The organism is Rhodanobacter geophilus, from assembly GCF_040812275.1.
Lineage (GTDB): Bacteria > Pseudomonadota > Gammaproteobacteria > Xanthomonadales > Rhodanobacteraceae > Rhodanobacter_A > Rhodanobacter_A geophilus.
The window spans coordinates 56433-111840 of the sequence record NZ_JBFOHL010000011.1 but is presented as its reverse complement, the minus strand read 5'-3'; the positions used below and the strand labels follow the sequence as shown (position 1 = coordinate 111840).

The following is a 55408-nucleotide window of genomic DNA, read 5'->3' as shown; positions in this document are numbered from 1 at the left end:
ACGTGACCCGCGCGCTGAAGGTGAAGGTGAAGGCCCGCGACGTGGACGGCAAGGAGTTCGTCTACGAGGCCGAGGGCCCGCTGGCGGTGGCCGTGCAGCACGAGATGGACCACCTCGCCGGCAAGGTGTTCGTCGACCGCCTCTCGCCGCTGAAGCGCTCGCTGCTGCTCAAGCGCCTGGAGAAGCAGCGCAAGCAGGCGGCCAGCGCTTGAGCGCAAGGCCGTTGCGGGTCGTCTTCGCCGGCACCCCGGAATTTTCCGTCCCCTGCCTCGAAGCCTGCCGCGCCAGCGGCGCCGAGGTGGTGGCCGTCTACACCCAGCCCGACCGCCCCGCCGGCCGCGGCCGCAAGCTCGCCCCCAGCCCGGTGAAGCAGGCGGCGCTGGCCGCCGGCATCGCGGTCGAACAGCCGGAAACGCTGAAGACCGCCGCGGCACACGCCACGCTGGCCGGCCACGCGCCCGGCCTGATGGTGGTGGTGGCCTACGGCCTGATCCTGCCGCGCAAGGTGCTGGCCATCCCGCGCCTGGGCTGCTGGAACGTGCATGCCAGCCTGCTGCCGCGCTGGCGCGGCGCGGCGCCGATCCAGCGTGCCATCCTCGCCGGCGACACGGAAACCGGCGTCGACCTGATGCAGATGGAGGCCGGCCTCGACACCGGCCCGGTGCTGCTGGAAAAGCGCACCGCGATCACCCGCGACGACACCGGCGGCAGCCTGCACGACCGCCTCGCCGTGCTGGGCGCCGAGGCGCTGGCCGAAGGGCTGCGCCGCGTGCTGGCCGGCGAGACGCTGGCCGCCACGCCGCAAGCCGCCGAGGGCGTCACCTACGCGCACAAGCTGGACAAGGCCGAATCGGCGCTGGACTTCGCCCGCCCCGCCATCGAACTGGAACGCCAGGTGCGCGCCTTCGACCCGTGGCCCGGCAGCGATGCGGAGATTGCCGGCGAACGGGTGCGGGTCTGGGCCGCCACGGCGGTGGCGCAGGCCCATGCCGCCGCGCCCGGCACCCTGCTCGCCGCCCGCCGCGACGGCCTCGATCTCGCCTGCACCGAAGGCGTGCTGCGCGTCAGCGCCGTGCAGCGCGCGGGCGGCCGGCGCATCAGCGCCGCCGATTACCTCAATGCGCGGCCCGAGCTGCGCGGAGCCGGCCCGTGACCCGCGCCTTGCTCCCTCTCCCCGCCGGGGAGAGGGTTGGAGTGAGGGGTGGGTGCTCGCGGAAACGTCACCGACTTGCCGGTCGAAAACTCGAAGGGCCCGGTGCGCGCCAGCCCGGGCGCCGCAGCTCCCTCACCTCGCCCCTCTCCCCAACGGGGAGAGGGAATAAAGCACGATGAGCGCCGACGTGCGCGCGCTGGCCGCGCAGGCGCTGGCCCAGGTGGCGCTCGGCGGCGCCTCGTTGCGCGAGGCAATGGAACGCCACGCGCCGAAGCTGCCCGATGCCCGCGACCGTGCCCTGCTGATGGCGCTGCTCAGCGACGGCGCGCGCTGGTGGCCGCGTTTCGATGCCGCACTGGATCGCCTGCTGGAGCGCCCGCTGCGCCGGAAGGAACCGGCGGTGCACGCGCTGCTGGTGCTGGGCCTGGTGCAGCTGGAGGTGCTGGAGCTGGCCGACTACGCCGCGGTGGCCGCCACGGTGGAAGCCGCGCGCGCATTGAAACGGCCGCAGCTTGCAGGGCTGGTGAACGCGGTACTGCGCCGCTGGCAGCGCGAGCGCGTCACGCACCTCGCCGCACTCGACGCAAAACCGGAAACCCGCCACGCCCACCCGCACTGGCTGGCCGAGGCCATCGCCCACGACTGGCCAGCGCAGGCCGGGGCGGTGATGGCGGCGGACAACCGCGAGCCGCCGCTGACGCTGCGCGCGAACGGTCGCCGCACCCCGCGCAGCGCGTTGATCGAGCGCCTGCGCCTGGACGGCCAGACGGCCGAACCGCACCCCTGGCTGGCCGACGCCATCGTGCTGCCGCACAGCACCGACGTGACGCGCCTGCCCGGCTTCGCCGACGGCCTGTTCGCCGTGCAGGACGGCGCGGCGCAGGCCGCCGCCGACCTGGCCGACGTGCGCGACGGCCAGCGCGTGCTGGACGCCTGCGCCGCGCCCGGCGGCAAGGCCTGCCACCTGCTGGAACGCGCGGACGTCGCGCTGACCGCGCTGGAATTCGAGCCGAAGCGCGTGGAGCGCATCCGCGAAAACCTCGCCCGCCTGCAGCTGCGGGCCGACGCGGTCGTGGGCGATGCCGGCGATCCACCGGCATGGTGGGACGGACGGCAGTTCGACCGCATCCTGATCGATGCGCCCTGCTCGGCCACCGGGGTGCTGCGCAGGCGCCCGGACGTGCGCCTGCACCGCCGCGCGGACGATATTCCCGCGCTGGCGGCGCAGCAGCGGCGCATCCTGGACGCGCTGTGGCCGCTGCTGGCGCCCGGCGGCCGGCTGCTCTATGTCACCTGCTCGCTGCTGCGCGCGGAGAACGAGGACGTGGTGGCGCCCTTCCTCGCCGCACATGCCGACGCGCATGCGCGGCCGTTCACCCTGCCCGCAGGACAGGCCGCGGCCACCGGCTGGCAGATCCTGCCCGGCGATGGCGACCTCGACGGCATGTACTATGCGGTGCTCGAAAAGCGCTGATCCGTTCGCGTCGCGCCGCGCAGGAAACGCTCCATGTCCGCACTCTCCCAGGCCACGCCGCAGGAACGCCGCCGCTTCTGGCTGCTGCTGCTGATCGCGCTGGTGATACTCGGCGCCGGCATCGGCCTGCGCGACCCCTGGCCCTCGGACGAGCCGCGCTTCACGCTGGCGGCGAAGCAGATGGTGGAGAGCGGCGACTGGCTGTTCCCGCACCGCGGCAGCGAGCTGTACGCGGACAAGCCGCCGATGCTGATGTGGGCGGAGGCGGCCAGCTTCGAGCTGGTGCGCTGGTGGCGGCTGGCCTTCATGCTGCCCTCGCTGCTGGCCGGACTGGGCACCCTGCTGCTGGTGTACGACCTCGGCCGGCGGCTGTGGGGCCGCCGCACGGGACTCTATGCCGCGGGCGGCCTGCTGCTGGCGTTCCAGTTCGTCTACCAGAGCCAGCGCGCGCAGATCGATCCGCTGGTGGTGTTCTTCATCACCGCGGCGAACTGGGGCCTGCTGCGCCACTTGCTGGCACCGCCCGACTCCGGCGACGGCGCCGGCGCGAACTGGCCGCTGTACTGGTTCGGCTGCTTCTGTGCGGGGCTGGGCGTGATCACCAAGGGCGTGGGCTTCCTCGCCCTGCTGATGCTGATTCCCTACGCCTGGGCCGCGTGGCGTGGCTGGGACGGCGTGGCGCGCCCCGGCCGCGGCGCGTGGTGGCGCTGGCTGCTCGGGCTGGCGGCGGCGCTGGCGGCGATCGCCTTGTGGCTGCTGCCGATGCTGCTGGCCGCCCACGCACGCGACGGCAATCCCGCCTATGCGGCCTACGTCAACGACATCCTGTTCCACCAGACCGCGAAGCGCTACGCGCACGCCTGGCACCACATCCACGCGTGGTGGTACTACATCCCGATCCTGCTGTTCAGCTGGCTGCCGCTGTCCCTGCTCTATCCCGGCTGCCTGCCGCGCTGGTGGCGGCGGCTGCAGGCGCGCGACGCGCGCGTGCTGCTGCCGCTGGGCTGGGTGCTGCTGGTGCTGCTGTTCTTCAGTGCCTCGCCGGGCAAGCGCGACGTCTACATCCTGCCTGCATTGCCGATGCTGGCACTGGCCTGCGCGCCGTTCGTGGACGAGCTGCTGCCGAAGCGCTGGCTGCGCGTGGCGGGCCTCGCCTTCATCGCGGTGCTGGGCGCGGCGATGCTGGCGCTCGGCGGCTGGGCGCTGCTCGCGCACGCGCCGAAGGTGGCGCAGTTCGCCGCGGACCGCGCGCTTGCCGACGGCGGCGCCGCGCTGTGGTGGATGTGCGTGCTGCTGGGCATCGTGCAACTGGCCCTGGTCGCGGCGCTGCGCGTGCGCCGCGCCACGTGGGCGGTGTGCGGCGGCATGGCCGCGCTGTGGCTGGCCTGGGGTTGCTGGGCGGTGCCGCTGCTGAATCCTTCCAGTTCCTCGTCCGCGCTGATGACCGAAGTGCGCAGCCATCTCGCGCCCGGCGACCAGCTCGGCCTGGTGGCGTGGACCGAGCAGAACCTCCTGATGCTGGAGCGGCCTGCCACCGACTTCGGCTTCAAGGTGCCCTGGCACATCCAGTTCGCCCGCGCGGTGCAATGGCAGGCGCAGGCACCGGCCACGCGCTGGCTGTTCGTGCAGCAACCGGCGATGGGCGACTGCGTGGACCGCGCCAAGGCGATCTCCCTCGGCCACGCCAACCAGCGCGACTGGTGGATGTTCAAGGCCGACGCGCTGGTGCCGGGCTGCCTGCCGGGCGCCAGGGTGGACGAAGCAGCGGACGACGACCCGGGCGCCGAGCCGTGACGACGCGCGTCCAGTTGCTCGGCCGCGACAACGGCGCGGGCCTCAGCCGCGACATGGCCCTGCTCGCCGCGGCGCTGGGCGAAGCGGGCGCATCGGTACGCACGGCCGGGTTGCCGCATCGCGGCCGCGCAGCCGAGTGGCTGACCCGCCTGCGCCTCGCCGGGCGCGCGCCCGTGTTCGATCTCAATCTGATGCTGGAACGAGTGCGTCCGGAATTCGCGCGCGCCGCACGGCACAACGTGCTGGTACCGAACCCCGAATACTTCCGTGCACTGGATCGCGCCGCGCTGGATCGCATCGACGTGGTGTGGGCCAAGACCCGTCACGCCGGACGCCTGTTCGCGACGCTGGGCAAGCCGGTGCGGCACGTCGGCTTCACCAGTCCCGACCGCCGCGACCTCGCGGTGCCGCGCCGGCACGCCTTCTTCCACGGCCCCGGCCGCAGCGCCAACAAGGGCACCGCGGCACTGCTCGGGCTGTGGGCCGCGCACCCCGAGTGGCCCGTGCTCACCGTGGCATGGCGGCGCAAGCGGGTGGAACTGGAGGCGCTGCCCGCCAACGTCGTGCTGGTCCGCGAACACCTGGACGACGACACCTACCGCCGCCTGCAGAACGAGCACCGCTTCCATCTCTGCCCCTCGCAGACCGAGGGCTACGGCCACTACCTGGTCGAGGCGATGAGCTGCGGCGCGGTGGTGCTGACGCTGGACGCCGAGCCGATGCATGAACTGGTGACGACGGAACGCGGCGTACTGGTGCCGGCGCAGGCCACCGGCACGCAGGACCTGGCCACGCTGTACGGCTTCCGCGACGACGACATGGCGCGCGCCGTCGAACACTGCGCGGCGATGCCGGAGGCCGAAGCCGTCGCGCTGGGCGCGGCCGCGCGCGGCTGGTACGAAGCCGAGCGCGCCGCGTTTCCCGCGCGCCTGCGCGCCGCGCTCGACGCCATTTAGCCGTCCAGGCATCCCCCGTCCGCGAATTCCGCGAGGTGGCCGTCGATGCCGCGCTCGCAGCGCACGATGCCTTCGGTGCGGGTGGCGTGGAACAGGCGATTGTTCGGCAGGCTGAGATCGTTCACGTCAAGCTGGGCGCGCGACTTGTGCCACAGGTGCACGGCCAGCGCGGCCCACTTCAGCGCGCGCCGGCGCAGGCCGGCGTTTTCCATGCGCACGGCCAGCTCGCGATCCTCGGCGCCGTAGCCTTCCATGCGCTCGTCGAAGCCGTTGACGCGCAGCAGGTCGTCGCGCCAGAAACTCATGTTGCAGCTCATCACGCGGCCGCCGTTGCGCGAGCGCGATTTCCAGCGCGCCAGCTGCGGCTGGCGGAACGCATAGAGGCGCTTGCTGCCGTCGAACTCGTGGAAGTCCGCGCGCGACCACGGCGCGAACACCGGCTTGCCGCCCGCCAGCAGCCTGGCGCTTTCCTCGCGCGTGGCCTTGATCCGCCCGCCCTGCAGGAAGAAGCCGCGCTCGGCCAGCATCAGGTGATCGGCGACGAAACGCGGGTGCAGCAGCATGTCGCCGTCGAGCAGGATCACGTAGTCGCCACGGCTGGCGGCGATGCCGCGGTTGCGCGCGCGCGCGGCGCGGAAACCGCGGTCTTCCTGCCACACGTGGCGCAGCGGTACCGGGAAGCCGTGCGCCATGCGCTCCACCAGCGCGCGCGTCGTCTCGCCCGAGCCGTCGTCGGCCACGATCACCTCGTCGGGCAGGCGCGCCTGCACGGCGAGGCTGGCCAGCAGGCACTGCAGCGCCTCCGGCCAGTTGTAGGTGATCGCGACGACGCTGACCTTCATGCTGCGATCAGCGCCCGCGCAGGCCGCGACGCAGGATGGACAGCGCGCGCTCGGCGCGCTTCCACCACGGCGAGGGTCCACGCATGGCGATGCCGGCGTAGCGGCGCGCCTCGGCCCAGTCGGGCCGTTCGCGGGTCTTGAACTCGGCGCGGGCGAGGTCGAGCGCTTGCGCGTCGAGATGCATGCGCTGCGCGTAGTAGTTGATCAGGCAGCGCGAGCGGAACTGCGCGGGGAACTCGCGCATGCGCGCCTGTTCGTGCCACCAGCCGTTGCGGCCGTGGATGCGGTAGTCGACGTTGCCGGTGGGCAGGAAATACTTGCGCGCGCCGAGGAGGCTGGCGCCGAACACCAGGCAGTTGTCGGCGCTGATGCGCCAGTGGGCGGTGAACTCCGGCGGCAGGTCGAGCACGCGCTCGGCCAGCCTGCGGCGCAGCGCCAGCGCCGAGGTGGGCGCGCCGTACCAGCGCGCGAAAACCCAGGTGCCGAGCACGGTGTGGCCGAGGTCCATCGCCTGCTTCGCGTAACCCTGCACGCCGGATTCGTTGCCGACCAGGCGCACGTCGGAGAACACGAAGTCCACGTCCTTGCGCGCGGCGAACAGCGCGGCGAGCTGGCGCAGGTGGTCCGGCCCCCAGCGGTCGTCGGCGTCGAGGAAGCACACCACCTCGCCACTGCTGGCAGCGAGGCCGCGCTGGAACGCGGCGAGCTGGCCGCCGTTCGTGCCGCACAGCAGCTTCACGCGCGCGTCGTGGCCGTAGCGTTCGCGCAGGTAGTCGGGCGAACCGTCGGTGGAGCCGTCGTCCACCACGACCACTTCCAGCGGCGCATGGGCCTGCGCCAGCGCGCCGTCCACCGCCTCGGCCACGAAGTCGCGGTAGTTGTAGTTGGTGACGACGACCGAGAACGTGGGCGCGGCGTCCACTTCAGCCCTCCAGCAGCCGGCGGAAGTAGGCGATGGTCTCCTTCAGGCCGTCCTCCAGCGCCACCTTCGGCTGCCAGCCCAGCTTGTCCTGCGCCAGCGCGATGTCGGGCTGGCGCTGGCGCGGGTCGTCGGCGGGCAGCGGGCGGAACACCAGCTTCGAGCGGCCGCCCACCAGCGACAGCACCTTCTCGGCCAGCGCCAGCATGGTGAATTCGCCGGGGTTGCCGATGTTCACCGGGCCGGTGAAGCCCTTCGGCGATTCCATCATGCGCACGAAGGCCTCGACCAGGTCGTCCACGTAGCAGAAGCTGCGCGTCTGGCTGCCGTCGCCGTAGATGGTGATGTCCTCGCCCTTGAGCGCCTGCACGATGAAGTTGCTCACCACGCGGCCGTCGTTCGGATGCATGCGCGGGCCGTAGGTGTTGAAGATGCGCACCACCTTGATGTCCAGGTCGTGCTGGCGGTGGTAGTCGAAGAACAGCGTCTCGGCGCAGCGCTTGCCCTCGTCGTAGCAGCTGCGGAAGCCGATCGGGTTCACCCGGCCCCAGTACTCCTCGCGCTGCGGGTGCACTTCCGGGTCGCCGTACACCTCGCTGGTGGAGGCCTGCAGGATGCGCGCCTTCACCCGCTTGGCTAGGCCCAGCATGTTGATCGCGCCGTGCACGCTGGTCTTGGTGGTCTGCACCGGATCGTGCTGGTAGTGCACCGGCGAGGCGGGGCAGGCCAGGTTGAAGATGCGCTCCACCTCCACGTACAGCGGGAAGGTGACGTCGTGGCGCAGCAGCTCGAAGTACGGGTGGGCCAGCAGGTGCGCCACGTTGCGCTTGCTGCCGGTGAAGAAGTTGTCCACGCACAGCACGTCGTGGCCGTCGGCCAGCAGGCGGTCGCACAGGTGCGAGCCGAGGAAGCCGGCACCGCCGGTCACCAGTACCTTGCGCATCAAGCCATCATCCCGGAACGCGCGACGCGCGCGACGCGCCTAGTGTAAGCGAGGCGCGTCCGCCGCATCGGCGCGGGCACGCAATTCCAGCCACAGCGCCAGCGCCAGCGGCAGCCACACCAGCAGCCAGCTGGGGCGCGGGCTGTCCAGCAGCTGCGGCATGTCGAACTGCAGCACCACACTGGCGTACACCCACAGCGCCAGCACCAGCCGGCCGGTCATCCGGCGGCGATGCCGCCAGCCCAGCCAGGCGGTCATCAGCCACAGCACCACTACCAGCAGCAGGCCGGGCAGGCCCAGTTCGATCGTGGTCTGGGTCAGCACATTGTGGCTGTGCGTGTAATCGACCCCGGCCACCGTCAGGGTGAACGGCACGTTTTGGCCCAGGCCCAGCCACGGATGCCGCGCGATCAGGTGCACGGACTGCCCGAACAGCTCCGGCCGCAGCGACGCGCCGCGCTCCACCAGCACCGGCAGCGGCCAGATGCAGCTGGCCAGCACCACGACCAGCGTCACACCAGCCAGCCAGCGCGCCGCGCGCCCCGGGTGCCACAGCGGGGTGAACACGGCGCACAAGGCCAGCGCCAGCCACACGCTGCGTGAACCGGTCAGCGCGATGAAAGTCAGCAGTACCGGCAAGGCCAGCCAGCGCAGCGCCGAGACGCGCCGGTCGGCCACCGGCAACAAGGCCAGCCAGAGGCAGGCTGCGCCCATCACCGCCGCGGCGTAGTTCGCGGTCGCGATCACGCCCTCGCCCACGATGCGGCCGTCTTCCGGCGGGTGATGCAGGTATTGCACGCAGTAGCCGCCTGCGAACAACGCGATGCCCAGGCCTGCCAGCAGCAGCATGCGATGCCCGCGCCGCTCGTCGTCGCCCAGCCAGATCGGCCAGGCCAGCAAGAAGGCCAGCACGCTCAGCAGGCGGCTGAGCTCGTCACCCGGATGCCGCGAATGCGCCCACAGCAGGGACAACGCGGCCCAGGCCAGCAGCAGCAGGAAGACACGGAACGCCGGCAGCGGCAGCAGCCCTTTCCAGATCGTCGCCCGCCGGCTCAGCGCGAGGCACCAGGCCGGCAGGTACAGCAGCACGATCAGGCTGCCCTGGTACAGCTTGCCCGGGTTGAACGACACCCCCGACGGCATCGCCACGAGGCCGAGCATCATCCACACCAGGCCCACGCCCAGCACGCCCTCCCAGAACCCCCGGCGCCGGAAGAACACTGGCGCGTCGACAACGCCGGGCAGCGGCCGGGGGGCGACTGGCGGCAGGCCCTGCAGCAGCGGGATGTTGTGCTTTTCGTGACCCATGGAACCTTCGGATATGGCGCGTGCGATCGCCACCGCACTCCCTTGCAAGGCGCGCAGCATAACCAATGGCGCGTCCTGCAGGGTCAATTACGCCGGCAAACGCGCCAACGCACGGTGAGGATGACCGCATCATGCCCATCGCCAGCTGAAACCCAGCCCACCGGCCGGCTCCGATGTGCAGAGAGCGTCAATGCCTTCCGGTGAGATACGGCGCCGGCCCGCTAGAATCCCGCCATGCCGAACCTGCCACTCACCCTCGCCGTCATCACCCGCAACGAGGCTGCCTGCATCGCGCGCTGCCTGGACAGCGTGCCGTTCGCGGCGGAGAAGCTGGTGGTGGACTCGGGCAGCGACGACGACACCGTGGCGGTCGCACGGGCGCATGGCGCGCGCGTGGTGCAGCAGGACTGGCTGGGCTTCGGGCCGCAGCGCAACTTCGCCACCACGCAATGCGCGCACGACTGGATCCTGGTGCTGGATGCCGACGAATGGCTGTCGCCGGAACTCGCCGCCGAACTGGAACGCGAACTGCCCGCGCTGATGGCCGGCGACGCGGCCGGCGCCTTGCTGCGCCGGCGCACCATCTACATGGGCCGGCCGCTGCGCTGGTATCGCCCCAGCGTGGGCGAGAAGCTGGCGCGCCTCTACCACCGCGGTCGCGCGCGCTGGACGGATGCGCGCGTGCACGAATCGCTGCGCCTCGATGGCCGCGCGCCGGTGTTCAAGGCGCCGTTCGACCACGCCAACAACCCCACCCTGGTGCACAAGCAGCTCAAGGTGCTGCGCTATTCGGAACTGAAATGCCGCGACTGGCTGGACCAGCGCAAGCCGGCGCGGATGTGGCAGGCGCCATTCGTGTACCTGCTGGCCTTCCTCAAGGACTACGTGTTCCGGCTGGCCTGCCTCGACGGCTGGCGCGGTTTTCTGATCGCGCAGACCGCGGCCAGCTACGCGCTGTACAAGCGCATGCGCTACTACGAGATGGTCAACAACCCCGCGTCGGTCGCGGAAGCGGCCGACGCATTGGAAAAGCACCGCATCGAACACTGATGCCCCACGTGACCGCGAAGCTCGAAACCGCGATCCGGCACGGCACCTTCCCCTCCTCTCCCCTTCGGGACGCGGAGCAGGGCCATGGATGGCCCTGCTTTTCCTCGCTCCCCATGGCCGGGCACATCCCTGTGCCCTCTCCGCGTGGAGGAGCGAGGAAGAGGATTGAGGCGAGGGGTCAAGGCTTGCGGGAGCATCCATCGAAGCACGCTTTGCCCTGATGCAAGACCCTGGCGAGATTGGCCCCTCACCCCAGCCCTCTCCCCGAAGGGGAGAGGGGGACAAGCGCAAGCACGCTAAGCTATCCGCATCACCCAAGCCCACATCCCATGCCCAAGCACTACCTCCTGTACGGCTCCGAGCGCTACGCACTGGCCATCCTGCGGCCGATCCAGGCGGCGATCCGCGCGCGCGGCGACGAGGCGGCGTGGTTCTTCGACGGCCCCGGCGCGGAGGACCTGCATGCCGACGAGCGCCTGCTGACGGTCGAGGAAGTGCGTGCATGGAAACCGCTGGCGGTGATCACCTCGTCCAACGCGGTGCCGCACTTCTTCCCCGGCGTGAAGGTGGAGACCTTCCACGGCTTCGATGCGGGCAAGCCGCGGCACATCTACGTGCGCGGTTTCTTCGACCTTTACTGCACCACCGGCCCGCGCGACACCGCGCAGTTCCAGGCCATCGCCGACAAGCTCGGCCACTTCAGCGTGATCGAGACCGGCTTCCCCAAGATCGACCCGTTCATGCGCGAACTGGGTGGCGCCGTTCCGCCGGTGCGCACGCCGCCGGTGATCCTCTACCACTCCACCTTCTCGCCCTCGTGGAGCGCGGCCGAGACGCTGTACGAGGAAGTGAAGCGGCTGTCGCGCGACGGCCGCTGGCGCTGGATCGTCAGCTTCCACCCCAAGATGAACCCGGAGACGGTGGCGAAGTTCAAGGCGCTGCAGAACGAATACCTGCGCTTCGCCGAGAACGACAACATCCTCGAACTGTTCGGCCAGGTGGACATGATGTGCTCGGACACCAGTTCCGCGCTCAACGAGTTCCTGCTCACCGGCAAGCCGGTGGTCACCTTCGACAACCGCCGCCCCGGGCCGCAGCTGATCGACATCCACGAGGCGAAGGACTTCGAGCCGGCGATCGCGCGCGCGCTGGGCCGGCCACCGGAGCTGATGCAGGCGATCCGCGAGTACGCCGACGCCATCCACCCCTACCGCGACGGCCGCTCCAGCGAGCGCGTGCTGGACGCGATCGACACCTTCGTCGCCCGCGGCGGCAGGAACCGCCGCGCCAAGCCGTGGAACCTGTGGCGCAAGCTGAAGATCCGCCGGCGCATCGGCTACTGGGGTCCCGCGCGCATCCGCGGCTGAACACCCATGCAGGCCCGTGACGCCGGCCGCCGCTAGAATCCCGCCCAGCCCCAAGCCGAGTTGCCCCGTGCCCAATCCCTACAGTCGCTCCGAACACCTGCGCTCGCTCTGGCCGTGGCTGCCGCTCTGGACCGTGGTGGCGCTGCTGGCGATCTTCGCGCACGGCCCGATGCCGCTGTATTCCACCCGCACGCTGGCGGTGGCGTGGGAGATGTGGAGCCAGCACCACTGGCTGGTGCCCTACATCAATGGCCAGCCCTACAGCGAGAAGGCGCCGCTGCTGTTCTGGCTGATCCATGCCGGCTGGTTCGTGTTCGGCGTGAGCGACGTGTGGCCGCGCGTGCTGGAGGTGATCTTCGGCGGTGCCGAACTGGTGCTGATCTCGCTGATCGCGCGCCGCCTGTTTCCCAACCGCGCATGGATGGCCAAGGCGGCCCCATGGACGCTGCTGGCGCTGTCCTATGCCTTCCTGTTCGGCCTGCAGGTCATGTACGACGTGCTGCTGGCGGTATGGGCGCTGGGCGCGCTGCTGTGCCTGGCGCCCGGCGTGCGCCGCGACGAGCCGCGCTGGTGGCTGTTCGGCCTGTGCATCGGCTTCGGCCTGCTCACCAAGGGGCCGGTGATGCTGCTGCACGTGCTGTTCCCGTGGCTGCTCGGCCCGCTATGGAGCGACTGGGCCCGCACGCATCGCGCGCGCTGGTACGGCCGCGGCGTGCTGGCCGTGCTGCTGGGCCTGGCGATGCTGCTGGCCTGGGCGCTGCCGGCCGGTTTCGCCGGCGGCGAGGCCTACATGCACCGGCTGCTCTTCAGCCAGACCGCGGCGCGGGTGATCCACGGCGTGCAGACCGCCGAGCCGCTGCAGAGCCACGCCCGCCCGGTGCTGTGGTACGTGCTGATGCTGCCGCTGCTGCTGTTCCCGTTCATCGGCTGGCCGCGCGCCTGGGTGGCGCTGGCCACGCTGCGCAAGCCGCTGGAACCGGGCCTGCGTTTCGCGCTGTGCTGGGTGGTGCCGACCTTCATCGTGTTCTCGCTGGTGCGCGGCAAGCAGCTGTACTACCTGCTGCCGGAGCTGGCCGGCACGATGCTGCTGCTGTGCGGCGCCATCGCCATCTTGCGCGAACGCCGGCCGCAGCTCGCCAACACCGGATGGCTGGGCACCTGGCCGCTGGGCGTGGGCAGCCTCGCGTTCGCACTGCTGCTGTTCGTGTTGCCGAACCTGGTGGCGGGCAACCATCTGCACGGCGAATGGCCCGACGCCTGCGCGCCGTACAGCCGCTATTTCGCGGTGGTGTTCCTGCTGCTGGGGCTGCTCCTGCTGCTGCGCGGGCGCGGCGAGCTGCGCCGGCTTGCCGTGGCGGGGCTGGTCGGTACGCTGGCGCTCAACGCCTTGTTCACCCTCACCATGTGGCCGCGCTACGAACTGCGCCCCACCTCGCAGCTGCTGGGCGCTGCGGAACAGGCCGGCCACGCGATCGGCTACCTCGGCAACTACGAAGGCCAGTTCCATTTCCAGGGGCGGTTGGTCCGGCCGATCGAGGAGCTGAGCAACAACAAGCAGCTGGCCGCGTTCGCCCAGGCACACCCCGACGGCCTGGTCGTGCAGCATCCGCAGAAGCTCGATCCGCAAGCCTTGCGCTACGCGCTGCTGGCGCAGCCATTCCGTTCCTCGTGGCTGGTGGTGTGGCCGGCCACCACGCTGGCCGACCTGCGCAGCGGTGCCACGCCGCCCGAACCGATGCAGCCGCCGCAGGTGTACAGCACCGACGGCGGGCCATCGCGCAGGCAGCCATGAGCAAGGACGCACTGATCGCCAGCCTGCGCGGTCAGTGCGGCGGCCCGCGCGACGGCGCATTGCTGCGCTACGCGCTGGGCAATGCACTGCTGGAGGCAGGCGACGCCACGGCGGCCATCGAGGAACTGCAACACGCGCTGCGCTTCGACGCGCGTTACTCCGCGGCGTGGAAACTGCTGGGCAAGGCCCGCCTCGCCTCCACCGATCGCGACGGCGCCGCCGCGGCCTGGCGGCAAGGCATTGCCGTGGCGCAGGAACGCGGCGACAAGCAGGCCGAGAAGGAGATGGCGGTGTTCCTGCGGCGGGTGGAGCGCGACATCGGCGACTGATTTTTCGCGCGACGGCGCGCATGGCGCCCACCTGCGGCAGGCGCCCGAGACCCCGCCACTAGCAAACCAGGCTGTGGCAATGCCCGGGCGAGCAAAGGATGAAGGGTTGTCGCGAGCACCCGCCCCTCGCCCCGACCCTCTCCCCGCAGGGGAGAGGGAGAGAATCAGGTGGTCAGCGCCTGCGCGTGCGCGACGCGCCCAGCTTGCGCGTGAGCGTGTTGCGCCCCACGCCCAGCGCGGCGGCGGCATGCTGGCGATGCCCGCCGTGCGCGACCAGCGCGGCTTCCAGTAGCACGCGATCCAAGGCCTCGCGGGCACGGCCGTGGATGTCGGCCTCGCCCTCGGCCAGAGCCTGCGCGGCCCAGTGGCGCAAGGCATCGGTCCAGTCGCCACCGGCCGGCGTGGCCGATGGCGTGCCCAGGTCGGCGGGCAGGATCTCCGCGCCAGGCGCGATCACCGCGAGGCGGCGGCACAGGTTTTCCAGCTCGCGCACGTTGCCGGGGAAATCGCGCTGCGCCAGCGCCTTCAGCGCGGCCTTGGCGAAATGCTTGGGCGACAGTTTCAACTCCTGCGTCGCGGCGGCGAGGAAGTGCTGCGCCAGCAGCGGAATGTCGGCGCGTCGCTCGCGCAGCGCGGGAAGCTGGATGCGCACCACGTCGAGGCGGTGCTTGAGGTCGGCGCGGAACTGCCCGGCGGCCACGCTCGCATCCAGGTCCTGGTGGGTGGCGGCCACGATGCGCACGTCGCAGCGGATCAGCTCGCGCCCGCCCACGCGGTAGAACTCCCCGCCGGCCAGCACGCGCAGCAGGCGCGTCTGCAGCGCCAGCGGCATGTCGCCGATCTCGTCGAGGAACAGCGTGCCGCCTTCGGCCTGCTCGAAGCGACCGGCCACGCGCCGCTGCGCGCCGGTAAAGGCACCGGCCTCGTGGCCGAACAGCTCGCTTTCCAGCAGTTCGGACGGAATGGCCGCGGTGTTCAGCGCCACGAAGGCTCGGTGGCGGCGCGCGCTTTCCTCGTGCAGCGCACGTGCCACCAGCTCCTTGCCGGTACCGGTCTCGCCGGTGATCAGCACATTGAGGTCGCTGGCCGCCACGCGACCGATCAGGCGGAACACCTCGCGCATCGGCGCGCTCTCGCCCAGCAGCGCATGGCCGGGCGCCACCGCGGCCTGGACCGGCGCATCGGCCGGGGTGCCGTCGGCCAGCGCGCGGCGCACCGTGGCCACCGCCTGGTCGAGGTCGAACGGCTTGGCGAGGTAATCCGCCGCGCCCGCGCGGTATGCCGCGGCGGTGGTCGCCACGTCGGTGAACGCACTCATCACGATCACCGGGCCGATGCCTTGCGCCTTGAGTTCTTCGAGCAGGGCCAGCCCGCTCTCGCCGGGCATGCGCACATCGGTGAGCAGCAAGGCGGGGCGCGACTTGCGCAGGGCCGCGCGTACCGCCTCCGCCGCATCGAACTCGCGCACGGCGAGGCCGGCATCGCGCAGGGCCGCGGCCAGCACGAAGCGCACGCCGCGATCGTCGTCGGCGATCCAGATCTCCCCGTTCATCGGCGTTGTCCCCGCAGGAGCGGCTTCAGCCGCGCGCATCGCGTCGCCCGGATCGCGCTCATCGCGGCCGAAGCCGCCGCCACGGCGGTGGATGAGTACGGTTCGCTCATGGCGTGCGCTCCAGCGGCAGGTACAGGGAGAACACGGTGCGGCCCGGTTCGCTCGTGCAGCACAGTTCGCCGCCGTGTTCGAGGGCGATCTCGCGCGACAACGCCAGGCCCAGGCCCGTGCCGTCGGCGCGGCCGGATACCAGCGGCTCGAACAGCGTATCGCGCAGCTCCGCGGGCACGCCGGGGCCGTCGTCGACCACGTCCACGCGCAGGGCGCTGCGCAGCACGCGTGCGCCGGCGCGCACGCCGTGCTCGGCGCGCGTGCGCAGGGTGAGCGTGCGCGCACCGGCTTCCACCGCGTTGCGCGCGAGGTTGAGCAGCACCTGTTGCAGGCGGTCCGCATCGCCGCGCACGTCGGGCAGGCTGGGGTCGTAGTCGTGGCGCAGCCGCGGCGGCCTGGGTTCGGCCTGCAGCAACTCGCTCAGGCGGTCGAGCAGTTGATGGATGCCCACGGCACCCAGCTGCACGGCGCCGTCGTGATGCAGCAGCCGGTTCGCCAGCGTGGCGAGGCGATCCGCCTCGTCGATGATCAGCCCCGCCAGCGCCTGCAACTCCGCGCCGTCGATGCGTCGCTGCAGCAGTTGCGCCGCGCCGCGCAGGCCGGCCAGCGGGTTCTTCACCTCGTGGGCGAAACCGCGCAGCGTGGCGGACAGCGGCGAAGCCGTGCGCGAACGCTCGGCCAGCACATGCACCTCGACCAGCAGGCCATCCTCGCCATCGGGTTGCAGGCCGATGTCGGCTTCAAGCGTGCGCTCGTCGAACGCGAGCAGCGCGGCTTCGCGCAACTGCACGAAGCGCGATTCGTCCAGGGCGCGCCGCGCCTGTGCCAGGTCGTCCGGCGAACACAGCCACAGCGACAACGGCTGGTCGACCGCGCTGCGCATGCCGCTGCCCAGCAGTTCCGCCAGCGCGCCGTTGAGCCAGCGCACGCGCAGGCCGGCATCGACCCAGGCCACCCCGGTCGCCAGCCGCTCCGCCCATGCCTGCCATGCTTCGTCGCGCATTGCACCATCATGGTACGTGCGCTTAAATGGTGCAACAGTCCATCGCATCCATGGCAGCGCGAGTTCTTCGTGGCCGGCGCGCGGTGCGTAGTAGCGCATGCGCAGGAAGCGGCCATCCGGGTCGATGCCGATGGTGCGGTTGCCGCGTTTGCGAACCCCTTTCATCCCTTGCCACATGCGATCCGAGGGTGCCCCCGGGCTGACTCACATCCCGTAGCCCAGCCGCTCCATCATCGGTTCCAGGATCGGCAGCACCGGCTCGAAGTGCTCGCGGTAGGCCTGCCAGCGGCCGACGGCGTTGCGGTGGATGCCTTGCGTCACCTGCGCATAGCTGGGCGTGCTGATGTAGCCCTTCGCCCTTGCGTGCTCGGCGAAGTTCGCCAGGGGCGCGGTGTCCTCGATGCCGAGGAAGTGGCCCAGCCGCGCGACGTGCTCGTCGAAGCGGCTCACCACCGATTCGTAGCGCCACTCCAGCACCCGCGGCGCGAACACTTCCACATGCGCCAGCCATTGCTCGAAGGCCTGCACGTAGCCGCGCGCCAGGCGCGGCAGGGACGAGCACAGCGTCATGAAGGACGGCGAGCGGAACGGCAGCATGTAGCAGCTTAGCAGCACGTCGCAGGGGTGGCGCAGGCACAGGATGAAGCGCGCCTCCGGATACAGGCGCGCCATCATCGGCAGGGTCAGCATGTTGAGCGGGTTCTTGTCCACGAGGCGGGCGTGGCCGAGGTCGGGCAGCACCCCGGCGACCATGCCGTCGTAGGCCTGCCGCAGCATGCGTGCCTCGTCGGCCTGCAGGATCGCCAGATCGCCCGGGTAGGCCTGCCCGGCGTGTTCCATGCGCTCGATCAGGTCGTAGACGAAGGCACGTTCGTCCATCGAGCGGAAGTCCGGGTGCGCATCGATCATCTGTTCCAGCAGGGTGGTACCGGAGCGCGGAAAGCCGACCACGAACACCGGGCTTTGCCTGCCGCGCGGCGCGGGCAGCGCGCTCCAGGCATCGCGCGCGCGGCGCGTGACGCGATGGTCGACCATGGGCAGCGACTGGGCCTGTTCGTCCAGCAGATGCGGCACGACGTGGCGCACGCTTTCGCACTGCAAGGCATGCGCCTGCTGGAGCGCCGCCCACGCCTCGGCGTGCTGGCGCAGCTTGTCCCGCGCGGCGGCAAGGCCGAAGGCGGCGGGGACGCGCAGCTCGCCGAGCGGCGCATGGTCGAGGATGTGCTGCCAGAGCTCGGCGGCGGCGCCGTGATCGCCTTCGCGCGCCAGCACGGTGGCGCGCGCGCTCCAGACGCGGCAGCGCACGGCCTCGTGTTCGGCGGGCAAGGCGGCGATGGCGTCCATCGGCAGCAGCGCCAGCTCGGCCCTGGCCTGGTCCGGCTGGTTGCCGCGCTCGTGCAGGGATGCACGCATGGCGGTGATGCGCCAGGCCAGGAAGCGGCCCTCTTCGCCGGCAGGCAAAACCGCTTTGTCCAATACCCCGAACGCGATGGGCTGCTCGCCGCGCGTGGAGAGCATGGTCGCCAGCGACAGCGCCTGCTCGGCGGGCTGGGGCGGCCAGTGCGCCACGTCCTGCAGCATGGCTTCCTCGCCCGGCAGGTCGCCGCAGACATGGCAGGCGAGCGCGCCCTGCAGGCGGGCATCGATGAAGCCGGGCGCCCTTTCCACCGCATCGAACTGGCATTGCCGCGCCTCGCGCCAGCACCCCTGCCTGGCCAGCAGCAGGCCGTAGTTGTGGTGGAATTGCGCATCGCCGGGCGACAGCGACAGGGCTTGCCGGAAGGCATGCCCGGCTTCGTCCAGCGCTCCGCTCAACTGCGCGGTGATGGCGAGGTTGTTCCAGTAGTCGGCCGTCGCCGGGTGCTCCCGCACCAGCTGGCGGAAGCAATCCGCGGCTTCGTCGTTGCGCTGGCTGGCGTGCAGCGCCAGGCCAAGCAGCAGGCGCACGGTTTCATGTGCAGCCGCGGATGCCGGCAGGGACTGGGCCAGGGCGATGACCGCAGCCATGTCGCCCTGCCGGTACGCAGCCGTGATGCGTTGCAGGGCTTGCCCGCCAGCGGGGAACGGAGACGACGCGTGATCGGTCATGGCGGGCGGATGCATTGGGTCGTGGCGCCATCATGCAGCAAAAAGCGGGGGACCGGCCCCCGCTTCCCGCGACCGCCGTCCATGGCAGCCGCCCTTCCGGCGATCACTGCAGCGGTCAGAACTTCAGCGTGGCGCGTGCCCAGTAGTAGCGGCCAAGCGAGTCGTAGGTCGCCGTGTCGATGTTGTAGTTCATGCCGTTCTGGTAGATCAGCGGCGGCAGGCGGTTGGTCAGGTTGTCCACGCCCACGTCGAACGTCATGTGGATGGCCGGCACCGTGTAGCCCAGCTTGATCGAATCGTAGGTGGCCGAGGCGCGCGGGATGCTGCCTGGCACGTCGTAGTACGCGTTCAGCAGGGTGAAGTGGCCGATGTAGCGCGTCTGCCACTGGGCGTTCCAGTTGCCGCGCACCCAGTTCAGCGTCGCCGAACCGCGCCAGCGGGCGATGTTGCCGAACTGGGCCGAATAGGTGCCGGCGTAGTCCTGGGTCGGCGTGCCTGGCATGCCGATGCGGTAGGTGCTGGTGTAGGTACTGTTGAACGTCAGCTTGAAGCGGCCCGGATCGAAGGCGCCGAGGTCGAAGTGCGGGATCACGTAATTGACGTTGAAGTCGATGCCGCTGGTGCTCAGGTTGCCCAGGTTCACTTCCGGCGTGTAGATGTAGTAGAGCGCGCCGGGCGTGGCGCTGGTGGCCGGGTTGCGGTTGATGTACGCGCAGTAGGGGCTGCCGTCGTCGCCCGCGCAGACGTTCAGCACCGTCTGCGCACTCACCGCCTGCAGGTAGTCGGACAGGTTGATGCGCCAGAAGTCCAGCGTGCCCGACAAACCGCTGGCCCAGCTGGGCGAATACACCAGGCCGTAGTCGAAGGACTTGCCCTGCTCCGGACGCAGCCTGGTGCCGGCGTTCGCGCCGCCCTGGTACAAGGCGGTGATCTGCGCCGCATAGCCCACCGAATAGCCGACCGGGACGTTCTGGCAGAGGTTGGCGTGCTGGGCCAGCTGGGCCGCGCTGAGGTTCTGGCACGGGTCGGTGACGGTCGGGTTCAGCACGGTCAGCCCGTCGTACAGCTCATCCAGGTTCGGGGCACGGAACACCTGCGATACGGTGCCGCGCACGAGCAGGTCGTCGATCGGCTTCCACTCGATGGCCACCTTCTTGTTGGTGGTGGTGCCGGTGGTGTTGTAGTCGGACGAACGGATGCCCAGGTCGAGGTTCAGCGACTTGGCGAACGGCGCGTCGCTGAGCAGCGGGATCAAGGTCTCGGCGTACAGCTCCTTCACGTTGAAGCTGCCGTGGCCTGGCGATGCGCAACCTTCGGCGGCGATGCCGCAGTTGAGCGTCTCCGGGTCGAGGATGGCGTCGCTGGTGACCTGGTAATCCATCTGCTCCTTGCGGTACAGCGCGCCCGCGGAGAGCTGGACGGTGCCGGCCGGCAGATCCCACAGTTCGCCCGAGGCGTTGAACGAAACCTGCTTGGAGCTGTTGTCCTTGGAGTAGACCGGGTTGTCCGTCACCGAGGTGGGCAGCGTGGTCTGGTCGAAGATGTTGGCGCCGGCGTCGATGGCGGCCTGCAGGCCGGCAACATTGAGTTCGTTGTAGTCCTTCTGCACACGCTCGGAGTGGCCGTAGTCGACGTCCAGGTCCCAGGTCCAGGTGCTCTTGCCGAAGTTGCCGCGCAAGCCCGTGATCACGTCGTAGGTGTTGGTGCCGTAGGTGTGCAGGCGGTTGCCCGCGCCGGTCAGGCGCGTGTTGTAGGCGCCGCCCGTGCAGCTGGGCAGGCTGGTGTTGCAAAACGCGATGCCGAAGGGGTTGTTGGGGTTGTCGGCGGCAATCGTCCAGCCGTCGCCGGTGCTGGTCGGCTCCGGTGCGTCCTGGCCCGCCGAATCGGTGTGGTTGTAGAACGCGTCGATGTACCAGGCGAGGCCGTCGCTGATCTTGTAATTGCCCAGCACGAAGGCGCTGGTGCGCTCCTGCGACGTCTGGATGTAGTTGTAGGCGTTGTAGTTGTAGTAGTCCGAGTTGGCGAAGCAGCGGTAATCGCCCAGCGACGAACCCGAGCCCGAGCCGCGCGTCAGGCGGCTGCATCCGAACTGGTCCTGCAGGGCGCCGGCGGGCAGCGTCACCTTGCCGGTCGGGATGTTGGACGAGCCTTCCGCCTGCAGGCCGGAGCTGTACAGGTAGTACTGGTGCGAGGAGAAACCGCGCTGGCTGGCCAGCACCGGCTCGTACTTGTTGTAGTTGATGCCGCCGACGATGTTGCCCTGCTCGCCGCTGGCGCCCACGGTGAAGGAGGCACCGCGGCGCTGGCCGTCGCCGTGGCTGGAAATGCCGTCGTTGATGCTCAGTTCGCCGCCGTTGAAATCCTTGCGCAGGATGAAATTGGCGACACCGCCGATGGCGTCCGAGCCGTAGGCCGTGGTGGCGCCTTCGGCCAGCACGTCCACGCGCTCGATCATGTTCGACGGGATCATGTTGAGGTCGGGATTGGCCAGGCGCTGGCCATCGACCAGCATCAGCGTGCGGGTGAAACCCAGGCCGCGCAGTGACAGGCGGGAGGCGCCGTCACCGGCCTCCAGCGTGGGGCTGGCGATGCCACCGCCATTGCTGTTGTTCGAAGGGTTGGTGGCCAGGCCCGAAAAACTCGGCAGCGCCTGCAGCACATTGCCCAGGGTGGGGCTGCCGTTGTTGGCGAGTGCGGTGCTGTCGAGGGTAACCACGGGGCTGGCCGTTTCGGCATCCACGCGGCGAATCAGCGAACCGGTAACCACCACGGCCTGCAGATTCTTGGCGTTGGCGGGCTTGGCTTTGGCCGTGCCGCTTTGTGCGTTGTTTTCCTGCCCACTCCCGGCACCCTGGCTGGTGTCCTGCGCCCACGAAAAGCCTGCGGTTGAAACAAGTCCAAGCGACAACGCCAAACGCACAGCCACTGAAAGGCGGTTCTGGTTTCGCATGATTGTTCCCCGTCAAATGGCTGGGGCAACGCATCCGCGTTGCCCCAGCGCCGCTCCAACAGGCTCGGACTGGCCCCATCAGCCCTCATCTGGCTCCAGTCGAGCCCCCTGTCAGAGAGCGTAGTACATCTGGAATTCCAGCGGGTGCGTGCTGGCGCGATAGCGGGTGACTTCCTGCATCTTCACCGCGATGTAGGCGTCGATGAAGTCGTCGGTGAACACGCCGCCGGCCTTGAGGAAGTCGCGGTCCTTGTCCAGCGCTTCCAGCGCCTGGTCGAGGCTGGAGCACACCTGCGGGATGTTCTTCTCTTCTTCCGGCGGCAGGTCGTAGAGATCCTTGTCGGCCGGCGCGCCCGGGTCGATCTTGTTGAGGATGCCATCCAGGCCGGCCATCATCAGCGCGGTGAACACCAGGTAGCCGGAGTTCATCGGGTCGGGGAAGCGCACCTCGATGCGGCGCCCCTTCGGGCTGGCCACGTAGGGGATGCGGCAGCTCGCCGAACGGTTGCGTGCCGAGTAGGCCAGCATCACCGGCGCCTCGAAGCCCGGCACCAGGCGCTTGTAGCTGTTGGTGGTGGAGTTGGCGAACGCGTTGATGGCCTTGGCGTGCTTGAAGATGCCGCCGATGTACCACAGCGCGGTCTGGCTGAGGCCGCCGTACAGGTCGCCGGCGAACAGGTTCTCGCCGTTCTTGGCCAGCGACTGGTGCACGTGCATGCCCGAGCCGTTGTCGCCCACGATGGGCTTGGGCATGAAGGTGACGGTCTTGCCGTTCTGGTGCGCCACGTTCTTGATGACGTACTTCATCGTCAGCAGTTCGTCGGCCTTCTTCACCAGCGTGTTGAACTTCACGCCGATCTCGCACTGGCCGGCGTTGGCCACCTCGTGGTGGTGCACCTCGACCTGCTGGCCCAGCGACTCCAGCACCTTGCACATGTCGGCGCGCAGGTCGCCCAGCCTGTCCACCGGCGACACCGGGAAATAGCCGCCCTTCACGCCCGGGCGGTGGCCCATGTTGCCGTCTTCGTACTTGAAGCGGGTGCTCCACGCGGCCTCTTCCGATTCGATCTCGTAGAACACGCGGCCCATGTCGTTCTGCCAGCGGATCGAATCGAAGATGAAGAACTCCGGCTCCGGCCCGAAGAAGGCGGTGTCGGCGATGCCGGTGGACTTGAGGTAGGCCTCGCCGCGCTTGGCGATGGAGCGCGGGTCGCGGCCGTAGGCCTGCAGGGTGCTCGGCTCCAGCACGTCGCAATGCAGCACCAGCTGGGTGTGCTGGCTGAACGGGTCGAGGTAGGCGGTATCCGGATCGGGCATCAGGATCATGTCCGACTCGTTGATGCCCTTCCAGCCGGTGATCGAGGAGCCGTCGAACATCTTGCCGTCCTCGAAGGTCGACTCGTCGATGGCGTGCGCCGGGAAGGTGACGTGGTGGTGCTTGCCGAGCATGTCGGCGAAACGGAAGTCGACGAACTCGACCTCGTGTTCAACGATCTGGTCGAGCACTTGCTGGGCGGTCATGGCGGAACCTCGGGAGGGGATGGGCAGGAAGGGATGGAACGGGTGCAGCGGACTGAGCAAGGTCGATGCCAAGCCGTGCATTCCGCGTGAATTCATGGGTTTGGCGACTCGGCTGGCTTTCCACGCCCCATGAAATGATGCATATTGGTGCAATTATTCCCAAAGTTGCACCAACACTGAGCACGTGACGGCCGTTGTCCCTGCAACAAGGAAACCGCTATCGGATCGCCATGCCGAGTGCGTAAGCTGTGCCGCTGCGCGGTCGCCATGGTGGCGCTCGCCCCGTACCGACGAGTGCATCCGTGACCGATCTCATCCACGTCATCCTGCTGGGCATCATCGAGGGCATCACCGAGTTCCTGCCGATTTCCTCCACCGGCCACCTGCTGATCGCCGAGCACTGGCTGGGCGCGCGCTCGGACCTGTTCAACGTGGGCATCCAGGCCGGCGCGATCCTCGCCATCACCCTGGTGTACTGGAAGCGCATCTGGCAGCTGCTGACGCAATGGCGCGATCCGGCCACGCGCGACTACCTGCTCAAGCTGACGGTGGCGTTCCTGATCACCTGCGTGCTGGGCCTGGTCGTCACGCACTATGGCTTCAAGCTGCCGGAAACGGTGACGCCGATCGCCTGGGCGCTGATCATCGGCGGCTTCTGGATGATAGCCGCGGAGGCGCTGGCCGCGCGCCAGCCGGATCGCCGCGAGGTGACCTGGACCGTGGCGATCCTGGTCGGCATCGCGCAGATGGTGGCGGGCATCTTCCCGGGCACCTCGCGTTCCGGCGCCACCATCTTCGCCGCGATGCTGTTCGGCACCAGCAACCGCGCCGCCGCCACCGAATTCGCCTTCCTGGTCGGCATTCCCACCATGTACGCGGCCACCGGCTACGAACTGCTGAAGGTGTGGAAGAACGGCGGCGCGGCGCACGAGGACTGGAGCGCGCTGGCCGTGGGCTTCATCGTCTCGCTGGTCGTGGCCTTCGCCGCGGTGAAGTGGCTGCTCGGCTACATCCGCACGCACCGTTTCACGGCGTTCGCGGTCTACCGCATCGCGCTGGGCGCGGCCTTGCTGCTGCTGATGCCGGCAGGCGCCTGAGCCCGCCGCGAGTCGTCCGGCGTTGGCTGGACCCGTGGCGGCGAATCAGAAGCTCAGCCGCGCACCGAGCATCCAGCTGCGCTCCGGACCCGGCTCGTAGTAGCGCCCGTTGCCGTCGTTGACGATGACCGAACCCACGTAGCGGCGGTCGGCCAGGTTGTCGATCCGCGCGCTCAGCTGCAGCCGCCGCGCGGGCCCGAGCGCGAACACGTAGGCCACATCCACCCCGGCCAGGCCATAGCCGGCGGCGCGGGCGGTCTGGATGTCGTTGGCCACCACGCTGCCGGCGCCGGTAAGCGTGAGCCCTTCGCGCCAGCCGAGGTCGCTGCCGTGTTGCAGGCGCAGGGAACCGTAGTTGCCCGGCACGCCGGGTATGCGCGCGCCCGGCCGCACCGGCACGTCGGGCACCAGGCACGGCGTACCGGTGCAGGCGAGGAAGCCGTTGCGGAACACCGCCTGCAGATGGGTGAAGCCGGCCTCGATCCGCCATGCCGCCGCGATCGTGCCGGCCATCGACAGCTCGATGCCCTGGCGGCGCGCGGCGCCGACGTTCCGGTAGGTGGCCCGGCCGTTCTCGCTGGTGGCGACGGCCAGTTCGTCGCGCGTGTCGGCGCGGAACACCGCCAATCCGGCCTGCAGCGCGGCCGTGGGCTGCCACTTCAGACCCACCTCGCGGTGCTCGCTGCGGGCGGCGCGCAGGTTGAAGGCCAGTCCGGGCCGACCGTCGCTGCGATAGCCCAGTTCGTTGTAGCTGGGCGTCTCGAAGCCGCGGCCAAGGCTCGCGTAAAGCTGCAGGTCGTCGCGCGGATGGAACAGCACGCCAAGCACCGGCGTGGTGGCCGTGTAGTCGACGTGCCCGCTGTCGTCCGGGTTGGCCGGCGTGATGTAGTGGTCGCGTTCGTCGAAATGCACCCGGTCGTGCCGCAGGCCCAGCAACAGCGACCAGTGCTCGGCGACGTACCAGTACCACTGCGCGTAGGCGTCGAGATTGTCGACATCGTCGTCCTCGTCGCGGCGCAGCGCGCCGGTCACGCCGAGCGTGCCGCCGGCGAAGTTCTGGTAGCCGAGCCGGTGCTGCCATTGCGCATCGCCGCCGCCACCCAGCACCAGCTCGGTGTCGCGGCCCAGCAGCCGACCGTCGTGCGTCCAGCGCAGGTCCAGGCCGCCGTAGTCGGTGACGGGCGCCACCACGCCGCCCGGCTGCAGCGGATTCCGCTGGGTGGCCACCGGGACCGACTGGTACTGCAGGATGTCGCGATGGCCGAAGTAGCCGGCGATGCGCAAGCGGTCGTCGTGGCCGAACGACTGGTCGTAGACCAGCCCGAGCTGGTCCTGCCGGATGCTCTTGCGCGTGTCGTACTGCACCGCCGCCGGCGAAGCCTGGCGCGGGTCGGCATCGAGCTGGGCGCGCGTGAGCCCCATCGGATCTTCCGCGCGCGGCTGGTCGATGCGGTCGAGCACCACGGTGAGCTTGCGTTGCCCGCCGAGCGGAATGCCGAAGCGCGCGTGCGCCGACTGCCGGTTGACGCGGCTGTGCCCGCGGTAGCCGCCGGAGAGGAACTGCGCGGCCGCCACGTTGTAGTCCACGTCGCCGAACAGGCCGCGCGTGTCGGCGCTGTAGCGGAAGCTGTCGTGGCTGCCGGCGTACAGGCCCAGCGTGGTCTGCGGCACCGCGGTGCCCGGCGCGGTCCACAGTTGCACCACGCCGCCGGCGGCGTTGCCGTAGAGCACCGAGAACGGCCCGCGCAACACCTCCAGGCGGCCGCCCATGTCGAGGTCGAAGCCGGAGACCTGGCCCTGCCCGTCCGGCAGGGTGGCGGGGATGCCGTCGACGAACAGGCGGATGCTGCGCACGCCGAACGTGGAGCGCGCGCCGAAGCCGCGTATCGAGAACTGCTCGTCCTGCGCGTAGTTCTGGCGGTCGCGCGCCAGCACGCCGGGCACGCCGACCAGCGCCTCGGACAGGTTCACACCCGGCTGCCCGGCCCGCGCCGGATCCACCTCGACGACGCTGAGCGCGGCCGGCACGTCGCGCGGATCGACCCGCAGCCGGCTGGCGTTGACCCGCACCGCCGGCAGGACCTTGGCGGCGGCATCCTGGTGCCCGGCCGCCGCTTCCGCCGGCACGGTCGCCCAGCACGCCGGGGCAACCGCCAGCCACGCCACGGACACCGCCGCCCGCTTCGCGGACCGCGCCATGAACGCACCGACCTTCATGGCCCATGGCAGAACGAAGTCCACTTCCGGCTGCATGGCCCGGTTCCGCCCGAAGACCTCCGCGGCGGCGACACGGACGCCGTCGTACGGCGCGACCGACCGAGCCGGCGCGATTTTCACGATGGTGGAATGACTGCCGAGCTGCCTGCGCACGCGCCGCCTCACGGTGTTCGCGATCTATCGCATCGCGCTGGACATGGCCTTGCCGCTGTTGCCGCCGGCAGGTACCTGGGCCGCCTTGGGCGGCAGCGCCATCCCCAGCTTGCAGGCCGGCAGGTTGGTGCGCTCGAACAGCTCGTGCACCCATTCCAGGAAGGCCTGCACGCGCGCGGAGAGGTGCTTCTTCTGCGGGTAGACCAGCCACACCGGCGAACCGGTGGAGATGGTGTCTTCCATGATCACCTCGAGCTTGCCCATGCCGATGGCGCAGGCGGCCAGCCAGTGCGGCACCTGGATGATGCCCAGCCCGGCCATCGCCGCCTGGATCACCGACTCGCCGTCGTTGATCAGCAGGTGCGCATCCACGTCCAGCGCGATGCGGCCGTCCGGCGTGTCGAACTGCCACTGGTAGGCGCGACCGTTGGTGGGATAGACGTAGTTGATGCAGCGGTGCTGCTTCAGGTCCTCGATGGTGACCGGCTTGCCGTGGCGTTCCAGATAGGCCGGCGCGGCGCACAGCACGTTGCTGAAATAGCCCAGCTTGCGCGCGATCAGGTTGGAATCCTCCAGCTCGCCCATGCGGATCGCGCAGTCGATGCCTTCCTCGATCAGGCCGATGTTGCGGTCGCTCATCGACAGTTCGAGCCGGATGTCCGGGTATTTCGCCTCGAAGTCGGCGAGGTTGGGGATCAGCGCGGCACGGCCCACCGACACGTTCACCGCCACGCGCAGCTTGCCGCTGGGCTTGGTGCGGGCGTAGTTCAGCGCATCCACCGCTTCGCCGAGATCGGCCAGGATCGCCTTGCAGCGCTGGTAGAACGATTCGCCGTCGTCGGTAAGCCTGAGCGCCCGCGTGCTGCGGAACAGCAGGCGCACGCCGATCTGCTCCTCCAGCCGCGACACCGCGCGGCTCACCCCGGACGGGGTCATGCCCAGCTGCACGGCGGCGGCCGCGAAACTGCGCGCCTCCACCACGCGGACGAAGCTCGTTATTGCCGAGAAATCCTCCATGCTTGTCATTATGCCGACATTCATGACTCCGCGTCACTAGTGGAGTTCACAAATTGGGGTTTTTCTGTACCCATCGGTATACCTATTATTCGCCTCCCCATCGTGCTGCATCGCCGCACGATCCCACCCAGGGAGCGCGAAGATGAAAAAGAAACTGATCCTGGCCGGCCTCGTCGTGGTGGCGATCGCCGGCAGTTGGGCCCTCCTGGGCGAACACGGCGGCAGCCACGCCCAGGCCGCAGGCGCCGGCGGCGCCCTGCCGGAAGTGACCGTGGCCCGCGCCCTGCTGCGCCCGGTGAGCAACAGCGCCGACTTCACCGGCCGCGTGCAGGCGGTGGACAGCGTGCAGGTGCGCCCACGGGTAGGCGGCTACGTGGAATCGGTGGCCTTCAAGGAAGGCGCGCTGGTGCACAAGGGCGACGTGCTGTTCCGCATCGACCCGCGCCCGTTCCAGGCCGAAGTGGACCGGCTCACCGCCAACCGCACCCAGGCGCTGGCCGAACTCGGCCTGGCCCAGGCCAATGCCCAGCGCGGCCGCCGCCTGCTTGAGCAGCGCGCAACCTCGCAAGAGGACGCCGACCGCCTCGACACCGCCGCGCAAAGCGCCCGCGCCGCGCTTGCCGCGGCCGATGCCGCGCTGGCCACCGCGAAGCTCAACCTCGGTTTCACCGAGGTGCGTTCGCCGATCGACGGTCGCGTCAGCAACGTGCACATCACCCCCGGCAACCTGGTCGGCAGCAACGACGTGCTGACCAGCGTGGTCTCGGTGAACCCGGTCTATGTGTATTTCGACGTGGACGAGCACACCTGGCTGAAGCTGGACCACCTGCGCGCCAAGGCCACCCGGGACGGCCGCAGCGCGCGCATCGAGGCCGCGATGGAACTGGCCGACGAGAGCGGCTACCCGCACACCGGCCGCATCGACTTCGTCGACAACCAGCTGCACACCGACTCCGGCACGATGCGGCTGCGCGCGGTGTTCGACAACCAGGACAGCCTGTTCACTCCCGGCCTGTACGCGCGGATCCGCCTGCAGAGCGGCCAGCCGCAGCCGCGCCTGCTGATCGACGACCGTGCGGTGGGCACCGACCTCGGCAACCAGTTCGTCTACGTGGTCGACGCCCAGCACAAGGTGCAGTACCGCAAGGTCAGCACCGGCGCGCTGTTCCACGGCCTGCGCGTGATCGACAGCGGCCTCGCGCCCGGCGACGTGGTGGTGGTGAACGGCCTGCAGCGCGTGCGTCCCGGCGCCGAGGTGAACCCGCAGCAGGTGGCGATGGACTACCGCCTCGACGCGAGCGACAAGGCGGTGGTGGAGGCTGGCGCCAGCCACGACGATTCGCGCACCGCGATGACCGCGGCGCCCGGACACGAACCGCAAGGCTGAGCACTCCGCTTCTCCTCCTCTCCCCTCCGGAGAGAGGACCGAGGCGAGGGGCCAATCTTGCGCAAATGCTGCCTACCCAGGCAAACCCGAAACGCATGACCGAAGCCCAAGCGCATCGGCAAGCCCCGACCCCTCACCCCAACCCTCTCCCCGGAGGGGAGAGGGAGACGGCACTCTGAAGTCATCGAGACAAACCCATGAAAAACATCGCCCAGTTTTTCGTCGACCGGCCCATCATGGCCGCCGTGCTGTCACTGCTGTTCGTGATCACCGGCAGCATCGCGGTGTTCCAGCTGCCGATCAGCGAATACCCGGAAGTGGTGCCGCCCACCGTGGTGGTGCGCGCCAACTATCCCGGCGCCAACCCCAAGGTGATCGCCGAGACCGTCGCCACGCCGCTGGAAACCCAGATCAACGGCGTGGAAGGCATGCTCTACACCTCCTCGCAGTCCACCAGCGACGGCGTGATGACGCTGACCGTCACCTTCGCGCTGGGCACCAACCTCAACGACGCCCAGGTGGAAGTGCAGAACCGCGTGTCGCAGGCGTTGCCGCGCCTGCCCGAGGAAGTGCAGCGGCTGGGCGTGACCACGCAGAAGAGCTCGCCCGACCTCACCATGGTGGTGCACCTCACCTCGCCGGACAAACGCTACGACATGCTGTACCTGTCGAACTACGCGCGGCTGCACGTCAAGGACGTGCTGGGCCGCTTGAACGGCGTGGGCGACGTGCAGATCTTCGGCGCCGGCGAGTACTCGATGCGCGTGTGGCTGGACCCGGACAAGCTGGCCCAGCGCGGCCTCACAACCGGCGACGTGGCGAACGCGATCCGCGAGCAGAACGTGCAGGTGGCGGCCGGTGCGCTGAACGCGCCGCCGGTGCGCGGCAACGCCGACTTCCAGCTCAACATCAATACCCAGGGCCGGCTGAGCACGGTCGACGACTTCCGCAACATCGTGCTGCGCACCGATGCCGACGGCGCCACCGTGCACCTCGGCGACGTGGCGCGGGTGGAACTGGGCTCCGACCAGTACGCGCTGCGCAGCCTGCTGGACAACCAGCCGGCGGTGGCGATCCCGATCTTCGCGCGCCCCGGCTCCAACGCGATCCAGATCTCCAACGAGGTGCGCGCCACCATGGCGCAGCTGAAGCAGGAGTTCCCGCAGGGCATCGACTACCACATCGTCTACGACCCCACGGTGTTCGTGCGCGGCTCGATCGAGGCGGTGGCGCACACCTTGCTGGAGGCGATCCTGCTGGTGGTGCTGGTGGTGATCCTGTTCCTGCAGACCTGGCGCGCTTCGGTGATTCCGCTGATCGCGGTGCCGGTGTCGCTGATCGGCACGTTCGCGGTGATGTACCTGGTGGGCTTCTCGCTCAACGCATTGAGCCTGTTCGGCATGGTGCTGGCGATCGGCATCGTGGTGGACGACGCGATCGTGGTGGTGGAGAACGTGGAGCGCCACATCGAGCTGGGCCAGATGCCGAAGGAGGCCACGCGCAAGGCGATGCACGAGGTCACCGGGCCGATCGTGGCCACCGCGCTGGTGCTGTGCGCGGTGTTCATCCCCACCGCCTTCATCAGCGGCCTCACCGGCGAGTTCTACCGCCAGTTCGCGCTGACCATCGCGATCTCCACGGTGATCTCGGCGTTCAACTCGCTGACCCTGAGCCCGGCGCTGGCGGCGATCCTGCTGCTGCCGCACGGCGCGCCGAAGGACCGCCTCACGCGCGCCATCGACCGCCTGTTCGGCTGGCTGTTCCGGCCGTTCAACCGGCTGTTCCACCGCGGCGCGGAGCGCTACGTGGAAGGCACCCGCAAGCTGCAGGGGAAGGGCGCGGCCGCGCTGGTGGTGTACGCGGCGCTGATCGGGCTCACCGCGTTCGGCTTCTGGCACGTGCCCACCGGCTTCGTGCCCACCCAGGACAAGCAGTACCTGGTGTCGTTCGCGCAACTGCCCGACGCCGCCTCGCTGGACCGCACCGAGGACGTGATCAAGCAGATGAGCGCGATCGCGCTGAAGCAGCCCGGCGTGCAGAGCGCGGTGGCCTTCCCCGGCCTGTCGGTGAACGGCTTCACCAACTCGACCAACGCCGGCATCGTGTTCGTCACGCTGAAGCCGTTCGACGAGCGGCGCAGCGCGGACCTCTCCGCGGGCGCGATCGCCGGTGCGCTTAACGCGAAGTTCGCCGCCATCCAGGACGCCTATATCGCGATCTTCCCGCCGCCGCCGGTGATGGGCCTGGGCACGATCGGCGGCTTCCGCATGCAGATCGAGGACCGCGGCCAGGTCGGCTTCGACGAGCTGTACCAGCAGACGCAGAACCTGATCGCGGCGGGCCGCAAGGATCCTGCGCTGGCCGGGCTGTTCTCCAGCTTCCAGGTGAATGTGCCGCAGGTCGACGTGAACGTGGACCGCGCCAAGGCCAAGGCCGAAGGCGTGAACCTGGGCGACGTCTACCAGACCATGCAGGCCTACCTCGGCTCGCTCTACGTCAACGACTTCAACCGCTTCGGCCGCACCTACCAGGTGAACCTGTCCGCCGAGCCGCAGTTCCGCCACGACCTGGAGGACATCAGCCAGCTGAAGACGCGCAACGCGCAGGGCGAGATGGTGCCGCTGGGCTCCTTCGTCACCGTGACGCACGGCGCCGGTCCGGACCGCGTGCAGCACTACAACGGCTACCCCACCGCCGAGATCAACGGCGGCCCGGCGCCGGGCTACAGCTCGGGCCAGGCGCAGGCGTCGATCGAGAAGCTGGCGCAGCAGGTGTTGCCGAACGGCATGAGCTTCGAGTGGACCGACCTCACCTACCAGCAGATCCTCGCCGGCAACACCGCGATCCTGGTGTTCCCGCTGTGCGTGCTGCTGGTGTTCCTGGTGCTGTCCTCGCTGTACGAGAGCTGGTCGCTGCCGCTGGCGGTGATCCTGATCGTGCCGATGGTGCTGCTGTCCGCGATCGCCGGCGTATGGCTGTCGGGCGGCGACAACAACATCTTCACCCAGATCGGCCTGATCGTGCTGGTGGGCCTGGCCTGCAAGAACGCGATCCTGATCGTGGAGTTCGCCCGCGAACGCCAGCACGAAGGCATGAGCCGCCACGAGGCGGTGCTGGAAGCGGCCAGGCTGCGGTTGCGCCCGATCCTGATGACCTCGATCGCCTTCATCATGGGCGTGGTGCCGCTGGTGACCTCGCACGGCGCCGGCGCGGAGATGCGCCACGCGATGGGCGTGGCGGTGTTCTCCGGCATGCTCGGCGTCACCCTGTTCGGGCTGATCTACACCCCGCTGTTCTACATCGTGATTCGCGCCCTGGTGGAACGCCGCGAAGCGCGCAAGCACGCGCAGGCGAATGGCATGCCGGCGCTGGAGGGACATTGAGATGAAAACCTTGCTTCGCAGTACCGCACTGTTCGCCGCACTCGCGCTGGCCGGTTGCGTCAGCGTGGGGCCGAACTACAAGGCACCAGCCACCCCTGCGCCGCAACTGCAGGGACTGGACGCGGCGCGCGAAACCGCCGCGCAATTCCAGGCGCAGTGGTGGCAGCAGTTCGGCGATCCCACGCTGGATGCACTGATCCGGCGTGCGGCGGCGAACAACCTCGACCTGCGCATCGCGGTGGCGCGCCTCGCCGAATCGCGCGCCCTGCTCGGCGGCGCGAAGTCGCAGTACCTGCCCGACATCCAGGCCGGCGCCTCGTACACGCGCAGCCGCGAGCAGCAGCCCGGCTTCAGCGACCAGCGCAGCACCGTGACCGCCTACCAGGCCGGTTTCGACGCCAGCTGGGAGATCGACCTGTTCGGCGGGGTGCGCCGCTCGGTGGAAGCCGCGCGCGCCGACCTCGGCGCCAGCGAAGCCGCCCTGCAGGATGCGCAGGTGAGCCTGTTCGCCGAAGTGGCGCGCAACTACTTCGACCTGCGCGGCACGCAGCAGCGGCAGGAGATCGCCCACCGCGACATCGCCAACCAGCAGGACACGCTGAAACTGATCCGCGCCCGCGCCGAGGTGGGCACCGCCTCGGACCAGGACGTGGCCAGCGCCGCGGCGCAGCTGAGCGCCGCGGAAGCGCAGCTGCCCCTGCTCGACATGCAGGCGCACGCCGACGAGTACCGTCTTGCCGTGCTGCTGGGCGAGCAGCCCGGCGCGCTCGACGTCGATGTCTCGCCCAAGACGTTCCAACCCATCGATGCGGTGCTGCCGATCGGCGCCGCCGGCGACGTGCTGGCGCGCCGGCCCGACGTGCGCATCGCCGAACGCGAATACGCCGCGGCCACCGCGCGCATCGGCGTGGCCAAGGCGGACTTCTTCCCGCACCTCTCGCTGGGCGGCTTCCTCGGCTTCCTCGCCGGACGCAGCAACGACTTCGGCGGCCCCTCCACCCGCGCCTGGTCGATCGCGCCCAGCATCACCTGGAACGGCCTCAACGTGCAGCGCGTGCGCGCCAACCTGCATGCCGCCGAGGCGCGCACCGACGCGGCGCAGGCGAACTACCAGCGCACCGTGCTGGAAGCGATCGAGGACGTCGACAACGCCGTGGTCGGCTACAACCTGCAACACGCGCGCGTCGAGAAGCTGGCCGCGCAGGCGCAGCAGAGCCGCCGCGCCGCCGAGCTGGCCAAGGTGCGCTACGAACAGGGCGCCACCGGCTATCTGGAGCTGCTCGATGCCGAACGCGTGCAGCTCGCCGCGGACGACGCACTGGCCCAGGCGCAAGCGGCGATCGACACCCGCGCGGTGGCGCTGTACAAGGCGCTGGGCGGTGGCTGGCAGGCCTGCGGCGACGACGCGCGTTGCGCGCCGGTCGCCGCTCCGGTGGCCGCCGTGCCATGAGCGCGGCGCGCCAGCGGACAGGGACGGACGCGCCACTGCCGCCGCCCGTGCATCGCGTGGCCCTGGTCAGCGGCGCGAACCGCGGGCTGGGCTTCGAGGTGGCGCGCCAGCTCGCTGCACGCGGCTACAGCGTGCTGCTGGGTGCGCGCGACCTCGCCAAGGGCCGGCAGGCGGCACGGCAGATCGACGGCGACGTCACCGCGGTGCCGCTCGACGTGACCGACGCGCCGCAGATCGCCGAGCTCGCCGCGTGGATCCAGCGCGAGCACGACCGCCTCGACGTGCTGGTGAACAACGCCGGCGGCCACGCCGACCATGAGGCGCGCGCCGAGACTGCCGCGCCCGGCAGCGTGCGCGCGGCGCTGGAAACCAACCTGCTCGGCGCGTGGCAGTTGTGCAGCGCGCTGCTGCCGCTGATGCGCCGGCATCGCTACGGCCGCATCGTCAACGTCACCAGCGGCTGCGCCGGCGTCAGCGCGCCCGACGCGATCGGCTACCCCGCCTACCGCGTCTCCAAGGCCGCGCTCAACGCCTACACCCGCGCCCTCGCCGCCGAGCTGGCCGGCAGCGGCGTCGTGGTCAACGCGGTCTGCCCCGGCTGGCTCGCCACCGGCCTCGGCGGCCCCGGCGGCGGCCCGGTGGAACGCGGCGCCGCCAGCGTGGTCGCCGCCGCCTGCCTGCCCGAACCCGGCATCAACGGCGCGCTGCTGCGCGACGGCCAGCGCATCGCGTGGTGATGCCCGCCTCGCCGGCGGCACTCCGTATCCCGAAGAAACCGGGCTGCGTTCAGCCCTCGCCGAGTTCGGTATGCGCCGAATACAGCGCGTGCCAGCGGCCGACGAGGTAGACGAACACGCCCGAGGAATGCAGCTCGCCCTTCGTCGCGGGCGCGCTGCTGACGAAGCTGAGGATCGCGGTGTCGCCCTGCAGCGTCACCTGCTGCTCCACCGGATGCGCCCGCTGCCACGCGGCCACCGGACGGCTACAGCGTCTACTTCACCGGGCAGTCCGGTCCCTGGCGGCTCGACCCAACCCTTGGCTGCACCGGCACGCGGTGCTCGCGACATCGCGCTAGCTGCGGAATCCTCCCTGCCGTCGTCACCGGCCAGGACCGCGCTCCATGTTCGGCGGCGCGGCAGTCGATCCTCGTTGACATGATTCCATAATTCTGGAATCATGAAATCATGGAAACGCCGGATGCACTGACCGCGCTGGGTGCACTCAGCCACGACTCCCGCCTCGCCGCGTTCCGCCAGCTGGTGCAGGTCGGTCCGGAAGGGCTGGCGGTCGGCGAGTTGCGCGAATACCTCGACCTGCCGCCCGCCACGCTGAGCGCGCACCTCAACGTGCTGCGCGCCGCCGGGCTGGTCGAGGACCAGCGCGAGGGGCGGGTGATCCGCGTCCGCGCCAACTACCGGCAGATGAACGCACTGCTGGCCTACCTCACCGAGAACTGCTGCGCCGGAGCCGCCGATTGCGGCCCGGCATCCGCCTGCAAGCCGCGCAAGCCCGGGGCCAAGCCATGAACCGATTCCACGTGCACCTCAACGTCGCCGACCTCGCGGGCAGCATCCGCTTCTACACGCAGCTGTTCGCCGCGCCGCCCAGCGTGGTCAAGCACGACTACGCCAAGTGGATGCTGGAGGATCCGCGCATCAACTTCGCGATCTCCAGCACCGGCCGTGCGCCGGGCGTCGACCATCTCGGCCTGCAGGTCGATACCGCGGACGAACTTGCCGCACTCGGTCCCCGCCTGGACGCCGCGGGCGGCAGCGTGGTGCCGGAAGACGGTGCCGTCTGCTGCTACGCGCGCTCGGACAAGCTGTGGACCGAGGACCCGCAGGGTACGCGCTGGGAAACCTTCCACACCGTCGGCGAAGCCGCCACCTACCATGTCGCCGGGGCGGCCTGCGCGACCGATGGGACGACCTGCACGCCGGGTGCGCGCACGGCGAAACCGAAGGCCGACAAGGGCGCTCCCTGCTGCGCGCCTAATTCCGGCTGCTGCTGAGCGGCCACCCGGCCATCGCGCGCAGCGATGCGCCCGTCGCCGTTCCAAAGTTCCGAAGCCATGAGCCCGTTCCGATGAAACGCGTCCTGTTCGTCTGTGTGGAAAACGCCAACCGCAGCCAGATGGCCGAAGCCTTCGCGCACATCCATGGTGGCGATGCGGTCGAAGCCCTGAGTGCCGGCTCGGCGCCGGCCGGCCGGATCAATCCGAAGGCGGTGCGCTTCATGGCCGAGCTCGGCTACGACCTGGGCACGCATGCATCGAAGTCGCTCGATGAAATCGACGGCGGGTTCGACGCCGTCGTCACCATGGGCTGCGGCGACAACTGCCCGTGGGTACCGGCCAAGCGACGCGAGGACTGGAACCTGCCCGACCCCAGGAACATGGACGATGCCGGCTATCGCGCGGTGCGCGACGAAATCTCCGCGCGCGTGAAACAATTGCTGGCGGATCTGTAATGTCGCTCCCGCGAAGACTGGCCGCCGAATTTCTCGGCACAGGCGCGCTGCTCGCCACGGTGGTGGGCTCGGGGATCATGGGCGTGGCGATGTCCGGCGGCAACAACGGCATCGCGCTGCTGGCAAACGCGGCCGCGACCGCCGGCATCCTGTACGTGCTGATCGCCGTGCTCGGCCCGATCTCCGGCGCGCACTTCAATCCCGCGGTGAGCCTGGCGATGCGCGTGCGCGGCGAGCTGGGCACGATGGAGACCCTCGCCTACGTCGCGGTGCAGCTGGCACGCTGCGGTCTGCAGCGTGCTGCTGGCCCACGCCATGTTCGGCCAGCCGCTGCTGCAGCCTGGCGTGCATGCCCGCACCGGCGCCGCGCAGTGGCTGAGCGAAGGCGTGGCCACCGCCGGCCTGCTGCTCACGATCCTGCTGGGCATGCGGGCCCGCCCCGCGGCCTTGCCCGCGCTGGTCGCCAGCTACATCTTCGCCGCGTACTGGTTCACCGCCAGCACCTCGTTCGCGAACCCGGCGGTCAGCGTGGCACGCGCGCTGACCCAAACCTTCGCCGGCATCCGGCCCGGCGACGTGCCGGGATTCGTGCTGGCCCAGCTGGCCGGAACGGCTGCCGCACTGCTCGTGGCGCATGTCCTGGACGGACGGCCCGCGAGTGCGGCATGCCCGCCGCCGAACGGGGATTGATGGCGGCGGACCCATAACCGCCGCGGGCGTCGACCCGCTACCGCTGCACCATGTGCCCGAACCATGCCCAGCCGCGCACGTGCTCGGCGATCAGCTTGACACTGGTGAGCATCGGCACCGCGAGCAGCGCACCGGGGATGCCCCACAGCCAGCCCCAGACCAGCAGCCAGACCAGGATCGCGATCGGCGACAGGCGCATGCGCCGGCCCAGGATCAGCGGCGTCACCAGGTTGCCCTCGAACACGGTGAGCCCGGCGAAGCACAGCGCGGGGAGCAGCGCGTGGCCGACGTCGTCGAAATGCGCCAGGCCCACCAGCAGCAGCACGCTGGTGGTGAAGATCGCCCCCACGTAGGGAATGAAGTTCGCGAACATCGCCACCGCGCCCCACAGCAGCGGATCGGGCATGTGCAGCTGCCACAGGATGCCCGTGGTGAGCGCGCCCAGCGTGAAGTTGATCAGCAAGGTGGTGAGGATGTAGCGCGACACTTCGTGCTGGATGCCGCGCACCACCGACACCGCCTGGCGCTTGTAGCGGAAGTCCGGGCCGATCTCCACCAGCCGGCGCAGCAGCAGGTCGCCGTAGATGAGGAAGAAGAACACCAGCAGCACCACGGTGAGGATCGCCGCCAGCACCTTCGGCGCCGCCGCCACCAGGTCCCAGGCGCTCACCGCCACGTCGGCCGGCTGCGGCCGCACGCGCATCGGATGGCCGTTGACCAGGGTCTGGGTGGCGCGGTTGGCCGCCTCCAGCGGCTGGGTGATGTGCTCGAGCTTGGGCACGAAGCGGCGGATCGTGGCCGGCGCCTCGTGGATCCAGTCCAGCGCCGGCGGCGTGAGCAGACCGATGCCGGTGCCGATGCCGCCGACCAGCGCCAGCATCAGCACGCTGGCGCCCAGCCAGCGCGGCACGCCCCAGCGGGCGCCACCGGCCACGATCGGATTCAGCGCCAGGCCGATGAAGGCCGCCAGCACCAGCGGAATCAGCAGCGCCTTGCACAGCGTCACCGTGTACAGCAGCGCCAGCAGCAGCAGCGCGTTGAGCAGCACGCGGATCGCACGCAGGTGGCGGCGCATGCCGCGCGCGCTGCGCCGTGCGAAACGGCCACGCGACAGGGTCGATGCACGCGGCGGCATGGCCCCGCCCGCCTCGCCGGTGCCGGGCAGCGGCAGCAGCGGATCGTTCATGCGGAAGCGTCGTCGAAGGCGCCGGCGCCCAGCTCGACGACCAGCCGCACGCCCTGCGCCACCGCCTCGGCAAGGGCGCCGCGCAACAGCGGCCCCACGCCGGGCACGCGCAAGGGATGCACGTCGAGACTGCCGAGCACGAAGCCCGCGCCGCCCGCTGCGCCCAGCGCAAGCAGCGGATGCCGCTCCCCTCGCGCCAGCAGGGCCGCGGCCGGCGTGGCCACTTCCGCGCGATGCGCGGCCATCCGCGCCTGTGCCGCGCGTACCTTGTCGAGTTGCCTGAACAGACTCATGGCTTGTCCTCCCCCGAGGTCTCGCTGTCGACCTCGCGCTCGGCGCGGTGCAGCGTCTCGCGCATCATCGCACTCCATTCATGGCGCGTGGCGGGCAGGCTCATCCAGTGCATGCAGCGGCGGAACAGCCCGATCGCGCCCGCCAGCAGCAATGCCTGCAGCAGCGCCAGCACCAGCAGCGCCCAGATCCACGAGTGGAACCAGGTGGCCAGCAGCACGCCGACCAGGCCAAGCAGGGTCAGGCCCAGCGCCACGCCGGCCACGGTGGCAGCCAGCGCGGCGAGCAGCAGCCAAGACACCGCGCTGCGCGCCAGCCCCAGCTCGGCGGCCAGCAGCTGCAGCTGCGCGCCGAACAGCCGCCGCACCGCGCCGGCCAACCGGCCCAGTTCCTGCAGCAGAGACGAGGACGGCGCCGGGGACTCCGGCGCCGTCGCGCGATCCTGCCCGCGCCCGGATTCCTCCTGCATGCGGAATCAGCGCCTGAGCAGGCGGGCAAGCAGCCAGCCCGCGCCCAGCGCGATCGCCATCGACTGCACCGGCTTCTCGCGCACGTAGTCGCGCACCTGCTCCAGCCATTCGTCGGCGCGATCCATCGTGGCGTCGTAGGCGGCGCGGCTGCGTTCACCGGCGTCGGAAAGTTTCTCGCTGGCGCGGTTGGCGCCGGCGGCGACCTTGTCGGTGGCGCGGTGCAGGCTTTCCTCCACGTGGTCGGCGGCGCGCTCCACCGCCTCCTTGGTACTGGCGACCGCGCTGGAGGTGGCCTGCTTGACGCGTTCGGCGCCTTCGTCGATGCGGCTGGTGGTGCCGTTTTCGGTCGTTGCTGCCTGCTTGTTCATGCTGTCTCCCCGAAGCTCATGATGAAGGATGCCGGCTTGCCGGGCATCACGCCACGATTCATTTCGCGCGGCGCAGGAAGGAGATGATCGCCAGGATCAGGAACACGATGAACAGGATCTTCGCGATCCCGGCCGCCGTGCCCGCGATGCCGCCGAAGCCGAGCACCGCGGCGATGATGGCGACGATCAGGAATACCAGTGCGTAGTGAAGCATGGCCTTGCCCTCTTGAACGAATGCCGACCGCGGCGCGCGCGGCCACGCACCGTCATTCATCCACAGTGGCTGCCATCTGCGCGTGAAGGCAACGCGCGCCTGCACGTCGCCTGCACATTCACCGCCATGCTCAACGCACGGGACGGATCGCGTAGCTGCCCACCAGCTGCGCCTCGGCCAGCACGTGGCCGCGCATCGCCGCGCGCAATTCGGCCAGCGTGAAGCCCGGCTGCAGCTCAAGCCGCTCCACGTCCAGTGCGTGGATGCGGAAGTGGTAATGGTGCACGATGCTGTCGTTCCACGGCGGGCACGGACCGTCGTAGCCGAGGTAGTCGCCGCCCATCTCCGCATCGCCCGCGAACCAGCCGGTGTAATCGTTCAGGCCCTGCACGCTGCCCGGCGGCCCGATCGGATCACGCTTGCCGCGCGGCGTGATGCCGTCGCTGCAGGCGCCTTCGGCCAGCTCGCCGCATTCTTCCTGGATGTTCGCCATCAACCAGTGCGCGAACTCCACGCGCGGCAGGTCGGCGGGAACGCTGCGCCCCTCCTTGTTGACGTCGTCGCCGCGGCTGGGCACGTCGGTGTCGATGCAGGTGAGCGCGAAGGAGCGCGTGCCCTCCGGCGCATCCTTCCATGCCAGGTGCGGGCTGCGGTTGTCGGACAGCGCCACCGGGGCGCCGGGTTTGCCGAAGGCATGGGCGGCGGGGATGGGCTGGCCATCGGCGAAGTTGTCGCTGCGAAGTTGCATGGTGGTTCCGGTTCGGTCGTCGGTCGGTCTGTCGCGGATGCAAGGCGATGGCGCCGGAGTGCCCGCGCAAGGCACATGCATCCTCATGGCTTGCAGGTCACCCGATGCGCCGACCGGGTGGCCCCAGGTGCGCGCCCGGCTTCAGCACCAACGGCGTGCAGCTCCTGCAATTGTGGCCCTTGCCGAAGCCGGGGTCGAGGACGTCGTCTCCGTGGCAGTACGGGAAGCCGACGCGCTCGCCGGTGCGGCGCGGCGCCGGGAATGTCATTGCCCGGCATGTCGCGGCCGTTGTCGTGGCCGTCGTGCTTCGTGCCGGTGAGCGTGCAGGCCTTCACCTGGCACGGCTCCGTACCGGCGAGACCGTCCAGCCTATGCCCATCCCACGGGCGCCTCTGTCAACATGCGCCACCATGAACGAACCGGTCTTGCCGAGAGCCGAGGATCTCAGGCGCCTGGTCACCGTGCGCATGCCGTTCGGCAAGTACCAGGGCCACCTGGTTGCCGACCTGCCCGGTGCCTATCTCGCCTGGTTCGCGCGCAAGGGTTTCCCGCCTGGCGAACTCGGCCGCCTGCTCGCGCTGATGCTGGAGATCGACCACAACGGACTGAAGCGCCTGCTCGATCCGTTGCGCGAACGCTGAATTCCGGCGCTACCTGCCCTGCGTCCCGTCCGCCACCGCATTGAAGCGCGCCGCGATGTAGTCGTCGGTGAAGCTGGTCATGTCGCGGCCGCGGATGAAGCCGCAGTGGCCGCCATATTCGGCGATGTCCAGTTCCACGTTCGGCGGCAGCCGCAGCTGCTCGAACGCACCCACCGGGATCACCGGGTCGTCGCGCGCGGTGAGGATGGTGGCGGGAATCTGCATCGCCCGCAGCGCGTCGCCGGCCACCGAATAGCCGTCCAGGTACTGCTGCAGCGAGTTGAAATCGGTGTGGCGGCGCACCAGCGATTCGGTGAGGCCGCGCAAATCCTGCTTCAGCTCCGACATCTCGAAATAGCGGTGCTGCGGAAACGCCTTCTGCTTGGCCAGCAGCGAGTGCCGCCACTTGTGCATGAAGTAGGCCTGGTAGAACCAGGGCGCCGATTCCTCCAGCGAGAACAGGCCTTCGGTGGGGTCGATGATCGGGCACACCGCCAGCGCATAGCTGAGCGGGATGCCGACGCGCGAGGTGTGCAGCGCGACGCGCAGCGCGAAGTTGCCGCCCAGCGAGAAGCCGGCCAGCGCCAGCGGCCGCGCCGGCCAGCGCGCGGCGATCTCGCCCAGCGCATGCACCACCTCGTCGAGCCGGCAGGAGTGGAACAGCGCCTCGTTCAGGTCGTGGCTGTCGCCGTGGTCGCGGAAGTTGAGGCGGAAGACGTCCCAGCCGTCGGCGAGCAGGCGGCTGCCGGTCTGCAGCACGTAGGTGGAGTCGACGCTGCCCTCCCAGCCGTGGAACAGCACGGCGAGGCCGCGCGGCTGCGGGCGGACCTTCTGCGCGGTGAACGCGCCGGTGAGGCGCACGCCGCCGCCGCCGTCCACCATCACCGGCTCGGCGCCTTCCTGTACCGCACGCGCGGTGCGCGGCAGCAGCAGGCGGCGCACGCCGCTGGAGGAAAGCATGGTCTGGATATGTCCGCTGGTGAGCGGCCAGGGCGGACGGAAATCCTTTCCGCACGGCAGGCTCATGCGGGGCGGTCTTCCAGCGCCGCGGCGATGCGCTCGCGCGACAGCTCGGCCATGCGGCGGCGGGCGTCCGGACTGGCCGGTACCGGCTGCAGGAAGTGCACCTCGGCATCCATGGCCGGGCCGCCGAGCAGGCGCAGGAAGTTGGCCATGAAGCTCTCGTGCTCGCGGAAGCCGGCATCAACCAGGCGATGGCCATTGCGGGCAAAGCGCAGCGCCACCGGCTGCACCACGACCTCGGCGTCCAGCGCGGCCTGGAAGATGCGCGCATGGAAAACCTTGAGCACGCCGTCGTGGCCGGTGCCACCCTCGGGGAACACCGCCACCGAGCGTCCCGCGCGCAACCGTTCCACCATCACCTGCATCACCGCCGCCAGCGAATGGTTGCTGCCGCGGCGATGGAAGATGGTGCCGCCGCTGGCGGCCAGCCAGCCCACCAGCGGCCAGTTGGCGATCTCCGCCTTGGCCACGAAACAGGCCGCCCGCTGCGAATGCAGCAGCACGATGTCGATCCACGACGTGTGGTTGGCCACGAACAGCACCGGGTCGGCCAGCGGCTCGCCCACGCGCACCGCACGCAGGCCGAAGATGCGCATCAGCATCGTCGACCACCAGCGGATCAGCCTGTGCGCGAACGGCTCCCGGCCATTCCGCATCACGCGCTGGCGGTTCCAGCTCATCACGAACGCGGCCAGCAGGATCGCCAGCACGGTGTGCAGCAGCAGCAGCGGCACGCGCCACAGGTAGCGCAGCGGGCGCAGGTGGTCGCGGATCGGCGGGGAAGTCGTGGCGGTATCCATCAGCCGCTTAGTCTAGCGTTTGTTGCCCGCAACGTTATGCGGTGGCGAGGGGTTTTCCGCACGCGACAGCGGCAGCGAGGGCGAGCGCTTCACCGTGCGCAGCACGAAGCTGGAATTGACGTCGGCCACGCCGGCGGCATTGAGCAGATGGTCGAGCAGGAAGCGCGAGAAATCCGCCAGGTCGGCCACGTAGACATGCAGCAGGTAGTCCATGTCGCCGGTGAGCGCATGGCAGGCCACCACCTCGTCCCAGCCGCTGACGCGCTCGACGAAGCGCTCGATCACGTCGGCCTCGTGCTTCACCAGCTGCACGCGCACGAAGGCCTGCAGTCCCAGGCCCACCGCCAGCGGGTCGATCTGGGCCGCGTAACCGGTGACCACCTTGTCCGCCTCCAGCCGCTGCAACCGGCGCAGGCAGGCCGAAGGCGACAGGTTCACCCGTTCGGCCAGCTCGGCATTGGTGATGCGGCCCTCCGTCTGCAGCACGGCGAGCAGGCGCAGGTCGATGCGGTCCAGCGCAACCATGCACGATACCCCGACAAAAGCATTCATTGATGCACGGATATTGCGCCATAACAGCATGCACACGCAATTTTGCAAGTTTCGTGCGGCGCATTCGCCGTATGCTCTGGTTGGTCGTTCCGGCGCTGCCGGAACCCAGTCCAGCCCCGGAGCCCGCCATGGACCACAGCACGCCCCGCAAGATCGAGCACCAGCAGACCGACCGCGGCTACATCCCGGTCTACGCGACCGGCGTGGTGGAGCAGCCCTGGGACAACTACACGCGCACCGAGCACGAGGTGTGGGACACCTTGTACCAGCGCCAGCGCGAACTGCTGCCCGGGCGCGCCTGCAAGGAGTTCCTCGCCGGCGTGGAGCGTTTCGGCCTGGGCGACGGCGGCATCCCGAAATTTTCCGAACTCAACAAGGTGCTGGCCGCGGCCACCGGCTGGGAACTGGTGGCGGTGGAAGGCCTGCTGCCGGACGAGGTGTTCTTCGACCACCTCGCCAACCGCCGCTTCCCGGTGAGCTGGTGGATCAGGAAACCGGACCAGCTCGACTACCTCAGCGAGCCCGACCTGTTCCACGACCTGTTCGGCCACGTGCCGCTGCTGCTCAACCCGGTGTTCGCCGACTACATGCAGGCCTACGGCCGCGGCGGCATGAAGGCGTTCCGTATCGGCCCCGAGGCGCTGATGAACCTCACGCGCCTGTACTGGTACACGGTGGAGTTCGGCCTGATCCACACCGACGAAGGCATGCGCATCTACGGCGCCGGCATCGTCAGCTCCAAGGGCGAATCCATCTACTGCCTCGACTCGCCCGCGCCGAACCGCATCGGCTTCGGCCTGGAACGCGTGATGAGCACGCGCTACCGCATCGACACCTACCAGCAGACCTACTTCGTGATCGACAGCTTCGAGCAGTTGTTCGAGGCCACCCGCCCCGACTTCACGCCGATCTACGCGAAGCTCAAGGCGGAGCCGGCGCATGCGGCGGCCGACGTGCTGGATGGGGACCGCCTGTTCAATCGCGGAACGCGGGAAGGGTTTGCAACGGGTGCGGATACCTGATTGCCGAACAAATCGCCGGTCCGTGACTGGCGTTGGCGCTTGATGGCGCCCGCCATCCCTGTCTCGGAAGGTCGCGAATTCGACGCGTGACCGTAGTGGAAGTCGTTGTCGCCCGCATGGATCGCATGGCGCGTGGAATGAAGGGCTTCGCCGGCGTACGCCACGCACGAGACCGGGGCCGGCAACAGCGAGCAGGACGCTCACGACGCTCCCGGGCAATCTCGCCGATATGGCAAGCGGCGCCGCACGGGCTGATTCGATCCGGGCCGCCCTACGATTTGGAGCGCTTCATCTCGCTCACCTCCAGCACCTTGGCGATGCGCTTGCCATCCCAGCGATAGACCAGGTGCTGCGCCTGCACGCAGGGCGCGACGACGTCGGGATGGAACGCGGCCAGGCACTCGCCGCCCCGATGCCGCACGCTGTCGTAGACGATGCCGTTGGAGCCGGCTTCGCGCAGCAGGCGGGCCAGTTTGACGCTGGCCGCGTAGCCATCCGGATCGTGTTCCCGTTTCCAGCCGCCGCGGATGTCGTGCAGGCGGCTGTCGACGCGGGTGCGGTAGCAGCGCATCTGGACGTCGCAGGCCGGTTCGCGGGTGGCGGCGAGGAAGCGCTCGCGGTGGTAGACGGTTTCCTCCACCGCCGTGGCCACGCTGTGCGCGGCGTAGAACACGCCCCAGGTTCCGTCGGAGAAGCGGCTGCCTTCCGGGTTCAAGTGCGTGAACGCGGCCATCACCGGCGTGCTGCCCGGGCCGCTGATGCGGTGCTCCTTCGGCACCAGCTTCAGCGCACCGGCTTCCTCGCGCAGGCGCGGGTTGGTCAGCGCCTCGATCGCGAACACCGCATCGAGATCCGCCGGGTCGGCGATGCGGTCGTACACGTCCACCGGCGGAAAGCGGCTGGGCACGATGCGGTAGGCCTGGCTCCAGCGGATGCGGCGGACGGGTGGCAGATCGGCGGGCATCGCGGTTGTCCGTGTCGTTCCTGCAGGTCGGGAGAACGAGCCTGGCGACGAGCGGTCTCGCGGAACGCGACCGGCGCCACGGCGCCGCCTCAGCCGCGCTGCGCGTCCAGGTACTGGCGCACCACGAACAGGTCGGCCACGTTGCCCGACAGCATGCGCTCCAGCGCCGAGTGCCCGCCGAACAGCGGCGCCGTGTTCGGCTTGCGCAGCCACGCATCGGCCTGTGCCGGATCGGGGAAGAGGATCTGCAAGGCCTTCCAGATGCCGAGCAGGTAGCTGATGCGTTCCAGCGTGTCGCGACCCAGGCCACCGGCCTGCTCGCGCTTCCACTTGTAGAACGTGGACTCGGGCGGGTCGCCGAGCAGCCTGCGCTGTTCGGCGACGCGCAGATCCCAGTGCCCGGCGAGGCGGAAGAAGCTGCGCAACGCGGGCGCCGCCAATGTCCGGTCGTTGGACAGGTAGTCCGGCACGGCATCGGCAACACGATTCGCTTGTGCACTCATGACGAGACTCTCCATATGAAGCACAAGCCGAATTTACTGCAAAACGGCATTACCGTCCAATGCCGGGCGCGCCGGCTTCAGGAACCGCCCGCGCCGCCCTTCGCTTTCGCGCAATCGCAGCCGAAATCCGGCTCCGGCCCGCCCTCGGCGATGAAGCGGTCGATGCGCGCCTCCAGCACCGGCAGCGGCACCGAGCCGGTGGAGAGCACGGTGTCGTGGAAGGCGCGGAGGTCGAACTTGTCGCCCAGCGCCTTCTCCGCCTTGGCGCGCAGTTCGAGGATCTTGAGGTAACCCAGCTCGTAGCTGTCGGCCTGGCCCGGCCAGCTGATGTAGCGGTCCACCTCGTTGGCGATTTCCAGCGGGCTCAGCGCGGTGTTGTCGGTGAGGTAGTCGATCGCCTGCTGGCGCGTCCAGCCCAGGTGGTGGATGCCGGTGTCGACCACGAGCCGGCAGGCGCGCCACATCTGGTAGGTGAGGTAGCCGAACTGCTGCCAGGGCGTCTGGTAGATGCCCATCTCGTTGCCGAGGTATTCGGAGTACAGGCCCCAGCCTTCGCCATAGGCGGAGATGTAGCCGTTGCGTCGGAACGCCGGCTGGCCGTGGTCCTCCTCGGCCAGTTCCAGCTGCAGCGAGTGGCCGGGATAGCTCTCGTGCAGGGTCAGCGCCGGCATGTTGTACAGCGCGCGCGACTTCAGGTCGTAGGTGTTGACCAGGTACGCGTCCGCGCCGCCGCGGCCGGAGGTGTAGTACGGCGCGATGTCGGCCGGCACCGGCACGATGGCGAAGCGCTCGCGCGGCAGGTGGCCGAAGAACCTGGACATCTTGCCGTCCACTTCCTTGGCGACCCAGGCGGTCTTGTCCAGCAGCTCCTGCGGTGTCTTCGCGTAGAACCGCGGGTCGGTGCGCAGGTAGTGCAGGAAGTCGGCGAAGCTGCCCTTGAAGCCGGTCTGCTTCATCACGTCCAGCATCTCGGCGTGGATCTTCGCCACCTGCTGCAGGCCGATCTGGTGGATCTGGTCGGGCGTGAGATCCAGCGTGGTGTATTCGCGGATCTGCTGGCGGTAGTAGGCCTTGCCGTCGGGGAGCGCCTCCGCGGCCAGCGTGCTGCGCGCCTGCGGCACGTATTCGGCGTCGAAGAACTTCAAGAGCTTCGCGTAGGCGGGAATCACGTCGTCGCGGATACGCTGCACCGCCTCGCCGCGCAGCGCCTGCGCCTGGTCGGCCGGAATCGTGTCCGGCATCTGCTTGAACGGCGCGTAGAAGCTCGCTGCGGTGGGATCGCGGAGATCCGCCACCGCGGCGATCGACTGGTCGCGGCCCTTGAGCACCGCACGCGGTACGCTGAAGCCGCGCTTGAGGCCCAGCCGCATGTTGTCGATCTGCTGCTCGAAGTAGTGCGGGATCTGGCCGAGGCGATCAAGGTAGCGGCGGTAGTCGTCCGCGCTGCGCAGGTGGCCGCCGCCCAGCTCGTCGCCGAGGTCGCTCCAGAACGCCGAGTCGCTGTTGAACGGCATCTGCCACTGCTTGAACTGCTGGTCCGCGATGAAGTTGCGGATCTGCTCGCGGTACACCGCGTAGTTCACCCGGTCCTCCGGCGTGAGCTGCTGCACGTCGATCGCGTCGAGCTGCGTCATCACCTTGCGCCAGTAGTCCAGGCGCCGCTGCTGGCTGGCGGCGTCCACGTCGTCGAGGCGGCCATTGTTCGGCTGCGACTCGCCCGAGGCACTGATGCCGGCCTGCCCGGTGCGCCAGGCCCATTCCTGCTGGTAGATCTGCTGGAAGCGCGCGTCGGCGTCCTGCTGTGCCCATGCCGGCACGGCCAGGGCGAAGACCAGGGCCATGCAGCCGAAGCATGTAGCGGTTTTCACTGCGCGCGACTCCCCGTCGATGATGGCGCCGCGGCGGACGCCGACACGGCATCTTCCACGCTCCAGCTGTTCAATGCCTGTGGCGGAAGTTGGGGCAGGGCCGCGCGCAGCAGCAGCGCGCGCGTATCGTCCTTCAGGCGCGCCACGCGCAGGCCGGCACCACGCGCCTGCAGCCAGCCGGCGAAATCGGCAAGCGCCTCCAGCGCGGTGCTGTCGAGGTCGGGCGATTCCTCCAGGCTGAGGATCACCTGCTTCAGGCCCGCGTGCTGCTCCACCTGCTGCCGCGCCAGCGCCAGCATCGATTCGGCATTGGCGAAGAACAGCGGCTCCTCCGGCCGCAGGATCAGCAACCCCGGCAGTTGCACGGCACCCGGGTGCCGCGCGATATCCACGTAATCGTGGCCGCCATCGAACCGGCCGAGCGCGCTCAGGCGTGGTGTGGCGAGCTGGCGCAGCAGCAGGACCAGGCTGAAGGCGATCGCCACCAACAGGCCGTCGAGGATGCCCAGCGACAGCACGGCCAGTACCGAGGCCAGCGCCAGCAGGCGATCGCGCTTCCACTGCAGGTAGGGGCGGAACACTGACAGCCGCCACGACCTGCTCACCGCGTGGATCACGATCGCCGCCAGCACCGCCAGCGGAATGCGCTCGATCCAGCGCAGCAGCAGCGCGACCATCAGCAGCACGCTGGCGCCTGCGACCAGGCCGGCCAGGCGCGAGCGGGCACCGGCCGCCTCGTTGGCCGAGGTGCCGGAATAGCCGGCGCCGACCGGCATGCCGTGCAGCAGGCCGCACAGCACGTTCGCCAGGCCCAGCACCAGCAGGTCGCGGTTCGGCTGCACCGGATCGCCGTGCTTCAGCGCGAAGCCGCGGATCGAGCTGTACGACTCCGCGTACAGGATCAGCAGCAGCGCGGCGCCCAGCTCCACGCTGGGCAGCCATTGCGCGCGGGTCGGCCAGGCCGGCATCGCCCAGTCCGGGTGCAGGTCGATCGCGCCGGTCAGCGCCACGCCGTGTCCTTCCAGCCAGCCCGAAGCGAGCACGCCCAGCGCGATCACCAGCAGGCTGCCGGGCAGGCGGCGCACCCGCTCGCAGGCAAACAGCAGCAGCAACGCGAGCACGCCGGTGGCGAGCGTGATCGGCTGCACCTGGCGACTGCTGCGCACCAGGTCCAGCACCAGCAGCGGCACGAAGTCGCCGTGCAGCTCGGCCCAGCCGCCGAGGTGCGGCAGCTGCTTCAGCGCGATCACGATCGCCAGGCCGAAGGTGTAGCCGCGCAGCACCGGCCGCGCGATCAGGTGCGACAGGCCGCCGAGGCGGGCGAAGCCCGCGATCAGGAAACAGCCGCCACCCAGCAGCACCAGGGTGGCGGCGATCGCCACCCTCGCGGCGGCGTCGTTGCCGGCCAGCGCCAGCGTGCCGGCCGCCAGCACCGCGGCCGACGACGAGGTGGCGGAGACGACCGCGTAGCGGCTGCGGCCCAGCAGGCCGTAGCAGACCAGCCCCACGAACAGCGCGATCACGCCGGCCTGCGGTGGCAGCCCCGCAATGCCCGAATACGCCACCGCCTCGGGCACCAGCAGGCCGGCGATCGCCAGGCCGGCCAGCACGTCGGCCATGCGCGCCGACGACACGGCGGGCACGACGTTCACTGCACGGCGCCGCTCCAGCCCGGCAGGTAGGCCGTGTCGTGCGAATGCGCCAGCAGCAGGGCGTTCTGCAACTGCTTGTCGCTGACGCGGTTGCCCTTCAGCTTCAGGTGGCGCCGGTAGTAGTCGGCCCACAGGAATTCCGCGTACGGTGTGGCGTCCTTGGAATAGCCGCCGGCCATGCGCACGCGCGCCGCCAACGTGCGGTAGGGGTCGTCCGCCAGTGCGTCGAGGCGGTCGGGCATCGCCTCGTAGGCCTGCCGCTCGCCGCGCGCGTCGTAGGGGTGCGCCCAGCGGTTGAACTCCATCGTGCGCCAGAACACCGGCGGCTCCAGCCAGGAGAAGTCGCGCTGGATCATCACCGGCACCTGCTTGACCTTCTCCTCGAACAGGGCCAGCCCGAGGTGATGGTGATCGACGATGAAAACCTGGCTCTCCGGACCCAGCACGCCGGGGAACCAGTGCTGGGCCAGCAGCTCCTTGCGCTTCTTCCTGCCGAGCTTTTCCCACTCGGCGCGCTTGTCCGCCACCTCGGCCCTGCCCACGGTCATCTGGGTCGGACGCAGCCTGGCCGGAGAGATCGAAAGCAGGGGATGACGCACGCCTGAGGACATGACACGACTCCTGTGCTGACCGCGGTCCGCGCAGGGTAGCCGAACTGCGCGCCGGCGGTTATTCCAGCCCGCCGTAGTCGCCGCGCACCGCCTGCAGGTAGGCATCCAGGTCGCGGCCGGCGACGGTGGCGAACACCTCGCCGGTCTCGTCCAGGGTGTCGATGCGGTCCGGGCGGAAATTGCGAAAGCCCTCGCGCAGACGGCACCACGCACCCAGCGTCCATTTGCCGCCCCAGAACGCCAGGCACAGCGGCTCGACCTCGCGCGCGCTGGCCCGTCCCGCCTCGTCGCGGTAATCCAGCCGCAACACGCGGTTGCCGCTGATCGCTCCGTGCAGGCGGTCGATGCGGGCGGCGAATTCGATGGTCCGCTCGTTGCGCCACATCGGCGCATAGATGCGCGTGCGCGCGGCGCGCTCGCGCAGCTCGGGCGGCAGCACCGCCTCGATCTTCAGCAACGCCGCCTGTGCGCCGGTGGCCAGCTTCTCGCCCGCGAACGCGCGCACGAAGCGCGTGCCCACCACCAGCGACTCGAGCTCGTCGGCGGTGAACATCAGCGGCGGAATGTCCGCGCCCTTGCGCAACACGTAGCCCACGCCCGCCTCGCCCTCGATCGGCACGCCGGAAAGCTGCAGGTCGGCCACGTCGCGGTAGATGGTGCGCAGCGATACGCCCAGCGTCTCGGCAAGGTTGCGCGCGGGCAACGCGGTACGCCGTCCGCGCAGGGCATGGATGATGAGGAACAGGCGATCGGCGCGACGCATCCGAACATGGTGGCTTGCCTGCGCATCGATCGCCAGTGCCGGCTATTCGCCGTCCCAGTAGTCGCATGCATCGTCCGGCCTGCCGACGTGACGGAAGCCCTGCGGCCGACCGTTTGCGTCCATGCCGGCGACATGCATGACGGCGAACTTGCCCGAGTCGGGATACTCGCAAACCTCCGGCGTCTCCTTGCTCGACACCGCGAGATAGCGCAGCGTGGTGCCGCCGGTGTTGACGATCTGGTGCGCGGTTTCCGGGCCGCCGGGCGGGCAGCAGATCACGTCGCCCGTACGGATCGGCCAGGCTTCGGCGCCGATGCGCACTTCGCCCGAGCCCTCGATCACGAAGAACATCTCCTCGTTGACGCGATGCGAGTGGAATGGGAAGGCACGCTTGCCTGGTGGCACCACAATGAGGCTGTAGCCGAGCTTCTGTGCCCCAAGTTGCGATGCGATCCGCGCCATGCCGCCACCAAAACGGGGCGGCGGCGGATGGCCACCCTGCTGCTTGCTCAAGGTCTCCAACGAGACCGGTTCGAGTTCGTCGATGTTGAGGATGGGCTTGCTCACGGTCTTGCCCTCAGAGATGCCGCGTCTCGGCCGGCGGATTCATCCAGTTGTCGGCGCGGCCGTCGCACCAGCGCAGCGGTGCGTCGATCAATTCCTGCGGTTCGACATCGTCGAGGCAGGCCAGGTTGACCGAGACGTAGTCGCCGCCGATCTGCTCCACGTAGCCGCGCCCGAACGCGCGCACGCCGCAATGGCGGCAGAACAGGTGGTGCGCGCTCAGCGTGCCGAACTGGTAGTCGGACAGCGCATCCTCGCCGCCGAGCAGGCGGAAGTCCTGCGGCTTGATGGTAATGCCCCACCAGTGCGTCTTGGTGCAGATCGAGCAGTTGCAGCGGCCGGTGCCGGCGGCAAGGTCGAGGTCGGCCTCGTAACGCACCGTGCCGCAGTGGCAGCTGCCGTGGTAGGTCTTCTTCATGGTTTGTCCCTCGTCGGCGAGACGATGTGGCGCAGGCCAGTCAATGCCGCCAGCAGCATGCGCTGGCGCCTGGCGGCGCGCCTGCGTGCGGTGGGCGACGGCAAGCGGTATTGCCCGTCGAGCAACAGGCCCTGCAGGTAGAGTGGACGGTAGGCCTTCAGCACCCTGTCGATGGCGGATTTCTTTGTCATGGCGTGGGCCCTATTTGAACGTGCGGCCATGGGTGGCCGCGGTTGGACTCGCGGGATGGGCTGCTTCCCCGCATGAACACCCGATCGAGGCCGTGCTCGCGGACGGGTGCATTCATGCCGCCGCCGCGGTGGCGCCCGCCAGCCACGGCGGCGGCAGGGCATGCTTGTACAGACGGAACCAGTGCTCGCGGTCGCTGGCGTTGTAGAGGTCCAGCGTGCGGATCACCTCGCGCGCGAACTCCACGCTGCCGAACTGGCTGGCGGTGAGCGTGCCACCGTCGCTGACCGCGAGCACCGAGCCGTCGTACTGCTCGGCGCCGCGGTAGTCGGGCACGTGCGTGTCGATGTGGCCGGCGTGGTTGCCGGTGTGCCGGCAGTGGTCGAGCAGGCCGGCACGGGCCAGCGCCAGCACGCCGCCGTCGATGCCGGCCACCGGCGCGCCGGCGGCATGCACGCGGCGTGCGGCGGCCACCGCGGCCAGGCCTTCGCCGCGCGCCCACAGGTGGCCGCCGGGCAGGATCAGCAGCGCCGCGCGGGCCAGGTCGAGCTGGGCCAGGCTCAGCTCGGGCTGCACCGTGAGGCCGCCCATCGACAGCACCGGCGCCATCGAGAAGCCCACCGCCTGCACCCGCCAGTCGCCGGGACGGCGGATCTCGCACAAGGCCAGTGCGGCCTGCCAGTCGGCGTAGCCGTCGAAGACGAGGAAATAAACCGTGTCGCGCATGTCGTTCCTCCCTTGTTGGAGGTGCAGCATGCGCACCCCCTGCTGCCATCGTGATGTCAGCAGTCGGGCTGGCGCAGTTCAGGTGGAGCCGGGACAATGGCGGCCATTTCCCGCCACGGACCCGCCATGAAGCCCGTTTCGCTGATCCAGTTCCTGATCGAGGAACGCCGCGCCGGCCACATCAACGCCGAGCTGTCCCTGCTGATCGAGGTGGTGGCGCGCGCCTGCAAGCGCATCGCGGTGGCGGTGAACAAGGGCGCGCTGGGCGGCGTGCTGGGCAACGCCGGCACCGACAACGTGCAGGGCGAGGCGCAGAAGAAGCTGGACGTGATCTCCAACGAGATCCTGCTGGAGGCGAACGCCTGGGGCGGCCACCTGGCCGCCTGCGCCTCGGAGGAAATGGAAGACCCGCAGCCGATCCCGGACATGTACCCCAAGGGCCAGCACCTGCTGCTGTTCGATCCGCTGGACGGCAGCTCGAACATCGACGTGAACGTGTCGGTGGGCACGATCTTCTCGGTGCTGCGCTGCCCGGACGACGTGGTCGAGCCGAAGGCCGAGCATTTCCTGCAGCCGGGCACCACCCAGCTCGCCGCCGGCTACGTGGTGTACGGCCCGGCCACCGTGCTGGTGCTGACCTTCGGCCACGGCACGCACGAGTTCACGCTGGACCGCGAGGTGGGCAGCTTCGTGCTGAGCCGGCGCGACATCCGCATCCCGGAAGCCACCGCCGAGTTCGCCATCAACATGTCGAACCAGCGCCACTGGGAAGCGCCGATGCAGCGCTACATCGGCGAGCTGCTGGCCGGCACGGACGGCCCGCGCGGCAAGGACTTCAACATGCGCTGGGTGGCCTCGATGGTGGCCGACGTGCACCGCATCCTCACCCGTGGCGGCGTGTTCTATTACCCGCTGGACGCCAGGATCATCGCCAAGGGCGGCAGCGGCAAGCTGCGCCTGATGTACGAGGCCAACCCGATGGCCTTCATCGTGGAGCAGGCGGGCGGCGCGGCCAGCACGGGGCGCGAGCGCATTCTCGACCTGCAGCCAACGGCGTTGCACCAGCGCGTGCCGGTGTTCCTCGGCTCCAGGCAGGAAATCGAGCTGGCCACGCATTACCACCGCGAAGCGGACGGCGCGCAAGGCTGACGCGCTTCCTCCTCCCCTGCGATACCGGGGAGGAGACAAGCGGGCTGCGCGCCCTTCCTTCCCTTCTCTGTCCTCCCTCATGCGCTTCCACCGCCTGCTTCTGCCCCTGCTCGCCACGCTCGTGCTCGGCGCCTGCACCCACGCGGCCAGGCCCGTTCCGCCGCCGCCGGCACCACCCCCGCCGCCGCCGAAGCCGAGGATCGGCCTCGCGCTGGGCGGGGGAGCGGCGAAGGGCTTCGCGCACATCGGCGTGATCAAGATGCTGGAGGCCAGCGGCATCCATCCCGACGTGGTGGCCGGCACCAGCGCCGGCAGCGTGGTCGGCGCGCTGTATGCCAGCGGCATGGACGCGTTCCAGATGCAGCGGGTCGCATTCGGCCTGGACGAGGCGAAGATCCGCGACGTGCGGCTGTTCTCCGGTGGCCTGGTGCAGGGCAAGGCGCTGCAGGACTACGTGAACCAGCTGGTGAATCAGCAGCCCATCGAGCGCCTGAAGCTGCCGTTCGCCGCGGTGGCCACCGAACTGGAAACCGGCCGCCGCACGGTGTTCGTGCGCGGCAACACCGGCGAGGCGGTGCGCGCCTCCAGCAGCGTCCCCGGCGTGTTCGAGCCGGTGGAAATCCGCGGCAGGCATTACGTCGACGGCGGCGTGGTCAGCCCGATCCCGGTGGACGCCGCACGCCAGCTCGGCGCGGATTTCGTGATCGCGGTGGACATCTCCGCCAAGCCTGACGGCGGCAACCCGCAGGGCATGCTGAACATCGTGGGCCAGTCGATCACCATCATGGGCCGGCAGCTGGCGGCGCAGGAAATCGCGCGCGCCGACGTGGTGATCCGGCCCGACCTCAGCGGCATCGGACCCACCGACTTCGAGCAGAAGGACCTGGCTATCCTCGCCGGCGAGAAGGCCGCGCTGGCGGCGATCCCGGAAATCCGCGCCAAGCTCGCCGCCCGCGCGGCCGTGCAAATCGCCGCGAAACCCTGACGATCCGCACATGGCGCACCCCGCGCTGCGGTTGTAGCGTGACGGTTTCCCCCGCACACGGGTTCGCACCATGTCGAAATCCTCGCACCTGATCGTCTCGCTGGCCCTGCTCGCCACGCCCCTGCTCGTGCAGGCGGCGCCGGACACGCCACCCGCCCGGCCCGCCTCGCATGCCGCGACGCCACTGCCCAAGCTCGCGCGGGTCAAGCGCATCGGCAACGTGGCGCTGTCGCCCGACGGCACGCGCCTGGCCTGGATGCAGCAGGATGGCAAACGGTCCGTGATCGAGCTGGCCGGTGCCGACGGCAGCCACGCGCAGGCGCTGGACGTGGGCGCGAAGCTCGCCGACTGCAGCAAGAGCGATCTCGCCTGGTCGCCGGATTCGCACCGGCTCGCCTTCATCGCCGACTGCAGCCACGACCTCACCAACACGCAAGCGATGCACACGGACGTCTATCTCGCCGACGTCGCCGGCAAGGCCGCGCCGCGCGAAGTGGCGCAACTCGCGGGTTACGCGCGGGCGCTGGCATGGACGGCCAACGGCCAGTCGCTGGGCTTCCTCTACGTGCCCGGCGCCACCCGCCACGCCGCCGCCACCGCGGCGGGCAAGGCGCAGGTGGGCGTGATCGGCGAGGAGCCGGAGGAAATCCAGCGCGTGGCCAGCCTCGACGTGGCCAGCGGCGCGG

At 69.7% G+C, this 55408-nt stretch carries 55 protein-coding genes and 1 pseudogene (2 of these 56 only partly in view); 25 read left to right on the top strand and 31 right to left on the bottom strand.

Annotated features, from left to right (window positions below):
* From def to ABQJ56_RS13225, 5 genes are all read left to right on the top strand, one after another.
* Positions 1–212: the 3' portion of a peptide deformylase gene (gene def / locus ABQJ56_RS13245; protein WP_367845479.1), read on the top strand. Its footprint begins 298 nt before the window's first position; the window shows 212 of its 510 coding nt (coding positions 299–510); its start codon lies beyond the left edge, outside the window; it ends in the stop codon at positions 210–212.
* A complete protein-coding gene (gene fmt, locus ABQJ56_RS13240; protein ID WP_367845478.1) occupies positions 209–1153 on the top strand; it encodes a methionyl-tRNA formyltransferase in 945 nt (314 codons plus the stop codon). The genes def and fmt overlap by 4 nt, the downstream gene beginning before the upstream one ends.
* Before the next feature lie 175 nt (positions 1154–1328).
* The gene (gene rsmB / locus ABQJ56_RS13235) at positions 1329–2627 is read left to right on the top strand and encodes a 16S rRNA (cytosine(967)-C(5))-methyltransferase RsmB (RefSeq protein ID WP_367845477.1); all 1299 of its coding nucleotides are present in this window, start codon (positions 1329–1331) and stop codon (positions 2625–2627) included.
* 33 nt (positions 2628–2660) lie between these two features.
* Entirely contained in the window at positions 2661–4421 is a 1761-nt protein-coding gene (locus tag ABQJ56_RS13230; protein WP_367845476.1) for an ArnT family glycosyltransferase, read from the top strand.
* A complete protein-coding gene (locus ABQJ56_RS13225) occupies positions 4418–5377 on the top strand; it encodes a glycosyltransferase (RefSeq protein WP_367845475.1) in 960 nt (319 codons plus the stop codon). The genes ABQJ56_RS13230 and ABQJ56_RS13225 overlap by 4 nt, the downstream gene beginning before the upstream one ends.
* Here ABQJ56_RS13225 and ABQJ56_RS13220 read toward each other — a convergent pair.
* From ABQJ56_RS13220 to ABQJ56_RS13205, 4 genes are read right to left on the bottom strand one after another with little or no spacing between them, the layout of a single operon-like run.
* Positions 5374–6219: a glycosyltransferase family 2 protein gene (locus tag ABQJ56_RS13220; protein WP_367845474.1), complete on the bottom strand. Its 846-nt coding sequence runs from the start codon at positions 6217–6219 to the stop codon at positions 5374–5376. The two genes, ABQJ56_RS13225 and ABQJ56_RS13220, sit on opposite strands and share 4 nt — an antisense overlap.
* Positions 6220–6226: 7 nt before the next feature.
* On the bottom strand, positions 6227–7141 hold the full coding sequence (locus ABQJ56_RS13215; RefSeq protein WP_367845473.1) for a glycosyltransferase family 2 protein: 915 nt from the start codon (positions 7139–7141) through the stop codon (positions 6227–6229).
* A 1-nt stretch (position 7142) separates the two neighbouring features.
* Positions 7143–8081: a UDP-glucuronic acid decarboxylase family protein gene (locus tag ABQJ56_RS13210; protein ID WP_367845472.1), complete on the bottom strand. Its 939-nt coding sequence runs from the start codon at positions 8079–8081 to the stop codon at positions 7143–7145.
* A gap of 39 nt (positions 8082–8120) precedes the next feature.
* Positions 8121–9389, bottom strand: coding sequence for an O-antigen ligase family protein (locus ABQJ56_RS13205; protein ID WP_367845471.1), 1269 nt, complete (start codon positions 9387–9389; stop codon positions 8121–8123).
* A gap of 234 nt (positions 9390–9623) precedes the next feature.
* Between ABQJ56_RS13205 and ABQJ56_RS13200 the strand changes: the two genes are divergently transcribed.
* The 4 genes from ABQJ56_RS13200 to ABQJ56_RS13185 all read left to right on the top strand — a co-directional run bounded on the left by ABQJ56_RS13200 (position 9624) and on the right by ABQJ56_RS13185 (position 13927).
* Entirely contained in the window at positions 9624–10439 is an 816-nt protein-coding gene (locus ABQJ56_RS13200) for a glycosyltransferase family 2 protein (RefSeq protein ID WP_367845470.1), read from the top strand.
* Positions 10440–10768: 329 nt separating this feature from the next.
* Positions 10769–11806, top strand: coding sequence for a CDP-glycerol glycerophosphotransferase family protein (locus tag ABQJ56_RS13195; RefSeq protein ID WP_367845469.1), 1038 nt, complete (start codon positions 10769–10771; stop codon positions 11804–11806).
* A 67-nt stretch (positions 11807–11873) separates the two neighbouring features.
* Entirely contained in the window at positions 11874–13598 is a 1725-nt protein-coding gene (locus ABQJ56_RS13190) for an ArnT family glycosyltransferase (protein WP_367845468.1), read from the top strand.
* Entirely contained in the window at positions 13595–13927 is a 333-nt protein-coding gene (locus ABQJ56_RS13185; protein ID WP_367845467.1) for a hypothetical protein, read from the top strand. Before ABQJ56_RS13190 ends, ABQJ56_RS13185 begins: the two co-directional genes overlap by 4 nt.
* 172 nt (positions 13928–14099) lie before the next feature.
* Here the strand turns inward: ABQJ56_RS13185 and ntrC are convergent, their stop codons facing one another.
* The 5 genes from ntrC to glnA form a co-directional block, all read right to left on the bottom strand.
* Positions 14100–15479, bottom strand: a complete 1380-nt coding sequence (gene ntrC / locus ABQJ56_RS13180) for a nitrogen regulation protein NR(I) (protein ID WP_367845466.1) — start codon at positions 15477–15479, stop codon at positions 14100–14102.
* 106 nt (positions 15480–15585) lie between these two features.
* A complete protein-coding gene (locus ABQJ56_RS13175; protein WP_367845465.1) occupies positions 15586–16593 on the bottom strand; it encodes a two-component system sensor histidine kinase NtrB in 1008 nt (335 codons plus the stop codon).
* 204 nt (positions 16594–16797) lie between these two features.
* Positions 16798–18600 carry a tetratricopeptide repeat-containing sulfotransferase family protein gene (locus ABQJ56_RS13170; RefSeq protein ID WP_367845464.1) on the bottom strand — a complete coding sequence of 601 codons (1803 nt, stop codon included), beginning with the start codon at positions 18598–18600 and terminating at the stop codon, positions 16798–16800.
* A gap of 196 nt (positions 18601–18796) precedes the next feature.
* Positions 18797–21451, bottom strand: coding sequence for a TonB-dependent receptor domain-containing protein (locus ABQJ56_RS13165; RefSeq protein ID WP_367845463.1), 2655 nt, complete (start codon positions 21449–21451; stop codon positions 18797–18799).
* 291 nt (positions 21452–21742) lie between these two features.
* Complete coding sequence (gene glnA / locus ABQJ56_RS13160; protein ID WP_367845462.1) at positions 21743–23152, bottom strand: type I glutamate--ammonia ligase; 1410 nt, start codon at positions 23150–23152, stop codon at positions 21743–21745.
* Positions 23153–23454: 302 nt separating this feature from the next.
* Here glnA and ABQJ56_RS13155 point away from each other — a divergent pair, with 302 nt between their 5' ends.
* Positions 23455–24249, top strand: coding sequence for an undecaprenyl-diphosphate phosphatase (locus tag ABQJ56_RS13155; RefSeq protein WP_367845461.1), 795 nt, complete (start codon positions 23455–23457; stop codon positions 24247–24249).
* A 45-nt stretch (positions 24250–24294) separates the two neighbouring features.
* Here the strand turns inward: ABQJ56_RS13155 and ABQJ56_RS13150 are convergent, their stop codons facing one another.
* Positions 24295–26448 (bottom strand): TonB-dependent receptor family protein, encoded by a 2154-nt coding sequence (locus tag ABQJ56_RS13150; RefSeq protein WP_367845460.1) that lies wholly within the window; start codon positions 26446–26448, stop codon positions 24295–24297.
* Here ABQJ56_RS13150 and ABQJ56_RS13145 point away from each other — a divergent pair.
* A complete protein-coding gene (locus ABQJ56_RS13145) occupies positions 26447–26599 on the top strand; it encodes a hypothetical protein (protein WP_367845459.1) in 153 nt (50 codons plus the stop codon). The two genes, ABQJ56_RS13150 and ABQJ56_RS13145, sit on opposite strands and share 2 nt — an antisense overlap.
* Before the next feature lie 44 nt (positions 26600–26643).
* Here the strand turns inward: ABQJ56_RS13145 and ABQJ56_RS13140 are convergent, their stop codons facing one another.
* Complete coding sequence (locus ABQJ56_RS13140) at positions 26644–27636, bottom strand: LysR family transcriptional regulator (protein ID WP_367845502.1); 993 nt, start codon at positions 27634–27636, stop codon at positions 26644–26646.
* Between the two features lie 142 nt (positions 27637–27778).
* Here ABQJ56_RS13140 and ABQJ56_RS13135 point away from each other — a divergent pair, with 142 nt between their 5' ends.
* The 4 genes from ABQJ56_RS13135 to ABQJ56_RS13120 all read left to right on the top strand — a co-directional run bounded on the left by ABQJ56_RS13135 (position 27779) and on the right by ABQJ56_RS13120 (position 34593).
* Positions 27779–29023 carry an efflux RND transporter periplasmic adaptor subunit gene (locus tag ABQJ56_RS13135; protein WP_367845458.1) on the top strand — a complete coding sequence of 415 codons (1245 nt, stop codon included), beginning with the start codon at positions 27779–27781 and terminating at the stop codon, positions 29021–29023.
* Between the two features lie 197 nt (positions 29024–29220).
* Positions 29221–32406, top strand: coding sequence for an efflux RND transporter permease subunit (locus ABQJ56_RS13130; protein WP_367845457.1), 3186 nt, complete (start codon positions 29221–29223; stop codon positions 32404–32406).
* 1 nt (position 32407) lies between these two features.
* Positions 32408–33856 carry an efflux transporter outer membrane subunit gene (locus tag ABQJ56_RS13125; RefSeq protein WP_367845456.1) on the top strand — a complete coding sequence of 483 codons (1449 nt, stop codon included), beginning with the start codon at positions 32408–32410 and terminating at the stop codon, positions 33854–33856.
* A complete protein-coding gene (locus tag ABQJ56_RS13120) occupies positions 33853–34593 on the top strand; it encodes an SDR family NAD(P)-dependent oxidoreductase (RefSeq protein WP_367845455.1) in 741 nt (246 codons plus the stop codon). Before ABQJ56_RS13125 ends, ABQJ56_RS13120 begins: the two co-directional genes overlap by 4 nt.
* A gap of 49 nt (positions 34594–34642) precedes the next feature.
* On the opposite strand, the gene ABQJ56_RS13115 is transcribed toward ABQJ56_RS13120, so the two are convergent.
* The gene (locus ABQJ56_RS13115) at positions 34643–34831 is read right to left on the bottom strand and encodes a hypothetical protein (RefSeq protein WP_367845454.1); all 189 of its coding nucleotides are present in this window, start codon (positions 34829–34831) and stop codon (positions 34643–34645) included.
* A gap of 209 nt (positions 34832–35040) precedes the next feature.
* Here ABQJ56_RS13115 and ABQJ56_RS13110 point away from each other — a divergent pair, with 209 nt between their 5' ends.
* The 5 genes and pseudogenes from ABQJ56_RS13110 (at position 35041) to ABQJ56_RS13090 (ending at position 37015) form a co-directional block, all read left to right on the top strand.
* On the top strand, positions 35041–35382 hold the full coding sequence (locus ABQJ56_RS13110) for an ArsR/SmtB family transcription factor (RefSeq protein WP_367845453.1): 342 nt from the start codon (positions 35041–35043) through the stop codon (positions 35380–35382).
* The gene (locus ABQJ56_RS13105; protein ID WP_367845452.1) at positions 35379–35867 is read left to right on the top strand and encodes an ArsI/CadI family heavy metal resistance metalloenzyme; all 489 of its coding nucleotides are present in this window, start codon (positions 35379–35381) and stop codon (positions 35865–35867) included. Before ABQJ56_RS13110 ends, ABQJ56_RS13105 begins: the two co-directional genes overlap by 4 nt.
* A 74-nt stretch (positions 35868–35941) precedes the next feature.
* Positions 35942–36325 (top strand): arsenate reductase ArsC, encoded by a 384-nt coding sequence (locus tag ABQJ56_RS13100; RefSeq protein WP_367845451.1) that lies wholly within the window; start codon positions 35942–35944, stop codon positions 36323–36325.
* Positions 36325–36546: pseudogene (locus ABQJ56_RS13095) on the top strand (aquaporin); the annotation flags it as partial. The gene ABQJ56_RS13100 and the pseudogene ABQJ56_RS13095, both read left to right, overlap by 1 nt.
* Positions 36547–36622: 76 nt before the next feature.
* Positions 36623–37015, top strand: a complete 393-nt coding sequence (locus ABQJ56_RS13090) for a hypothetical protein (RefSeq protein ID WP_367845503.1) — start codon at positions 36623–36625, stop codon at positions 37013–37015.
* Between the two features lie 37 nt (positions 37016–37052).
* Here ABQJ56_RS13090 and ABQJ56_RS13085 read toward each other — a convergent pair whose 3' ends face one another.
* From ABQJ56_RS13085 to ABQJ56_RS13060, 6 genes are all read right to left on the bottom strand, one after another.
* Positions 37053–38201: an AI-2E family transporter gene (locus ABQJ56_RS13085; RefSeq protein WP_437343430.1), complete on the bottom strand. Its 1149-nt coding sequence runs from the start codon at positions 38199–38201 to the stop codon at positions 37053–37055.
* Positions 38198–38494 (bottom strand): hypothetical protein, encoded by a 297-nt coding sequence (locus tag ABQJ56_RS13080; RefSeq protein WP_367845450.1) that lies wholly within the window; start codon positions 38492–38494, stop codon positions 38198–38200. The genes ABQJ56_RS13085 and ABQJ56_RS13080 overlap by 4 nt, the downstream gene beginning before the upstream one ends.
* Positions 38491–38961: an ABC transporter ATP-binding protein gene (locus ABQJ56_RS13075; RefSeq protein WP_367845449.1), complete on the bottom strand. Its 471-nt coding sequence runs from the start codon at positions 38959–38961 to the stop codon at positions 38491–38493. Before ABQJ56_RS13075 ends, ABQJ56_RS13080 begins: the two co-directional genes overlap by 4 nt.
* Before the next feature lie 6 nt (positions 38962–38967).
* Positions 38968–39330 carry an ElaB/YgaM/YqjD family protein gene (locus ABQJ56_RS13070; RefSeq protein WP_367845448.1) on the bottom strand — a complete coding sequence of 121 codons (363 nt, stop codon included), beginning with the start codon at positions 39328–39330 and terminating at the stop codon, positions 38968–38970.
* A 58-nt stretch (positions 39331–39388) separates the two neighbouring features.
* Complete coding sequence (locus tag ABQJ56_RS13065) at positions 39389–39544, bottom strand: DUF1328 domain-containing protein (protein ID WP_367845500.1); 156 nt, start codon at positions 39542–39544, stop codon at positions 39389–39391.
* A gap of 130 nt (positions 39545–39674) precedes the next feature.
* Entirely contained in the window at positions 39675–40292 is a 618-nt protein-coding gene (locus tag ABQJ56_RS13060) for a YbhB/YbcL family Raf kinase inhibitor-like protein (protein WP_367845447.1), read from the bottom strand.
* A 410-nt stretch (positions 40293–40702) separates the two neighbouring features.
* Here ABQJ56_RS13060 and ABQJ56_RS13055 point away from each other — a divergent pair, with 410 nt between their 5' ends.
* The gene (locus ABQJ56_RS13055) at positions 40703–40933 is read left to right on the top strand and encodes a DUF3820 family protein (RefSeq protein WP_367845446.1); all 231 of its coding nucleotides are present in this window, start codon (positions 40703–40705) and stop codon (positions 40931–40933) included.
* A 9-nt stretch (positions 40934–40942) separates the two neighbouring features.
* Here ABQJ56_RS13055 and ABQJ56_RS13050 read toward each other — a convergent pair whose 3' ends face one another.
* Genes ABQJ56_RS13050 through ABQJ56_RS13040 form a run of 3 tightly spaced genes read right to left on the bottom strand, consistent with a single transcriptional unit; the run spans position 40943 to position 43281 of the window.
* Positions 40943–41959: a YheT family hydrolase gene (locus ABQJ56_RS13050; protein ID WP_367845445.1), complete on the bottom strand. Its 1017-nt coding sequence runs from the start codon at positions 41957–41959 to the stop codon at positions 40943–40945.
* A complete protein-coding gene (locus ABQJ56_RS13045) occupies positions 41956–42756 on the bottom strand; it encodes a lysophospholipid acyltransferase family protein (protein WP_367845444.1) in 801 nt (266 codons plus the stop codon). Before ABQJ56_RS13045 ends, ABQJ56_RS13050 begins: the two co-directional genes overlap by 4 nt.
* Before the next feature lie 12 nt (positions 42757–42768).
* The gene (locus tag ABQJ56_RS13040) at positions 42769–43281 is read right to left on the bottom strand and encodes an Lrp/AsnC family transcriptional regulator (RefSeq protein ID WP_367845443.1); all 513 of its coding nucleotides are present in this window, start codon (positions 43279–43281) and stop codon (positions 42769–42771) included.
* 155 nt (positions 43282–43436) lie between these two features.
* On the opposite strand from ABQJ56_RS13040, the gene phhA reads away from it, so the two are divergent.
* Complete coding sequence (gene phhA, locus ABQJ56_RS13035) at positions 43437–44330, top strand: phenylalanine 4-monooxygenase (RefSeq protein ID WP_367845442.1); 894 nt, start codon at positions 43437–43439, stop codon at positions 44328–44330.
* Between the two features lie 271 nt (positions 44331–44601).
* Here phhA and ABQJ56_RS13030 read toward each other — a convergent pair whose 3' ends face one another.
* The 10 genes from ABQJ56_RS13030 to ABQJ56_RS12985 all read right to left on the bottom strand — a co-directional run bounded on the left by ABQJ56_RS13030 (position 44602) and on the right by ABQJ56_RS12985 (position 52588).
* The gene (locus ABQJ56_RS13030) at positions 44602–45294 is read right to left on the bottom strand and encodes an RES family NAD+ phosphorylase (RefSeq protein WP_367845441.1); all 693 of its coding nucleotides are present in this window, start codon (positions 45292–45294) and stop codon (positions 44602–44604) included.
* Positions 45295–45383: 89 nt separating this feature from the next.
* Complete coding sequence (locus ABQJ56_RS13025; protein ID WP_367845440.1) at positions 45384–45797, bottom strand: MbcA/ParS/Xre antitoxin family protein; 414 nt, start codon at positions 45795–45797, stop codon at positions 45384–45386.
* 77 nt (positions 45798–45874) lie between these two features.
* Positions 45875–47638 (bottom strand): DUF885 domain-containing protein, encoded by a 1764-nt coding sequence (locus ABQJ56_RS13020; protein WP_367845499.1) that lies wholly within the window; start codon positions 47636–47638, stop codon positions 45875–45877.
* 23 nt (positions 47639–47661) lie between these two features.
* Positions 47662–49317 (bottom strand): SulP family inorganic anion transporter, encoded by a 1656-nt coding sequence (locus ABQJ56_RS13015; protein ID WP_367845439.1) that lies wholly within the window; start codon positions 49315–49317, stop codon positions 47662–47664.
* On the bottom strand, positions 49314–49928 hold the full coding sequence (locus ABQJ56_RS13010) for a ParB-like protein (RefSeq protein ID WP_367845438.1): 615 nt from the start codon (positions 49926–49928) through the stop codon (positions 49314–49316). Before ABQJ56_RS13010 ends, ABQJ56_RS13015 begins: the two co-directional genes overlap by 4 nt.
* Positions 49929–49986: 58 nt before the next feature.
* Positions 49987–50691: a helix-turn-helix transcriptional regulator gene (locus tag ABQJ56_RS13005; protein ID WP_367845437.1), complete on the bottom strand. Its 705-nt coding sequence runs from the start codon at positions 50689–50691 to the stop codon at positions 49987–49989.
* 42 nt (positions 50692–50733) lie between these two features.
* Entirely contained in the window at positions 50734–51258 is a 525-nt protein-coding gene (locus ABQJ56_RS13000; protein WP_367845436.1) for a cupin domain-containing protein, read from the bottom strand.
* A 10-nt stretch (positions 51259–51268) separates the two neighbouring features.
* On the bottom strand, positions 51269–51673 hold the full coding sequence (locus ABQJ56_RS12995; protein WP_367845435.1) for a GFA family protein: 405 nt from the start codon (positions 51671–51673) through the stop codon (positions 51269–51271).
* On the bottom strand, positions 51670–51864 hold the full coding sequence (locus ABQJ56_RS12990; protein WP_367845434.1) for a hypothetical protein: 195 nt from the start codon (positions 51862–51864) through the stop codon (positions 51670–51672). The genes ABQJ56_RS12995 and ABQJ56_RS12990 overlap by 4 nt, the downstream gene beginning before the upstream one ends.
* Positions 51865–51976: 112 nt before the next feature.
* Positions 51977–52588, bottom strand: coding sequence for a DJ-1/PfpI family protein (locus ABQJ56_RS12985; protein ID WP_367845433.1), 612 nt, complete (start codon positions 52586–52588; stop codon positions 51977–51979).
* 126 nt (positions 52589–52714) lie between these two features.
* Here ABQJ56_RS12985 and ABQJ56_RS12980 point away from each other — a divergent pair, with 126 nt between their 5' ends.
* The 3 genes from ABQJ56_RS12980 to ABQJ56_RS12970 all read left to right on the top strand — a co-directional run.
* Entirely contained in the window at positions 52715–53737 is a 1023-nt protein-coding gene (locus ABQJ56_RS12980; RefSeq protein WP_367845432.1) for a class 1 fructose-bisphosphatase, read from the top strand.
* A gap of 79 nt (positions 53738–53816) precedes the next feature.
* Positions 53817–54722: a patatin-like phospholipase family protein gene (locus ABQJ56_RS12975; protein WP_367845431.1), complete on the top strand. Its 906-nt coding sequence runs from the start codon at positions 53817–53819 to the stop codon at positions 54720–54722.
* A gap of 70 nt (positions 54723–54792) precedes the next feature.
* Positions 54793–55408, top strand: partial view of a S9 family peptidase gene (locus ABQJ56_RS12970; RefSeq protein ID WP_367845430.1) — the start only. Its footprint extends 1436 nt past the window's final position; the window shows 616 of its 2052 coding nt (coding positions 1–616); the start codon lies at positions 54793–54795; its stop codon lies beyond the right edge, outside the window.

Bases quoted from the DNA above. Each gene is read 5' to 3' on its own strand.
- ABQJ56_RS13070 (WP_367845448.1), bottom strand. From the start codon at position 39,330: ATGAACAAGCAGGCAGCAACGACCGAAAACGGCACCACCAGCCGCATC.
- ABQJ56_RS12990 (WP_367845434.1), bottom strand. From the start codon at position 51,864: ATGACAAAGAAATCCGCCATCGACAGGGTGCTGAAGGCCTACCGTCCA.
- ABQJ56_RS13230 (WP_367845476.1), top strand. From the start codon at position 2,661: ATGTCCGCACTCTCCCAGGCCACGCCGCAGGAACGCCGCCGCTTCTGG.
- ABQJ56_RS13170 (WP_367845464.1), bottom strand. From the start codon at position 18,600: ATGGCTGCGGTCATCGCCCTGGCCCAGTCCCTGCCGGCATCCGCGGCT.
- ABQJ56_RS13125 (WP_367845456.1), top strand. From the start codon at position 32,408: ATGAAAACCTTGCTTCGCAGTACCGCACTGTTCGCCGCACTCGCGCTG.
- ABQJ56_RS13105 (WP_367845452.1), top strand. From the start codon at position 35,379: ATGAACCGATTCCACGTGCACCTCAACGTCGCCGACCTCGCGGGCAGC.
- ABQJ56_RS13085 (WP_437343430.1), bottom strand. From the start codon at position 38,201: ATGAACGATCCGCTGCTGCCGCTGCCCGGCACCGGCGAGGCGGGCGGG.
- ABQJ56_RS13120 (WP_367845455.1), top strand. From the start codon at position 33,853: ATGAGCGCGGCGCGCCAGCGGACAGGGACGGACGCGCCACTGCCGCCG.
- ABQJ56_RS13010 (WP_367845438.1), bottom strand. From the start codon at position 49,928: ATGTCCTCAGGCGTGCGTCATCCCCTGCTTTCGATCTCTCCGGCCAGG.
- ABQJ56_RS12980 (WP_367845432.1), top strand. From the start codon at position 52,715: ATGAAGCCCGTTTCGCTGATCCAGTTCCTGATCGAGGAACGCCGCGCC.
- ABQJ56_RS13030 (WP_367845441.1), bottom strand. From the start codon at position 45,294: ATGCCCGCCGATCTGCCACCCGTCCGCCGCATCCGCTGGAGCCAGGCC.
- ABQJ56_RS13045 (WP_367845444.1), bottom strand. From the start codon at position 42,756: ATGGATACCGCCACGACTTCCCCGCCGATCCGCGACCACCTGCGCCCG.
- ABQJ56_RS13130 (WP_367845457.1), top strand. From the start codon at position 29,221: ATGAAAAACATCGCCCAGTTTTTCGTCGACCGGCCCATCATGGCCGCC.
- ABQJ56_RS13005 (WP_367845437.1), bottom strand. From the start codon at position 50,691: ATGCGTCGCGCCGATCGCCTGTTCCTCATCATCCATGCCCTGCGCGGA.
- ABQJ56_RS13145 (WP_367845459.1), top strand. From the start codon at position 26,447: ATGAACGCACCGACCTTCATGGCCCATGGCAGAACGAAGTCCACTTCC.
- ABQJ56_RS13205 (WP_367845471.1), bottom strand. From the start codon at position 9,389: ATGGGTCACGAAAAGCACAACATCCCGCTGCTGCAGGGCCTGCCGCCA.
- glnA (WP_367845462.1), bottom strand. From the start codon at position 23,152: ATGACCGCCCAGCAAGTGCTCGACCAGATCGTTGAACACGAGGTCGAG.
- ABQJ56_RS12975 (WP_367845431.1), top strand. From the start codon at position 53,817: ATGCGCTTCCACCGCCTGCTTCTGCCCCTGCTCGCCACGCTCGTGCTC.
- ABQJ56_RS13055 (WP_367845446.1), top strand. From the start codon at position 40,703: ATGAACGAACCGGTCTTGCCGAGAGCCGAGGATCTCAGGCGCCTGGTC.
- ABQJ56_RS13075 (WP_367845449.1), bottom strand. From the start codon at position 38,961: ATGCAGGAGGAATCCGGGCGCGGGCAGGATCGCGCGACGGCGCCGGAG.
- rsmB (WP_367845477.1), top strand. From the start codon at position 1,329: ATGAGCGCCGACGTGCGCGCGCTGGCCGCGCAGGCGCTGGCCCAGGTG.
- ABQJ56_RS13140 (WP_367845502.1), bottom strand. From the start codon at position 27,636: ATGGAGGATTTCTCGGCAATAACGAGCTTCGTCCGCGTGGTGGAGGCG.
- ntrC (WP_367845466.1), bottom strand. From the start codon at position 15,479: ATGAACGGGGAGATCTGGATCGCCGACGACGATCGCGGCGTGCGCTTC.
- ABQJ56_RS12985 (WP_367845433.1), bottom strand. From the start codon at position 52,588: ATGCGCGACACGGTTTATTTCCTCGTCTTCGACGGCTACGCCGACTGG.
- ABQJ56_RS13110 (WP_367845453.1), top strand. From the start codon at position 35,041: ATGGAAACGCCGGATGCACTGACCGCGCTGGGTGCACTCAGCCACGAC.
- ABQJ56_RS13080 (WP_367845450.1), bottom strand. From the start codon at position 38,494: ATGAGTCTGTTCAGGCAACTCGACAAGGTACGCGCGGCACAGGCGCGG.
- ABQJ56_RS13040 (WP_367845443.1), bottom strand. From the start codon at position 43,281: ATGGTTGCGCTGGACCGCATCGACCTGCGCCTGCTCGCCGTGCTGCAG.
- ABQJ56_RS13220 (WP_367845474.1), bottom strand. From the start codon at position 6,219: ATGAAGGTCAGCGTCGTCGCGATCACCTACAACTGGCCGGAGGCGCTG.
- ABQJ56_RS13210 (WP_367845472.1), bottom strand. From the start codon at position 8,081: ATGCGCAAGGTACTGGTGACCGGCGGTGCCGGCTTCCTCGGCTCGCAC.
- ABQJ56_RS13150 (WP_367845460.1), bottom strand. From the start codon at position 26,448: ATGGCGCGGTCCGCGAAGCGGGCGGCGGTGTCCGTGGCGTGGCTGGCG.
- ABQJ56_RS13175 (WP_367845465.1), bottom strand. From the start codon at position 16,593: ATGCGCGACGAAGCATGGCAGGCATGGGCGGAGCGGCTGGCGACCGGG.
- ABQJ56_RS13025 (WP_367845440.1), bottom strand. From the start codon at position 45,797: ATGAGTGCACAAGCGAATCGTGTTGCCGATGCCGTGCCGGACTACCTG.
- ABQJ56_RS13050 (WP_367845445.1), bottom strand. From the start codon at position 41,959: ATGAGCCTGCCGTGCGGAAAGGATTTCCGTCCGCCCTGGCCGCTCACC.
- ABQJ56_RS13065 (WP_367845500.1), bottom strand. From the start codon at position 39,544: ATGCTTCACTACGCACTGGTATTCCTGATCGTCGCCATCATCGCCGCG.
- ABQJ56_RS13200 (WP_367845470.1), top strand. From the start codon at position 9,624: ATGCCGAACCTGCCACTCACCCTCGCCGTCATCACCCGCAACGAGGCT.
- phhA (WP_367845442.1), top strand. From the start codon at position 43,437: ATGGACCACAGCACGCCCCGCAAGATCGAGCACCAGCAGACCGACCGC.
- ABQJ56_RS13060 (WP_367845447.1), bottom strand. From the start codon at position 40,292: ATGCAACTTCGCAGCGACAACTTCGCCGATGGCCAGCCCATCCCCGCC.
- ABQJ56_RS13195 (WP_367845469.1), top strand. From the start codon at position 10,769: ATGCCCAAGCACTACCTCCTGTACGGCTCCGAGCGCTACGCACTGGCC.
- ABQJ56_RS13100 (WP_367845451.1), top strand. From the start codon at position 35,942: ATGAAACGCGTCCTGTTCGTCTGTGTGGAAAACGCCAACCGCAGCCAG.
- ABQJ56_RS13135 (WP_367845458.1), top strand. From the start codon at position 27,779: ATGAAAAAGAAACTGATCCTGGCCGGCCTCGTCGTGGTGGCGATCGCC.
- ABQJ56_RS12995 (WP_367845435.1), bottom strand. From the start codon at position 51,673: ATGAAGAAGACCTACCACGGCAGCTGCCACTGCGGCACGGTGCGTTAC.
- ABQJ56_RS13020 (WP_367845499.1), bottom strand. From the start codon at position 47,638: ATGGCCCTGGTCTTCGCCCTGGCCGTGCCGGCATGGGCACAGCAGGAC.
- ABQJ56_RS13185 (WP_367845467.1), top strand. From the start codon at position 13,595: ATGAGCAAGGACGCACTGATCGCCAGCCTGCGCGGTCAGTGCGGCGGC.